The sequence below is a fragment of the Mycobacterium sp. ZZG genome, from assembly GCF_054786995.1.
In genome coordinates this window covers 1-44,019 of sequence record NZ_JBTBFV010000045.1, presented here as the reverse complement: position 1 = coordinate 44,019, position 44,019 = coordinate 1, and the positions used below count along the sequence as shown (strand labels likewise).

40 protein-coding genes, 1 tRNA gene and 4 pseudogenes are annotated in these 44,019 nt (G+C 69.0%); 23 read left to right on the top strand and 22 right to left on the bottom strand.

What is annotated here, in order from left to right:
• The 3 genes and pseudogenes from ACXMYJ_RS21450 to ACXMYJ_RS21440 form a co-directional block, all read right to left on the bottom strand.
• A pseudogene (locus ACXMYJ_RS21450) lies at positions 1-778 on the bottom strand (HNH endonuclease); the annotation flags it as partial.
• Between the two features lie 119 nt (positions 779-897).
• Positions 898-1,515 carry a class I SAM-dependent methyltransferase gene (locus ACXMYJ_RS21445; protein WP_443186992.1) on the bottom strand — a complete coding sequence of 206 codons (618 nt, stop codon included), beginning with the start codon at positions 1,513-1,515 and terminating at the stop codon, positions 898-900.
• A gap of 2 nt (positions 1,516-1,517) precedes the next feature.
• Positions 1,518-2,417: an NAD(P)/FAD-dependent oxidoreductase gene (locus ACXMYJ_RS21440; RefSeq protein WP_460358782.1), complete on the bottom strand. Its 900-nt coding sequence runs from the start codon at positions 2,415-2,417 to the stop codon at positions 1,518-1,520.
• Positions 2,418-2,464: 47 nt separating this feature from the next.
• On the opposite strand from ACXMYJ_RS21440, the gene ACXMYJ_RS21435 reads away from it, so the two are divergent.
• Entirely contained in the window at positions 2,465-3,046 is a 582-nt protein-coding gene (locus ACXMYJ_RS21435; RefSeq protein ID WP_460358781.1) for a helix-turn-helix domain-containing protein, read from the top strand.
• Here the strand turns inward: ACXMYJ_RS21435 and ACXMYJ_RS21430 are convergent.
• Genes ACXMYJ_RS21430 through ACXMYJ_RS21420 form a run of 3 tightly spaced genes read right to left on the bottom strand, consistent with a single transcriptional unit; the run spans position 3,037 to position 5,976 of the window.
• Positions 3,037-4,116, bottom strand: coding sequence for a bifunctional RNase H/acid phosphatase (locus ACXMYJ_RS21430; RefSeq protein WP_460358780.1), 1,080 nt, complete (start codon positions 4,114-4,116; stop codon positions 3,037-3,039). The genes ACXMYJ_RS21435 and ACXMYJ_RS21430 overlap by 10 nt on opposite strands.
• Positions 4,113-4,850 carry a zinc ribbon domain-containing protein gene (locus ACXMYJ_RS21425; RefSeq protein ID WP_260753671.1) on the bottom strand — a complete coding sequence of 246 codons (738 nt, stop codon included), beginning with the start codon at positions 4,848-4,850 and terminating at the stop codon, positions 4,113-4,115. Before ACXMYJ_RS21425 ends, ACXMYJ_RS21430 begins: the two co-directional genes overlap by 4 nt.
• A gap of 1 nt (position 4,851) precedes the next feature.
• Positions 4,852-5,976 (bottom strand): Nif3-like dinuclear metal center hexameric protein, encoded by a 1,125-nt coding sequence (locus ACXMYJ_RS21420; RefSeq protein WP_443186987.1) that lies wholly within the window; start codon positions 5,974-5,976, stop codon positions 4,852-4,854.
• An 84-nt stretch (positions 5,977-6,060) separates the two neighbouring features.
• Between ACXMYJ_RS21420 and ACXMYJ_RS21415 the strand changes: the two genes are divergently transcribed.
• From ACXMYJ_RS21415 to ACXMYJ_RS21405, 3 genes are read left to right on the top strand one after another with little or no spacing between them, the layout of a single operon-like run.
• Complete coding sequence (locus tag ACXMYJ_RS21415) at positions 6,061-6,738, top strand: HAD hydrolase-like protein (protein WP_260758157.1); 678 nt, start codon at positions 6,061-6,063, stop codon at positions 6,736-6,738.
• Positions 6,731-7,225, top strand: coding sequence for a low molecular weight protein-tyrosine-phosphatase (locus tag ACXMYJ_RS21410; RefSeq protein WP_260753681.1), 495 nt, complete (start codon positions 6,731-6,733; stop codon positions 7,223-7,225). The genes ACXMYJ_RS21415 and ACXMYJ_RS21410 overlap by 8 nt, the downstream gene beginning before the upstream one ends.
• Positions 7,226-7,227: 2 nt before the next feature.
• Positions 7,228-8,064 carry an SURF1 family cytochrome oxidase biogenesis protein gene (locus tag ACXMYJ_RS21405; RefSeq protein WP_460358779.1) on the top strand — a complete coding sequence of 279 codons (837 nt, stop codon included), beginning with the start codon at positions 7,228-7,230 and terminating at the stop codon, positions 8,062-8,064.
• Here ACXMYJ_RS21405 and ACXMYJ_RS21400 read toward each other — a convergent pair.
• Entirely contained in the window at positions 8,018-8,971 is a 954-nt protein-coding gene (locus ACXMYJ_RS21400) for a cobalamin biosynthesis protein (protein ID WP_460358778.1), read from the bottom strand. The genes ACXMYJ_RS21405 and ACXMYJ_RS21400 overlap by 47 nt on opposite strands.
• Before the next feature lie 64 nt (positions 8,972-9,035).
• Here ACXMYJ_RS21400 and ACXMYJ_RS21395 point away from each other — a divergent pair, with 64 nt between their 5' ends.
• Complete coding sequence (locus tag ACXMYJ_RS21395; protein WP_443186983.1) at positions 9,036-10,745, top strand: amidohydrolase; 1,710 nt, start codon at positions 9,036-9,038, stop codon at positions 10,743-10,745.
• 49 nt (positions 10,746-10,794) lie between these two features.
• Positions 10,795-11,436, top strand: coding sequence for an SOUL family heme-binding protein (locus ACXMYJ_RS21390; protein ID WP_460358777.1), 642 nt, complete (start codon positions 10,795-10,797; stop codon positions 11,434-11,436).
• Between the two features lie 18 nt (positions 11,437-11,454).
• On the opposite strand, the gene ACXMYJ_RS21385 is transcribed toward ACXMYJ_RS21390, so the two are convergent.
• From ACXMYJ_RS21385 to ACXMYJ_RS21370, 4 genes are all read right to left on the bottom strand, one after another.
• A tRNA-Val gene (locus ACXMYJ_RS21385) sits at positions 11,455-11,529 on the bottom strand.
• A 46-nt stretch (positions 11,530-11,575) separates the two neighbouring features.
• Positions 11,576-12,040, bottom strand: a complete 465-nt coding sequence (locus tag ACXMYJ_RS21380; protein WP_443187108.1) for a peroxiredoxin — start codon at positions 12,038-12,040, stop codon at positions 11,576-11,578.
• A gap of 2 nt (positions 12,041-12,042) precedes the next feature.
• Positions 12,043-12,435 (bottom strand): DUF3052 domain-containing protein, encoded by a 393-nt coding sequence (locus ACXMYJ_RS21375; RefSeq protein WP_443187107.1) that lies wholly within the window; start codon positions 12,433-12,435, stop codon positions 12,043-12,045.
• Positions 12,436-12,571: 136 nt separating this feature from the next.
• Positions 12,572-13,075, bottom strand: a complete 504-nt coding sequence (locus ACXMYJ_RS21370; protein WP_443187106.1) for a hypothetical protein — start codon at positions 13,073-13,075, stop codon at positions 12,572-12,574.
• 240 nt (positions 13,076-13,315) lie between these two features.
• Between ACXMYJ_RS21370 and aceE the strand changes: the two genes are divergently transcribed.
• The 7 genes from aceE (at position 13,316) to ACXMYJ_RS21335 (ending at position 22,921) form a co-directional block, all read left to right on the top strand.
• The gene (gene aceE / locus ACXMYJ_RS21365) at positions 13,316-16,105 is read left to right on the top strand and encodes a pyruvate dehydrogenase (acetyl-transferring), homodimeric type (protein ID WP_443187105.1); all 2,790 of its coding nucleotides are present in this window, start codon (positions 13,316-13,318) and stop codon (positions 16,103-16,105) included.
• A 98-nt stretch (positions 16,106-16,203) separates the two neighbouring features.
• Positions 16,204-17,487 (top strand): PucR family transcriptional regulator, encoded by a 1,284-nt coding sequence (locus ACXMYJ_RS21360; RefSeq protein ID WP_460358776.1) that lies wholly within the window; start codon positions 16,204-16,206, stop codon positions 17,485-17,487.
• A gap of 149 nt (positions 17,488-17,636) precedes the next feature.
• Complete coding sequence (locus ACXMYJ_RS21355) at positions 17,637-18,560, top strand: ACP S-malonyltransferase (RefSeq protein WP_460358789.1); 924 nt, start codon at positions 17,637-17,639, stop codon at positions 18,558-18,560.
• Between the two features lie 82 nt (positions 18,561-18,642).
• Positions 18,643-18,942 (top strand): meromycolate extension acyl carrier protein AcpM, encoded by a 300-nt coding sequence (acpM, locus tag ACXMYJ_RS21350; protein ID WP_067956530.1) that lies wholly within the window; start codon positions 18,643-18,645, stop codon positions 18,940-18,942.
• Positions 18,939-20,189, top strand: a complete 1,251-nt coding sequence (gene kasA / locus ACXMYJ_RS21345; protein WP_460358774.1) for a 3-oxoacyl-ACP synthase KasA — start codon at positions 18,939-18,941, stop codon at positions 20,187-20,189. Before acpM ends, kasA begins: the two co-directional genes overlap by 4 nt.
• A 29-nt stretch (positions 20,190-20,218) precedes the next feature.
• Positions 20,219-21,472 carry a 3-oxoacyl-ACP synthase KasB gene (gene kasB / locus ACXMYJ_RS21340; RefSeq protein WP_443186961.1) on the top strand — a complete coding sequence of 418 codons (1,254 nt, stop codon included), beginning with the start codon at positions 20,219-20,221 and terminating at the stop codon, positions 21,470-21,472.
• A gap of 15 nt (positions 21,473-21,487) precedes the next feature.
• On the top strand, positions 21,488-22,921 hold the full coding sequence (locus tag ACXMYJ_RS21335; RefSeq protein WP_443186960.1) for an acyl-CoA carboxylase subunit beta: 1,434 nt from the start codon (positions 21,488-21,490) through the stop codon (positions 22,919-22,921).
• An 11-nt stretch (positions 22,922-22,932) separates the two neighbouring features.
• On the opposite strand, the gene ACXMYJ_RS21330 is transcribed toward ACXMYJ_RS21335, so the two are convergent.
• Both ACXMYJ_RS21330 and ACXMYJ_RS21325 read right to left on the bottom strand, forming a co-directional pair.
• Complete coding sequence (locus ACXMYJ_RS21330; protein ID WP_260753965.1) at positions 22,933-24,471, bottom strand: glycerol-3-phosphate dehydrogenase/oxidase; 1,539 nt, start codon at positions 24,469-24,471, stop codon at positions 22,933-22,935.
• On the bottom strand, positions 24,468-25,046 hold the full coding sequence (locus tag ACXMYJ_RS21325; protein WP_260753967.1) for a TetR/AcrR family transcriptional regulator: 579 nt from the start codon (positions 25,044-25,046) through the stop codon (positions 24,468-24,470). The genes ACXMYJ_RS21330 and ACXMYJ_RS21325 overlap by 4 nt, the downstream gene beginning before the upstream one ends.
• 20 nt (positions 25,047-25,066) lie before the next feature.
• Between ACXMYJ_RS21325 and ACXMYJ_RS21320 the strand changes: the two genes are divergently transcribed.
• Both ACXMYJ_RS21320 and ACXMYJ_RS21315 read left to right on the top strand, forming a co-directional pair.
• The gene (locus tag ACXMYJ_RS21320; RefSeq protein ID WP_460358787.1) at positions 25,067-26,647 is read left to right on the top strand and encodes an FAD-binding oxidoreductase; all 1,581 of its coding nucleotides are present in this window, start codon (positions 25,067-25,069) and stop codon (positions 26,645-26,647) included.
• Positions 26,644-27,540: a diacylglycerol kinase gene (locus ACXMYJ_RS21315; RefSeq protein WP_443186958.1), complete on the top strand. Its 897-nt coding sequence runs from the start codon at positions 26,644-26,646 to the stop codon at positions 27,538-27,540. The genes ACXMYJ_RS21320 and ACXMYJ_RS21315 overlap by 4 nt, the downstream gene beginning before the upstream one ends.
• Here the strand turns inward: ACXMYJ_RS21315 and ACXMYJ_RS21310 are convergent.
• The 5 genes from ACXMYJ_RS21310 to ACXMYJ_RS21290 form a co-directional block, all read right to left on the bottom strand.
• Positions 27,537-28,049 carry a DUF3145 domain-containing protein gene (locus ACXMYJ_RS21310; protein WP_260753972.1) on the bottom strand — a complete coding sequence of 171 codons (513 nt, stop codon included), beginning with the start codon at positions 28,047-28,049 and terminating at the stop codon, positions 27,537-27,539. The genes ACXMYJ_RS21315 and ACXMYJ_RS21310 overlap by 4 nt on opposite strands.
• Positions 28,050-28,176: 127 nt before the next feature.
• Complete coding sequence (locus tag ACXMYJ_RS21305; RefSeq protein WP_443186957.1) at positions 28,177-29,001, bottom strand: serine hydrolase domain-containing protein; 825 nt, start codon at positions 28,999-29,001, stop codon at positions 28,177-28,179.
• Between the two features lie 21 nt (positions 29,002-29,022).
• Complete coding sequence (locus ACXMYJ_RS21300; protein WP_260753974.1) at positions 29,023-30,105, bottom strand: class I SAM-dependent methyltransferase; 1,083 nt, start codon at positions 30,103-30,105, stop codon at positions 29,023-29,025.
• 88 nt (positions 30,106-30,193) lie between these two features.
• Positions 30,194-31,813, bottom strand: a complete 1,620-nt coding sequence (locus tag ACXMYJ_RS21295) for a LuxR C-terminal-related transcriptional regulator (RefSeq protein ID WP_460358785.1) — start codon at positions 31,811-31,813, stop codon at positions 30,194-30,196.
• 23 nt (positions 31,814-31,836) lie between these two features.
• A complete protein-coding gene (locus tag ACXMYJ_RS21290; RefSeq protein WP_460358772.1) occupies positions 31,837-32,616 on the bottom strand; it encodes a dioxygenase family protein in 780 nt (259 codons plus the stop codon).
• Positions 32,617-32,651: 35 nt separating this feature from the next.
• Between ACXMYJ_RS21290 and ACXMYJ_RS21285 the strand changes: the two genes are divergently transcribed.
• A complete protein-coding gene (locus ACXMYJ_RS21285; protein WP_260753982.1) occupies positions 32,652-33,746 on the top strand; it encodes an S-(hydroxymethyl)mycothiol dehydrogenase in 1,095 nt (364 codons plus the stop codon).
• Positions 33,743-34,372: an MBL fold metallo-hydrolase gene (locus ACXMYJ_RS21280; RefSeq protein WP_460358771.1), complete on the top strand. Its 630-nt coding sequence runs from the start codon at positions 33,743-33,745 to the stop codon at positions 34,370-34,372. Before ACXMYJ_RS21285 ends, ACXMYJ_RS21280 begins: the two co-directional genes overlap by 4 nt.
• Positions 34,373-34,385: 13 nt before the next feature.
• Here ACXMYJ_RS21280 and ACXMYJ_RS21275 read toward each other — a convergent pair whose 3' ends face one another.
• Complete coding sequence (locus ACXMYJ_RS21275; RefSeq protein ID WP_460358770.1) at positions 34,386-35,123, bottom strand: SHOCT domain-containing protein; 738 nt, start codon at positions 35,121-35,123, stop codon at positions 34,386-34,388.
• 75 nt (positions 35,124-35,198) lie between these two features.
• Between ACXMYJ_RS21275 and ACXMYJ_RS21270 the strand changes: the two genes are divergently transcribed.
• On the top strand, positions 35,199-36,281 hold the full coding sequence (locus tag ACXMYJ_RS21270; protein ID WP_460358769.1) for a class I SAM-dependent methyltransferase: 1,083 nt from the start codon (positions 35,199-35,201) through the stop codon (positions 36,279-36,281).
• Here the strand turns inward: ACXMYJ_RS21270 and ACXMYJ_RS21265 are convergent.
• Positions 36,278-37,347, bottom strand: a pseudogene (locus tag ACXMYJ_RS21265) (NAD(P)H-dependent amine dehydrogenase family protein). The gene ACXMYJ_RS21270 and the pseudogene ACXMYJ_RS21265 sit on opposite strands and share 4 nt — an antisense overlap.
• A gap of 12 nt (positions 37,348-37,359) precedes the next feature.
• Positions 37,360-37,878: a hypothetical protein gene (locus tag ACXMYJ_RS21260; protein WP_260753994.1), complete on the bottom strand. Its 519-nt coding sequence runs from the start codon at positions 37,876-37,878 to the stop codon at positions 37,360-37,362.
• A 121-nt stretch (positions 37,879-37,999) separates the two neighbouring features.
• On the opposite strand from ACXMYJ_RS21260, the gene ACXMYJ_RS21255 reads away from it, so the two are divergent.
• The 5 genes and pseudogenes from ACXMYJ_RS21255 to ACXMYJ_RS21235 all read left to right on the top strand — a co-directional run bounded on the left by ACXMYJ_RS21255 (position 38,000) and on the right by ACXMYJ_RS21235 (position 43,753).
• On the top strand, positions 38,000-39,544 hold the full coding sequence (locus tag ACXMYJ_RS21255) for an ABC transporter substrate-binding protein (protein WP_460358768.1): 1,545 nt from the start codon (positions 38,000-38,002) through the stop codon (positions 39,542-39,544).
• A 5-nt stretch (positions 39,545-39,549) separates the two neighbouring features.
• A complete protein-coding gene (locus tag ACXMYJ_RS21250; RefSeq protein ID WP_460358783.1) occupies positions 39,550-40,497 on the top strand; it encodes an ABC transporter permease in 948 nt (315 codons plus the stop codon).
• A complete protein-coding gene (locus ACXMYJ_RS21245) occupies positions 40,494-41,378 on the top strand; it encodes an ABC transporter permease (protein ID WP_460358766.1) in 885 nt (294 codons plus the stop codon). Before ACXMYJ_RS21250 ends, ACXMYJ_RS21245 begins: the two co-directional genes overlap by 4 nt.
• Positions 41,375-42,982 (top strand): ABC transporter ATP-binding protein, encoded by a 1,608-nt coding sequence (locus ACXMYJ_RS21240; RefSeq protein WP_460358764.1) that lies wholly within the window; start codon positions 41,375-41,377, stop codon positions 42,980-42,982. The genes ACXMYJ_RS21245 and ACXMYJ_RS21240 overlap by 4 nt, the downstream gene beginning before the upstream one ends.
• 31 nt (positions 42,983-43,013) lie before the next feature.
• A pseudogene (locus tag ACXMYJ_RS21235) lies at positions 43,014-43,753 on the top strand (SDR family NAD(P)-dependent oxidoreductase).
• 18 nt (positions 43,754-43,771) lie between these two features.
• Here ACXMYJ_RS21235 and ACXMYJ_RS21230 read toward each other — a convergent pair.
• Positions 43,772-44,019, bottom strand: a pseudogene (locus ACXMYJ_RS21230) (HNH endonuclease); the annotation flags it as partial.

Sequence of the window (44,019 nt, the reverse complement as noted above, 5' to 3'; positions counted from 1 at the left end):
CGTCATCACCGGCCAGGGTGGTGTCGGCCATCACCAGATTCAGTGCGATCGGCACCGGCCCGGCAGCGGGATGCCCGGTGACGCGTTCATAGATCGTCTCGGCCATCACCTGCCCGCGCGGGCGCCCATCACCGCTGGTGTCAGCGGCCCGCCGGCAGGCCGCATACAACCCGACCCCCTGGGCCAGCGGCAGCCGCACCGTGACATAGACCATGGTGTTGGGGGCGGGCCGGCAGGACACCGCACAATCAGCGGCGCTGCTGTTGATCCGTGCCACCACCGCGGCGGCGTCCAGGCGGGCGGTGATCTTCTTGGCCTCGGCCTCCACGCGGCGGTTGCCCCACCCCGTCAACCGCGACGGATCGGCACACAGTTCTTCATCGAGTTGGCGGCGATGCTGCACCGACAGGCAGGCGGATTCCCGCACGATCAGGGTGGCCCGCCACTCCGAGAGCGCCCCGCACGCCAGCGCGGCCAACGTGTAGGGCATCTCCTGCACCAGGGCCTGAGCCAACCCGAGATGCCGGCCCCCGCACACCGGGGCATCACGGCGGGCCAACGCGATCTCGGAGGCCAACCCTTTACCGCGCCGATCGGCGCGGATCCCGGCAGCGTCCTCGGCGGCGCGGCGTTTGGCCGCCCACAACGCGGTCGCGCGGGCCTGGGCGGCGGCCGCGGCCGACTTCAGCGCTTCACACCGCTCGACCACCGCCCGCAACTCGGCCTGCGACGCCCCCTCATCAACATCGAAATCGACATCGAACACACTTTCGAACATAAACCCGACGCTACCCTGCACCTCTGACAACCCCGCCCCACCAGCCGGAAGATCTGACCGCAAGGCAGGCGGGGAGACAAGCCATCGTCACCCGATCCGCGAAGAGCTGATCGACGAAGTCAGAGCCGCCGCATCACGATCAGGTTGTCCTGGAGCAGTCCTTGCTGACCGTCCGGCCCGACGGCCTCACGCTCCACCGTGCCGATCCGGACCTGATCCCACTTCCCTTCTCCGAGGTCGATCGACGCCAGCACCTCGTCGACGGTCGGGAAGACATGGTCGCGCACGTGTACCGCCCAGGGCGGCGCCGCCGCATGATCGACGACCACCAGCAGGCCACCGGGCGCCACCGCCCGCGCGGCCGCGGCGAAAATGCGCTCCCGGTCCAGATGCACCATCGACTGCAGGAACTGCGCCGACACCAGGTCGAACGCGCCGTCGGGGAATGTCTCGGACAGGTTCATCTGCACCAGCCGCACCCGGTCCGTCAACCCGCGTGCCGCCACCTCGGCGGCGGCACGTTCCAGCGCAGTCTCGGAGATATCGACACCGACGACGTGCCAGCCCTGCTCGGCCAGCCACACCGTGTCACCCCCCTCCCCGCAACCGAGATCCAGTGCCCGGCCTGGCTTTTCCAGTTGGGATGTTTCGGCGAGCCACCGGTTCACCCGCCCGCTCCAGATTCGGTCCCTCTCGGCGTACCGGTCCTCCCAATGCTGTTTGACCTCAGATGCCATCGTCACTCCTCCAGAAAACTCGCCACTATTGATGCTGCCGCCGCAGACCCGGCCGCCACCGCGGCCGCCACCTGCGGCATCTGCGCGCACACGTCGCCCGCCGCAAACACGCCGGACACCGACGTTCGGAACATTCCGTCCACCTCGATCGCCTCCACCGAAACCGGGCCCGGCGCAGCGAATCTCACGCCCAACTCAGCCGCGAGTGCCGAGCGCTGGTGCAGCGTCGCGGCCACCAGCAACCCACGCCGGGCCAGGCTGGTTCCGTCCGCGAACACCACACACTCCAATTCGCCGTCCCGCGAAACCAGTTCGGCGACCGGCTGCTCTTCGGCCACCACTCCGGCTTCGGCCAACCGCGACCGGTGCGTGTCGGTGAGATCCTGGCTCAGCAGAACGACGTCCTCGCTCCAACCGCGCAGCAGCGTCGCCATGTGCACTCCGCGATCGCCGTCGGCCAGCACCGCCAGCGACGAATCGCGAACCTCCCAGCCGTGGCAGAACGGACAGTGGAACACCGACCTCCCCCACAACTCCGCCAGTCCCGGGACCGCCGGAGACTCGTAGCGCATTCCCGTCGCGAGAAGCACCCGTCTGGCCCGCACCGTGTTGCCCTCGGCCAGGACCAAGGTGAACCCGCCGTCCGCGACGGCGTTCATCACCTGCCCGTCGACCACCCGCACGCTGGGATAGGCAGCCAGCTCTCGACGTCCCCGCGCGTAGAGCTCCGAAGGCGGCACACCGTCAAAGCCAAGCAGGCCGCCGATCCCGTGAGCGGCGAGATTGCTCTGCGCACCGGCGTCGACGACGAGCGTGTGCCGACGCGCCCGGCCGAGTACCAGCGCGGCACTCAGCCCGGCAGCGCCGCCACCGACGATCACGCAGTCCCACAACTTGTCCATGAGACGACCTTGCACCGCCGCGCCATCGGATGCCAAGCTGATTTGCCATGAAGGCAAAAGACGAGAGCGTGGACGTCCGGGTGCGGCGACGCCTGCGAGACCTGCGCATGCAGCGCGGCATGACGCTCGAGGATGTGGCCACCAAGTCCAGTATCGACGTCTCCACCTTGAGCCGGCTGGAATCCGGAAAGCGCCGGCTGGCACTGGATCATCTGCCCCGCCTGGCGGCTGCCCTGTCGGTCAGCACCGACGAACTGCTTCGCGCCCCCGACGTCGAGGATCCCCGGGTGCACGGGCGCTCACACACGCACAACCAGATCACGTTCTGGCCGTTGACCGGGCAGGGACCGGCGGGAGGTCTGCACGCCTACAAGATCCGGGTCAGCGCCCGAAGGCGCACTCCCCCGCCCGAGCTACCGGTCCACGAAGGTCACGACTGGATGTACGTGCTGTCCGGCCAACTTCGCCTGCTGCTGGGAGACCGCGACTTCACGATCAAACCCGGTGAGGCCGTGGAGTTCTCGACCTGGACCCCGCACTGGTTCGGTGTCGTCGACGGACCGGTGGAGGCCATCGCGCTGTTCGGCCTGCACGGTGAACGCGTGCACGTGCACGGCGATCACAGGTAGGCGGTCTGGTTGACCAGACGCACCGAGGCGGCGCCGTCAGGGTAGAACTCCGCGATCGACAGCGACGCCAGGTCCAGATGCAATCGGTACAGGATCGCCGGCCCCGCGTCGAGGGCCATCCGCAGCAGCGTCTTGATGGGCGTCACGTGGGACACCAGAAGCAGGGTCTTGCCCGGGTGCTCGGCGATCAGCCGCTGTCGCGCCCTCGACACCCGCGTCGCGACGTCGTCGAAACTCTCACCACCGGGCGGAGGCACGGAGGTGTCACGCAGCCAGCGCCGGTGCAGCTCGGGGTCCCGTTCGGAGGCTTGCAGGAACGTCAGCCCTTCCCAGGCACCGAAATCCGTCTCGATCAGGTCGTCGTCGACCTGGACGTCCAGCCCGAGCGCCTTGGCCGCGGCGGTCGCGGTGTCGTGGGCGCGCTGCAGCGGAGACGAGACGACGACGTCGACACCGCCCTTGCCGGCGAGGTACCGGGCTGCCGCGTCGGCCTGCTGGACGCCCAGTTCGGTCAGCTCGGGATTGCCGCGGCCCGAGTAACGACGTTCCACGGACAACGCCGTCTGCCCGTGCCGCAACATCAGCAGCTTGGTCGGCGCACCCTTGGCTCCGGTCCAGCCTGCCGGGTTGGTGACTACTTCCGTTGTCGCCGTGGATGTCTCCCTGCGTGATGCCGCGTCCATCGCCTCGTTGGCGAGCCGGTCGGCGTGGCTGTTCTCGGCGCGGGGAATCCAGGTGAAGGTGATGCGTTCGAACCTGCGCGCGAGGTCGCCGGCCTGACGGTGCAGCGGCGCCAGGTCGGGGTGTTTGACCCGCCAGCGGCCCGACATCTGCTCCACCACCACTTTGGAGTCCATGAAGACCTCCGCCTCGGTGCCACCCGCTTCCGCGGCGGCTTCGAGGCCTGCGATCAGACCCCGGTATTCGGCGACGTTGTTGGTCGCGGTGCCGATCGGTGCGGCCACCTCGGCGAGCACCGCATCGTCGTCCACCGACCGGACCACTGCACCGTAACCGGCCGGCCCGGGGTTACCGCGCGACCCGCCGTCGGCCTCAACAATCACTTTCATGGACGAGAAGCCTTGACCCGCAACAGGATCGCCGAGCACTCAGGGCACCGCAGCACGTCGTCGTCGGCGGCCGCGGCGATCCGCGCCGATTCGCCCTTGTCGATCTCGATCCGGCAGGCTCCGCAGCGACGGCCTTGCAGCACACCGGCGCCCACGCCGCCGCGCGCACGTTGGCGTTCGTAGAGCGTGACGAGCTCGTCGTCGATCGCGGCGACTAGTTCCGCACGCCTGGCCGCCGCCCGCCCCTCGCCCTCGGTCAGCTCGGCGCGGGCGACGTCACATGCGCGTTGCGCGTCGTCCAGCGCGGTCTGCAGTTCGTCGACGGTGGCCGACTCGCGAGCCTGGTCGGCCGCGAGATCCTCGCGTCGCTGCATGACCTCCAACTGGGAATCCTCGAGGCTGGCCTGACGCCGCTGCAGGGTTTCCAGCTCGTGCTGCAGGTCGGCGAGCTGCTTGGGGTCGACGGTCCCGCCGTCCAACAGCGCGCGGTCGCGGTCTTCGCGCTGACGCACGCCGTCGATCTCGGTGTCGAACTTGGCGATCTGTGCGTCCAGGTCGGCCAGCGCGATCTGCAACGCGGCGAGGCGGTCGTTGGCCGCACGGTGCGCGACCTGCGCCTCCTCCACCGCCTTCTGCTCGGGCAGGTTCTTGGCGCGGTGCCCGAGCCGGCCCAGCTCGGCGTCGAGCTCGGCCAGCTCGGCGAGCAACTGCTGTTGTGCCACTGAGGCTTTCACGTCAACATCCCTCGACATTCCATGGATCGGTACGCACGTCGGACACCGTGACAGGCAGCGACGAGCCGAAGTGGGTGCGCAGCAGGGCCGCGGCTTGATGGCACCACGGGAACTCGGTGGCCCAGTGGGCGGCGTCGATCAGCGCGACGTCCGAGGCGCGGCGGTGTTCGTCGGCCGGGTGGTGGCGCAGATCGGCGGTGACGTAGGCCTGCACCCCCGCGGCCGCCACCTCGGCCAGCAGCGAGTCCCCCGCCCCGCCGCAGACCGCGACGCGGGACACGACCGCGTCGGGATCACCGGAGGCGCGCACCCCCCAGGATGTGCTCGGCAGCGCGGCACGGACCCGGGACACGAACGCCGACAAGGGTTCCGGTTCCGCAAGGATCCCGATACGCCCTAACCCGACGTCGCCGGGCGGGTTCTGCAACGCCACGATGTCGTACGCCGGTTCCTCGTAGGGATGTGCGGCGCGCAACCCGGCGAGCACCGCGCCCCGTCGGGCGGCCGGGGCCACCATCTCGACGCGGTCCTCGGCGACGTGTTCGACGGTGCCGACCGTCCCGATCGCCGGTACGGCGCCGTCGCCCGGCAGGAATTGACCCGTGCCCGCCACACTCCAGCTGCACTGCGAGTAGTCGCCGATCTGCCCGGCGCCGGCGGCGAACATCGCCGAACGCACCGCCTCGGCGTTCTCGACCGGCACGAACACCACCCACTTATCGAGCGCAGGCCCGGACGGCACCGGCGACAGGACGTCGCACACCTCGAGACCCAAGGTGTCGGCCAAGGCGTCCGACACCCCGGGCGACGCGCTGTCGGCGTTGGTGTGCGCCGTGAACAGCGAGCGGCGGGTGCGGATCAGCGAGTGGACCAGCGCGCCCTTCGTCGTGTCCACCGCCACCGAATCCACTCCCCGCAGCAGCAGCGGATGGTGGGCCAGCAGCAGGCCGCCCTCGGGCACCTGCGCCACCACCGCGGCGGTGGCGTCCACAGCCACGGTGACCGATTCCACCGGCTCGGCCGGGTCTCCGCAAACAAGCCCGACGGAATCCCAGCTCTGCGCCAGACGGGCAGGATAGGCCGCTTCGAGCACGTCGATGACGTCGACCAACCGGACACTTGCCACATCACGACACTAGTGCGCGCGAAGCCACTCCGAACCGAGCGGCACCCCCGGCGCGGGCTCAGGGACAATGGACGCGTGACTGACATGCTGGACAGCACCCGCCGCGTCGCCCCCGTCGGGCGCGGCGACCTGGTGATCTTCGACCTCGACGGCACCCTGACCGATTCCGCCGAGGGCATCGTCGCCAGCTTCCGTCACGCCCTGCACTCCGTCGGCGCCACCGTCCCCGACGGTGACCTGGTCAGCCGGATCGTGGGGCCGCCCATGCACGTCACACTGAGTCAGATGGGCCTCGGTGAGCGCGCCGACGCCGCGATCGCCGCGTATCGCGCTGACTACGTCAGCCGTGGCTGGTCGATGAACCGGCCGTTCGAGGGCATCCCGGCGTTGCTGTCGGATCTGGGTACCGCAGGCGTGCGGATGGCGGTGGCGACGTCGAAGGCCGAACCGACGGCTCAGCGAATCCTCGCCCACTTCGGCCTCGACGTCTGCTTCGAGGTCATCGCCGGCGCCAGCCCCGACGGCACCCGGGCCGTCAAGTCCGACGTCGTCGCGCGCGCCCTGGAGCAACTGGCGCCGGTCCCGGACCGGGTGGTGATGATCGGCGACCGCTTCCACGACGTCGAGGGCGCCGCGGTCCACGGCATCGGCACCATCGTGGTCGGCTGGGGCTACGGCCACCGTGACTTCACCGACGGCGACGGTGGCGCGCTGGCGCACGTCACCGATGTGGACGACCTGCGTGAGGTGCTCGGTGTCTGAGGTGCTGCACGTGACGTTCATCTGCTCGGGCAACATCTGCCGCAGCCCGATGGCCGAGAAGATGTTCGCCCACCAGCTCGATCAACGCGGGCTGGCCGGTGTCGTCCGGGTCAGCAGCGCGGGCACCGGCCACTGGCACGAGGGTGAGCCGGCCGACCGTCGCGCCGGGCATGTGCTCCGCGCGCACGGCTACCCGTCGGCGCACCGCGCCGCCCAGGTCACCGACGACCACCTCTCGGCCGACCTCATCGTGGCGCTCGGCCGCAATCATCTGCGGATGCTGCAGCACATGGGGGTGCCGGCCGAACGGCTGCGCCTGCTGCGCTCCTTCGACTCGAGGTCGGGGGCGCATGTCCTCGACGTCGAGGATCCGTACTACGGCACCCAGGACGACTTCGAGGACGTCTTGACGGTGATCGACGCGGCGCTGCCGGGCCTGCACCGCTGGGTGGACGAGCAGCTGGCCGGACGGGAACGGGTGGGCTGACGATGCGACGGTGGGCCTTTCTGCTCCGACCACAATGGCTGGCGCTGTTCGTGGTCGTCCTGGCGTTCGCGTACCTGTGCTTCACCGTGCTTGCGCCGTGGCAGCTGGGCAAGAACACCAAGACCTCCCGGGAGAACGACCAGATCTCCCGCTCCCTGACCGCCGAGCCGGTTCCGGTGACCAGCGCGCTGCCGCAGCAGGATTCGGCGGCCCCGGACGAACAGTGGCAGCAGGTCACCGCGACGGGCCGGTACCTGCCCGAATCCGAGGTGCTGGCCCGGCTGCGGCTGATCGACGGCGACCCCGCGTTCGAGGTGCTGGTGCCGTTCGCCGTGGACGGCGGGCCGACCGTGCTGGTCGACCGCGGATACGTGCGCCCGATCGAGGGATCGAAGGTGCCGGAGTTCGATGCGCCGCCGACGGGGACGGTGACGATCACCGCGCGGCTGCGTGACTCCGAGGGCGTCGCCCGGGACAAAGCGCCGTTCGAGGCCGACGGCGTGAGGCAGGTGTACTCGATCAACATCGAGCAGATCTCGGCTCTGACCGGTGTGCCGCTGGCCGGTTCGTATCTGCAGCTGGTGGACAACCAGCCCGGCGGGCTCGGGGTGATCCCGCTGCCGCACCTCGACGCGGGACCGTTCCTGTCATACGGCATCCAGTGGATCGCGTTCGGCATCATCGCCCCGATCGGCGTCGGGTATTTCGTGTACTCGGAGATTCAGGTGCGCCGCCGCGAGAAGGCGCAGGCCGACGCCGAATCCGAGCTCACGGATGACGAGGCCGCACCGGTCACCACCGAGCAGAAACTCGCCGACCGCTACGGCAAGCGACGCTGACCGCCGCTGCCGCGGCGACCAGCTGAACCGCGCGGGACAACCGGACCGCCCGCGACAGATCGTCGACGGCCGGGACGCGCCCGTCCCCCAGCGTGGGCCGGATCTCCAGCTCGTGCGCGTACTGCGTCGGCCCACCGAGCCGTACCCCGAGCGCGCCGGCGAACGCCGCCTCGGCCACCCCGGCGTTCGGGCTCGGATGTCGGCCTGCGTCGCGTCGCCAAGCCCGCCACGCCCCGACCGGTGAACCTCCGACCGCGGGCGCGCACAACACCACCAGCAGCCCCGTCACCCGCGCCGGGACCAGGTTCACCAGGTCGTCGAATCGTGCTGCAGCCCAACCGAACCGGGCATACCGCGACGATCTGCTGCCGATCATCGCGTCGAGCGTGTTGGCGCCGCGATACACCAGCACCCCGGGGGTCCCGCCCAGCGCCGCCCACACCAGCGGGCCGATCTGCGCGTCGGAGGTGTTCTCCGCGATCGACTCCAGGGCGGCCCGGGTCAGCCCCGCCGCGTCGAGCACCGAAGGGTCGCGCCCGCACAGCGACGGCAACAACCGCCGCGCGCCGTCGATGTCGCCGGCGCCGAGCAACTCCGCCATGCGCTCACCGGTGCGGCTCAGCGTGGTCCCGCCCGCGGCGGTGAACGTCGCCGCCGCCACGCACGCGGCCTCGGTCCACCGGCTGCGCCGCCGGGCGGCCCGCTCCAGCACGAGCCCCGTGGCGCCGACCGCCCCGAGCAGCGCCGCGGTGTGCGCCACCCCGGCGCGGCGGTCGTCGGCATAGGTGCGCCGCTCCAAAGCCGCTGCCACGCTGCCAAACAACGCCACCGGATGCCCGCGGCGCGGATCACCGAAGCACAGGTCCGACACCACACCGACAGCCATGCCCAAGCCACGCGCGAACATCCGCGCAGCGTCTCACAGCCGGAAACCGGCGATCCCCCCGAGGTCGGGGTGACACACTGTGCCGATGGCTGATGTGATCTTGACCGCAAAGACCATCATCACGATGGACGACGCCGTTGCGCGGGCGGAGGCGGTCGCGGTGTCCGGCGACAGGATCGTGGCGGTGGGCAGCATCGAGGACTGCCGCGCCGCGCTGCCGGGCGCCGAGGTGGTCGACACCGGGGCCGCTGCGTTGGCCCCGGGATTTGTTGAGCCGCATGGCCATCCATTGATCAGCGGGGTTGCCACCCAGGCGCCGGCCAGGTCGATCGCCCCATGGGACTGCCCGACCTGGGCCGACGTCCAGGCGGTGTTCGCCGACGCGCTTGCCACCAGCGAACCCGGCACCCCGCTGTGGTTCGCCGGCTACGACGCGCTGCTGCACGGCCACCCGGCACCCAAAGCCGATGAACTCGACCGGATCTTCGGGGACCGCGTCACCGTCGTCACCGACAACTCCGGGCACGGCGCGTACTTCAACTCGGCGCTGATCCGCAACAACGGCTGGGACGCCAAGCCGCCCGCCGACCCGGTCGCCTCCCACTTCGGACGCAACCCGGACGGATCGCTGAACGGCCAGGGCTTCGAGTTGCCGGTGGTCACCGCCGTCACCATGCCGCTGATGGCACAGATGGGCGACCCGCTGGTCTCGGCCGCGCACTATTACGCGCTGATGGCGCGGGGCGGCTACACCTCGACCTCGGACATGACCTACGACCCGAAGTTCGCCGCCGGCTACGAGGCGCTGGCCGCCGCACCGTCGTGTCCGCTGCGGGTCAGCATGTGGGAGATGTCGGTCACCGACACCTATTCCGAGCCAACCACTTTCGCGGCGGGTGAGGAATGGCTCACCAAGGCAGGTGTCAAACTGTGGACCGACGGCTCGCCGTGGGTGGGCAACATCGCGATCTCGTTCCCGTACCTTGACACCGAGGCAACCCGCACCGCAGGCATCGATCCGGCCACCGCGGGGGGCGCGGATTCGATGAACTACAGCCGCCAACAGCTCGACGCGATCCTGGACCGCGCCGCGCCCGCGGGTTGGCAGATGGCCTTCCACGCCAACGGCGATCTGGCCCTGGACTTGGCGCTGGACGCCTATGAGGACGCGCTGACCCGACACCGCCTGGTCGGCACCGACCACCGCTGGCGACTGGAGCATTGCGGTGCGGGAACCCGGACACATTTCAACCGGGCCGCCCGGCTCGGGGTACACGTGTCGCTGGCGCCGTTCCAGTACTACTACTGGGGCGAACTGCTCGACGGGGCGATGTTCGCCCCGGAGCATGGGGCGCGTTGGGCGGCGTTCGGCGACGCCGTCGCCTCCGGCGCCTGTGTGTCGCTGCACAACGACGGTTCGGTGTCGCCGCCCGAGCCACTGACCAACATCGCCACCGCGGTGACCCGCCGTACCCGCAAGGGCACCGTGCACCGCCCCGATCAGGCGATCACGCTGGACCAGGCCTGGCGTGCGCAGACCGTCGACGCCGCCCGTACTCTGCACCGCGACCAGCTGGTGGGATCGATCACGGCGGGCAAGCTGGCCGACTTCGTCGAACTGACCGCCGACCCGTGGACGGTCGCACCCGACGCGCTGATCGACACCGTGCGGGTGGCCGGAACCTGGCTGAGCGGCCGCCGGATCGATCTGGACGAGTTCCTTGCCGCGGTGGCCGGCGCCGACAACACCGAACATGCGCACCTGGCCGTGCGCGACACCAAAGCGTGCTGCTGAAAGAAATTCGTCAGATTGCCGCAGCCGTCCGCACGGGTAACGTTCTGCCATGTTCGAGAAGATCACCTCCACCGCAGTCCAGGTTGCCGAAGGCCTCGGGGCCCTCGTCGGCGTCCGCGCCGGCACCGAGGAGCCGATGTACGTGCAGGAGGCGACCGTAGCGAGCATCGAGGTACGCCGGTACGGGCCCCGCATCGCGGCGCAGACCACCGTCACCGGTGACGAGGAGATGGCCCGCAACGCCGGGTTCCGCCGGCTGGCCGGCTACATTTTCGGTGGCAACCACCGCAAGACCTCGATCGCGATGACCGCGCCGGTCGCCCAGCAGAACGAGAAGATCGCGATGACGGCGCCGGTCGCGCAGTCCCGTGACGCCGGCGGCCAGTCGGTGATCCGGTTCTTCATGCCGTCGAAATGGTCGATGGAGCTTCTCCCGGAACCCGACGACGAACGGGTGGAACTGGTCGAGGTGCCGAGCGAGACGTACGCGGTGCTGCGCTTCACCGGCGACCGCAGCCCGCAGGCCGTCGCGGCCAAAAGCGAAGAACTTCTCAAAGGCCTGCAGGGCAGCGGGTTCACGCCCCAGGGCGAGCCGATGGCCTGGTTCTACGACCCGCCGTGGACTCTGCCGTTGCGCCGCCGCAACGAGGTGGTGGTCTCCGTCAGCGGCGCCGGCTATCCGGGCCGCTGATCGGCGCACAGATCCTGTTGGTGGGCGCGGACGGTATCGAACCGCCGACCGCTGGTGTGTAAAACCAGAGCTCTACCACTGAGCTACGCGCCCGATCCCGGGCAGGCTACACGGCGCAGCCGCCCAACCGGAAATTCCGTCAGTTCGTGTTTAACGCCTCCAGCGCCTGGGTCCACACCGCCTGATCCCTGACCTCGCCGGGCTCCTTGCACTCGGCGAAGCGGATGATCCCGGCACGGTCAATGACGAAGGTGCCGCGGTTGGCGAACCCGGACGCGTCGTTGAACACCCCGTAAGCCTGGCTGACCTCGCCGTGCGGCCAGAAGTCCGACAGGACCGGAAACCGGTAGCCGCGGTCGGTGGCCCACATTTTGTGTGTCGGCGACGGGCCCACCGAGACGGTCAGCGTCGCGGTCTCGTCGTTGACGAAATCACCGATGTGGTCCCGGATTTCGTCGAGCTCACGCTGACAGACCCCGGTGAACGCCAACGGGAAGAAGACCAGTACGACGTTCTTCGTGCCGCGGAAAGCGCCCAGCGTCACCGGCTGGTTGTTCTGGTCCTTGAGCGTGAACTCCGGTGCGGTTTGGCCGACGGAGAGCATCACTAGCCGCGCTTGCCGGCGGCCTTGGATTTCGGCTGTACCAACCGGCTGGCGATCCAGTCGCCGAGGTTGGCCGACGAGGTCTGCATCAGGCCCGCAGTCGGAGCGGACTCGGCGATCTCGGCGGGCTGCACGTGTCCGGGCTTGCCCGTCTTCGGGGTGACCACCCAGATGACACCGTCGTCGGCGAGCGGGGTGATGGCATCCATCAGGGTGTCGACAAGGTCGCCGTCACCGTCCCGCCACCACAGCAGCACCACGTCGACGACTTCGTCGGCATCTTCGTCGAGTAGGTCGTTGCCGCTCTCGTCCTCGATGTCGGCCCGGATGTCGTCGTCGGTGTCTTCGTCCCAGCCCACCTCCTGCACAACCTGATCTTTGTGGATGCCCAGCATTCGGGCGTAGTTCGGGGGATCACCCGCCGACACCGTCGGTCCTCCTTCAGCCGCGTTGGCGCACCGTGCGCTCGGTCACGTTCGAAGTCCTATCGTCGCATGCCCAGCGCTCACAGCAAGCCATGTAGCGGCAGGTTCATCGGTATGCCGCGTCGCATCGGTCCAACGCGGTGGTCTTGGAGGCGTTCAACCGCTCGATCGCGGCGTTGAATTCGTCGGTTCCGTAGTTGCCCGCGATCGACGTCGCCACGCCCCTGGCTGCATCGACCCAGCTGTTCAGCGCGTCGCGCAGCTCCGGGGTCAGCGGGTCCGAGAGGCTGCCGGCGACCAGGTCGGCGCTGTGGTTGAGCGCGTCGACGGCCGGACCGGCGGTGCGGCCGATGTCGGCGGGATTGTTGTTGAACGCGTCGACGTAGGTGTTGACCGCACCGATGGCCTCGGCGCTGCTGGAGCTCATCGCCTCGCACGAGGTGCGGACGGCCTCGACGGTCAGCGACGCCTGCCGCTGGGACTCGCGGGCGCTGGAACTGGCCGCGGACTCCTCGATCGACGCCGACACCGACGCCCGGTACAGCGGCGCATCCCCCTCGGCGACCGCGGCGTCGCCGTCGGTGACGCTGGTGCACCCCACGACGATCATCGCCAGCGCGGCCAACGCGCCGGTCACCGATGCGGCGAGCCGCACGGTGCGGACGCCCCACCGACCGATCAGCACGGTCTGCAGACGTTACCGGGTCGGCTGCCAGTTCACCCGGCACTTCGGACCCGCTAGTGCGCATCGGGCAGGATTAGACAAGGATGGAAAGCCGCGTACGCGGGAAGCAAGGTAACCCACCGAGCCGAAGCGGACGTGTTTAAACCGCCTAACAAGGAGCGGATGTTGACCACCGAGTTCGTGCGCCAGGACCTGGCCCAAAACTCCGGCAGCGCAGCAGAACCCGACCGGGTTCGCGTGATCAGAGAAGGCGTCGCGTCGTATCTGCCGGACATCGACCCCGAAGAGACCGGCGAGTGGCTGGAGTCCTTCGACGACCTGCTGGACCGGTCCGGTCCGGCCCGTGCCCGCTATCTGCTGCTCCGCATGCTCGAGCGTGCCGGTGAGCAGCGCGTCGCGATCCCGGCACTGACCTCCACCGACTACGTCAACACGATCCCGACCGAGCTGGAACCCTGGTTCCCCGGCGACGAGGACGTCGAGCGCCGCTACCGCGCCTGGATCCGGTGGAACGCCGCGATCATGGTGCACCGCGCACAGCGCCCGGGAGTCGGTGTGGGTGGCCATATTTCGACGTACGCGTCGTCGGCGGCGCTCTACGAAGTCGGCTTCAACCACTTCTTCCGCGGCAAGAGCCATCCCGGCGGCGGCGACCAGATCTTCATCCAGGGCCACGCCTCCCCCGGTATCTACGCGCGGGCCTACCTTGAGGGCCGGCTCACCGAGGACAAACTCGACGGCTTCCGCCAGGAGCACAGCCATCCCGGCGGCGGGCTGCCGTCCTATCCGCACCCGCGGCTGATGCCGGACTTCTGGGAGTTCCCGACCGTGTCGATGGGCCTGGGCCCGATGAACGCGATCTATCAGGCGCGGTTCAACCACTACCTGCACGACCGGGGCATCAAGGACACCTCCAATCAGCACGTGTGGGCGTTCCTGGGCGACGGCGAGATGGACGAGCCCGAGAGCCGCGGCCTGGCGCACGTCGCCGCACTGGAGGGCCTCGACAACCTGACCTTCGTGGTCAACTGCAACCTGCAGCGCCTCGACGGCCCGGTGCGCGGCAACGGCAAGATCATCCAGGAGCTGGAGTCGTTCTTCCGCGGCGCGGGCTGGAACGTCATCAAGGTGGTGTGGGGCCGCGAGTGGGACGCGCTTCTGCACGCCGACCGCGACGGCGCGCTCGTGAACCTGATGAACACCACCCCCGACGGGGATTATCAGACCTACAAGGCCAACGACGGGGCCTACGTCCGCGACCACTTCTTCGGCCGGGACCCGCGCACCAAGGCGCTCGTCCAGAACATGACCGACCAGGAGATCTGGAACCTCAAGCGCGGCGGTCACGACTACCGCAAGGTCTACGCCGCCTACCACGCGGCTATGGAGCACAAGGGTCAGCCCACGGTGATCCTGGCCAAGACCATCAAGGGCTACACGCTGGGCAAGCACTTCGAAGGCCGCAACGCCACGCACCAGATGAAAAAGCTTGCGCTGCAGGATCTCAAGGACTTCCGCGACGCCCAGCGCATCCCGATCTCCGACGAGCAACTCGAGAACGACCCCTACCTGCCGCCGTACTACCACCCGGGCCCGGAGGCGCCGGAGATCCGCTACATGCTCGACCGCCGGCGCGCCTTGGGCGGCTTCCTGCCGGAACGGCGGACCAAGAGCAAGGCGCTGACGTTGCCCGGCCACGACACCTACAAGGCTCTGAAGAAGGGGTCGGGCAAGCAGGAGGTCGCCACCACCATGGCGACCGTACGTACGTTCAAAGAACTGTTGCGCGACAAGAACATCGGGCCGCGAATCGTTCCCATCATCCCCGACGAGGCCCGCACCTTCGGGATGGACTCCTGGTTCCCGAGCCTGAAGATCTACAACCGCAACGGCCAGCTGTACACGGCCGTGGACGCCGAGCTGATGCTGGCCTATAAGGAGAGCGAAGTCGGCCAGATCCTGCACGAAGGCATCAACGAGGCCGGGTCGACCGCGTCGTTCACCGCGGTGGGCACGTCGTATGCCACCCACAACGAACCGATGATCCCGGTTTACATCTTCTATTCGATGTTCGGGTTCCAGCGCACCGGTGACGGCCTGTGGGCGGCGGCCGACCAGATGGCCCGCGGGTTCCTGCTGGGCGCGACGGCCGGCCGCACGACGCTGGTCGGCGAGGGCCTGCAGCACGCTGACGGCCACTCGCTGCTGCTGGCGGCGACCAACCCGGCCGTGGTGGCCTACGACCCGGCGTTCGCTTACGAGATCGCCTACATCATCGAGAGCGGCCTGGCCCGCATGTACGGCGAGAACCCGGAGAACGTCTACTTCTACATGACGATCTACAACGAGCCCTACGTACAGCCGGCCGAGCCTGAGGGCATCGACGTCGACGGTCTGTTGCGCGGCATGTACCGGTACCAGGCCGCGCCGGAGAAGCGCACCAACACCGCGCAGATTCTGGTCTCCGGTGTGGCGATGCCGTCGGCGCTGAAGGCCGCCGAGATGCTGGCCGAGGAATGGGACGTCGCCGCCGACATCTGGTCGGTGACCAGCTGGGGTGAGCTCAACCGCGACGGCGTGGCCATCGAGAAGGAGAAGCTGCGCCATCCCGACCGGCCCGCGCAGACGCCGTATGTCACCAAGGCGCTGGCCGAGGCCACCGGACCCGTCGTCGCGGTGTCGGACTGGATGCGGGCGGTGCCCGAGCAGATCCGGCCCTGGGTGCCGGGCACCTTCATCACCCTGGGCACGGACGGCTTCGGCTTCTCCGACACCCGGCCCGCGGCCCGGCGCTATTTCAACACCGACGCCGAGTCGATCGTCGTCGGCGTGCTCGAAGGTCTGGCTCGCGACGGCAACATCGACATCTCGGTGGCGGTCGAGGCGGCGCGGAAGTACGAGATCGACAATGTGCTGGCGGCGCCGGAGCAGACGTCGGACCCCGGAGTCGCGTAGCGACGACATCGGACCCGGAGTCGCGTAGCGACGACATCGGACCCGGAGTCGCGTAGTTGGTTAGAGGTTTCCGCCAAAACCAGGCGTAGATTTTAGGGATGGTTGACAACAACCGGTTCATCCCGCCGCGCTCGACCGTCGACGTGCTGGAAAGCGTGCCGGAGTCGGCGCTGCGCCGGCTCAAGCAGTATTCGGGCCGTTTGGCGACCGAGGCCGTGCACGTGATGGAGGAGCGGCTGCCGTTCTTCGCCGCGCTGGAAGCCAACCAGCGCGCCAGCGTCCAGTTGGTGGTACAGACCGCGGTGGTGAACTTCGTCGAGTGGATGCGCGACCCGCGCAGCGACGTCAGCTACACCGCCCAGGCCTTTGAGGTGGTGCCACAGGATCTGCGCAGGCGGATCGCGCTGCGCCAGTCGGTGGAGATGGTTCGCGTGACCATGGAGTTCTTCGAAGAAGTGGTGCCGCTGCTGGCCCGTTCCGAGGAGCAGCTCACCGCCTTGACGGCCGGCATCCTGCGGTACAGCCGTGACCTGGCGTTCGCGGCCGCCACCGCCTACGCCGACCAGGCCGAGGCGCGCGGCGCGTGGGACATCCGGATGGAGGCCAACCTCGTCGACGCGGTGGTCCGCGGCGGTACCGGAACCGAACTGCAGTCGCAGGCAGCCGCGCTCAACTGGGACGCGACCGCGCCGGCCACGGTCATCGTGGGCATGCCGCGCCCGGACCGGATGGAATTCGCCGGTGACGACGTGCGTGACGTGGCGGCCCGCAACGGGCGCGCGGCGTTGTCCGATGTGCACGGCACGTGGCTGGTCGCGGTCGTGTCGGGCGGTCTGTCGCCGACGGACCGCTTCCTGTCGGATCTGATGAAGGTCTTCGCCGAGGGCCCGGTCGTGATCGGCCCGACCGCCCCGACACTCGGCGCCGCCCACCGCAGTGCCACCGAGGCCATCGCCGGGATGAACGCCGTCGCCGGCTGGGCCGGCGCCCCGCGTCCGGTGGCCGCGCGGGAGCTGCTGCCCGAACGCGCGCTGCTCGGCGATGCGAACGCGGCCGCCGCGCTGGAAGCCGACGTGATGCGGCCGCTGTCGGACGCCGGCCCTGCGCTGGTGGAGACGCTCGACGCCTACCTTGACTCCGGCGGCGCCATAGAAGCTTGCGCACGCAAATTGTTCGTTCATCCAAATACCGTGCGGTACCGGTTGAAGCGGATCGCCGACTTCACCGGCCGCGACCCGACGATTCCGCGCGATGCCTATGTGCTGCGGGTGGCTTCCTCGGTGGGCCGGTTGAACCGTCATGCGCAGTCGACAGCCGTCTCCGCGGTGGGATCTGAGCAGGTCACGGGTGTTGGCTCCGTCACACCTGGAGGCATCTCTTAGGGATAACAGGTTGCGGCGAGGTCTCGATGGAGTCGCATCACATGCGGATTTGTGGACTACCTACAAAAACATAAGACGAGGTTCATAATCTCTTACACCGTTCAAATCCGTCTTCACAATGTTCTCTTAGAGACGTGCCTCAGACGACTGTGCTCGCATTCCTCGCGCCCGGACAGGGTTCGCAGACTCCCGGCATGCTCGCCGAGTGGCTGGAGCTGCCCGGCGCCGCTGAGCGTATCGAGGCATGGTCGCAGATCAGCGGACTCGATCTGGCGACACTCGGCACCACCGCGACGGCCGAGCAGATCACCGATACCGCGGTCACCCAGCCGCTGGTCGTCGCCGCCACGCTGCTGGCCTACGAAGAACTGAGCAAGCGCGGCGAGAACTACGGGCTCGAAGGCCCGGTCGAGGTCATCGCCGCCGGCCACTCGGTCGGTGAGATCGCCGCCTACGCCATCGCCGGCGTGATCACCGCCGACGAAGCCGTTTCGCTCGCCGCCACCCGTGGCAAGGAGATGGCCAAGGCCTGCGCGCTGGAGCCCACCGGCATGTCCGCGCTTCTGGGCGGTGACGAGGCCGAGGTGCTCGCGCGGCTGGAAGCCCTGGACCTCGTCCCGGCCAACCGCAACGCCGCCGGCCAGATCGTCGCCGCAGGCGCGCTCGCCGCCCTGGAGAAGCTCGCCGAGGATCCCCCGGCCCGCGCCCGGGTGCGTCCGCTGGCCACCGCCGGCGCGTTCCACACCCACTACATGGCGCCGGCGCTCGCCGAGTACACCGCGGTCGCCGACCGGATCAATCCCAGCGAGCCCCGCGTCACGCTACTGTCCAACGCCGACGGCCGCCCGGTCTCCTCGGCAGCCGACGCGATGGCCAAGCTCGTCGCCCAGATGACCCGGCCCGTGCGCTGGGACCTGTGCACCGCCTCCATGAAGGAGCAGGGTGTCACGGCGATCGTCGAGTTCCCGCCCGCAGGGACCCTGACCGGCATCGCCAAACGCGAACTTCGGGGGACGCCGACGCACGCCGTCAAGTCCCCCGCTGATCTGGACGGGCTCGCTGGCGCTTTCTGAGCACCCGCGCGTCGTCCAGTTGCACAAGTACAGACAGTTTCCGTCCGTTCGAAGTAACACCCGATAAATAGAAGGAGCCACTGTGCCCGCCACTCAGGAAGAAATCATCGCCGGTCTCGCCGAGATCATCGAAGAGGTCACCGGTATTGAGCCCTCCGAGGTGACTCCGGAGAAGTCGTTCGTCGACGACCTGGACATCGACTCGCTGTCGATGGTGGAGATCGCCGTGCAGACTGAGGACAAGTACGGCGTGAAGATCCCCGACGAGGACCTCGCCGGCCTGCGCACCGTCGGCGACGTCGTCGCCTACATCCAGAAGCTCGAGGAAGAGAACCCCGAGGCCGCCGCGGCCATTCGGGCCCAGATCACGGGTGACAAGTGACCCGTCCTTCCACTGCTAACGGCGGTTTCCCCAGCGTTGTGGTGACCGCCGTCGAGGCCACCACAGCGCTTGCCGCAGATATCGAGAGCACGTGGAAGGGGCTGCTGGCAGGCGAGAGCGGCATCCGGATTCTGGAGGACGACTTCGTCGACAAGTGGGACCTGCCGGTGCGCATCGGCGGACACCTCGTCGACAACGTCGACAGCCACATGACGCGCATCGACATGCGCCGCATGTCCTACGTGCAGCGCATGTCGAAGTTGCTGGCCGGCCGGCTCTGGGAGACCGCGGGCAAGCCCGAGGTCGACCCCGACCGGTTCGCCGTGATCATCGGCACCGGTCTGGGCGGCGGCGAGAAGATCGTCGAGACCTACGACGCGATGAACGAGGGCGGGCCCCGCAAGGTCTCCCCGCTCGCGGTGCAGATGATCATGCCCAACGGCGCGGCGGCGGTCGCCGGCCTGGAGCTGGGCGCCCGCGCCGGGGTCATCACCCCGGTGTCGGCGTGCTCGTCCGGGTCGGAGGCCATCGCCCACGGTTGGCGTCAGATCGTCATGGGTGATGCGGACTTCGCCGTGGTCGGCGGCGTGGAAGGCGGCATCGAGGCACTGCCCATCGCGGCGTTCTCGATGATGCGCGCCATGTCCACGCGCAACGACGATCCCGCCGGGGCTTCGCGGCCGTTCGACAAGAACCGCGACGGGTTCGTGTTCGGCGAGGCCGGCGCGATGATGATCATCGAGACCGAGGAGCATGCCCTGGCCCGTGGCGCCAAGCCGCTGGCCCGCCTGATGGGCGCGGGCATCACCTCGGACGCGTTCCACATGGTGGCCCCGGCCGCGGACGGCCAGCGTGCCGGCGCGGCGATGAAGCGGGCGATGGAGACCGCCGGGCTGTCCCCCAAGGACATCTCGCACGTCAACGCGCACGCCACGGCTACCCCGATCGGTGACACCGCGGAGGCCAATGCCATCCGCGTCGCCGGTGTGGAGCACGCCGCGGTGTATGCGCCGAAGTCGGCTCTGGGTCACTCGATCGGCGCCGTGGGTGCTCTCGAGTCCCTGTTGACGGTGCTCGCGCTGCGCGACGGGGTCATCCCGCCGACACTGAACTACGAGACACCGGACCCTGAGATCGATCTCGATGTCGTCGCGGGCGAGCCACGGTATGGCGACTACCAGTACGCCATCAACAACTCGTTCGGTTTCGGCGGCCACAATGTGGCTCTGGCCTTCGGTCGTTACTGATCCGATCGAGAGAGGACTCGCGAATCAGCATGGTTTCGCCGACAACAGGTAACGGGCTGCCCGACGTCGTCGTCACCGGTATCGCGATGTCCACCAGCGTGGCCACTGACGCTGAAGGGACCTGGAAGGCGCTCCTCGACGGTCAGAGCGGAATCCGCAGGCTCGAGGATCCGTTCGTCGAGGAGTTCGACCTTCCGGTCCGCATCGGCGGTCACCTGCTGGAGGACTTCGAGTCCGAATTGGACACGGTCGAACTGCGGCGCATGTCCTATCCGCAGCGGATGGCGACCGTGCTCGGCAGGCGGGTGTGGGAGAACGCCGGCTCCCCCGAGGTGGACACCGAGCGGTTGATGGTGTCGATCGGGACCGGCCTCGGCGGCGCCGAAGCTCTGGTGTTCGCTTATGACGGCATGCGGGAGCAGGGCGTGCGCGCCGTGTCCCCGCTGGCCGTGCAGATGTACATGCCGAACGGCCCGTCGGCCGTGATCGGCCTGGAACGCGGCGCCAAAGCAGGTGTGGTGACCCCGGTGTCGGCGTGCGCGTCCGGCTCCGAGGGCATCGCCCAGGCGTGGCGCAACATCGTGCTCGGCGAGGCGGACATCGCGATCTGCGGAGGCGTCGAGCAGCGCATCGAGGCGGTGCCGATCGCCGGTTTCGCACAGATGCGGATCGTGATGTCGACCAACAACGACGACCCCGCCGGCGCGTGCCGCCCCTTCGACAAGGACCGCGACGGGTTCGTGTTCGGGGAGGCCGGCGCGGTGCTGGTCATCGAGACCGAGGAGCACGCCAAGGCTCGGGGCGCGAAAATCCTGGCCCGGTTGATGGGTGCGAGCATCACCTCGGACGGCTACCACATGGTGGCGCCCGATCCGAACGGTGAACGGGCCGGTTACGCGATGACGCGTGCCATCCAGCTCGCGGGCCTCGAACCCACCGACATCGACCACGTCAACGCGCACGCCACCGGCACCAGCGTCGGCGATGTGGCCGAGGGTAAGGCCATCAACAATGCGATGGGCGGTCACCGCCCGGCGGTGTACGCCCCCAAATCCGCGCTCGGCCATTCGGTCGGGGCGGTCGGCGCGGTCGAGTCGATCCTGACCGTGCAGGCGTTGCGGGACGGGATCATCCCGCCGACGCTGAACTTGAAGAATCTTGATCCCGAGATCGACCTCGACGTGGTCGCAGGTTCACCGCGGCCGGGCAATTACGAGTACGCGATCAACAACTCATTCGGATTCGGCGGGCACAATGTCGCACTCGCCTTCGGGAAGTACTGACAAGCAGGAGAACACATGACGACCCTGGAGAACGGGCTGGCCCCCGAAGCAGTCAACGAATCTCTCGACCCGCGCGACCCGCTGTTGCGCCTGTCCACTTTCTTCGACGACGGCAGCGTCGAGCCACTGCACCAGCGGGACAAGTCCGGTGTGCTGGCCGCCGCGGGCACCGTCAACGGTGTGCGCACCATCGCGTTCTGCACCGACGGCACCGTGATGGGCGGCGCCATGGGCGTCGACGGCTGCAAGCACATCGTCGACGCCTACGACGTCGCGATCGAGGAGCAGAGCCCGATCGTCGGCATCTGGCACTCCGGCGGCGCGCGGCTGGCCGAGGGCGTCAAGGCGCTGCACGCGGTCGGCCTGGTGTTCGAGGCGATGATCCGGGCCTCCGGCTACATCCCGCAGATCTCGGTGGTGGTCGGTTTCGCCGCCGGCGGTGCCGCGTACGGCCCTGCGCTCACCGACGTGATCGTGATGGCCCCCGACAGCAAGGTGTTCGTCACCGGCCCGGACGTGGTGCGCAGCGTGACCGGTGAGGACGTCGACATGGTGTCCCTGGGCGGCCCGGAGGCCCATCACAAGAAGTCCGGCGTGTGCCACATCGTGGCCGACGATGAGCTCGACGCCTACCAGCGCGGCCGTCGTCTGGTCGGGTTGTTCTGCCAGCAGGGTCATTTCGACCGCAGCAAGGCCGAAGCCGGCGACACCGACCTCAAGGCGCTGCTGCCCGAGTCGGCGCGACGCGCCTACGATGTGCATCCGCTCGTGGAGGCTCTGCTCGACGAGGGTGTCCCGTTCGAGGAGTTCCAGTCCCGCTGGGCGCCGTCGATCGTCGTGGGCCTGGGCCGGCTGGCCGGACGCACCGTCGGTGTGATCGCCAACAACCCGCTGCGCCTGGGCGGCTGCCTGAACTCCGAAAGCGCGGAGAAGTCAGCCCGTTTCGTGCGGCTGTGCGATGCGTTCGGCATCCCGCTGGTGGTCATCGTCGACGTGCCCGGCTACCTGCCCGGTGTGGACCAGGAGTGGGGCGGGGTGGTCCGTCGCGGCGCCAAGTTGCTGCACGCGTTCGGTGAGTCGTCGGTGCCGCGCGTCACGCTGGTCACCCGCAAGATCTACGGCGGCGCCTACATCGCGATGAACTCGCGGTCCCTGAACGCCACCAAGGTGTTCGCGTGGCCCGAGGCCGAGGTCGCCGTGATGGGCGCCAAGGCCGCGGTCGGCATCCTGCACAAGAAGAAGCTGGCCGCCGCCGCCCCCGAGGAGCGCGAGTCGCTGCACGAGGCGCTGGCCATCGAGCACGAGAAGATCGCCGGCGGTGTCGATTCCGCGATCGAGATCGGCGTGGTTGACGAGAAGATCGACCCCGCGCACACCCGCTCGAAGCTGACGCAGGCGCTGGCCGAGGCGCCGCTGCGCCGCGGCCGCCACAAGAACATCCCGCTGTAACCGGGCGAGTTTCAGCGGGCCGGCGACAGCATCTCCTCGGCGGCGGCCATGGCACGCTCGCGATCTGGGGCCACCAACCCGATCCTGGTGCGGCGGTCCAGAATGTCGTCGACGGTGAGCGCCCCTTCGTGGGTGACCGCATACTCGAATTCGGCCCTGATCACGTCGATGCCGTCGGCGACCGGATCGGTGGGCCGCTCGCAGGTGGCCCGGGCGATCACGTTCGGTGCTTCGGCGCCGTACCGCGCCACCAGCGAACCGGGCAGATCGGTCGAAGATCGCAGCGTGGCAACGGGATTGGCGGGTGCGCCGACGAGCGGCAGGTTGCGGGTGCGGCACACGCCCGCGGCGAGCCCGCGCAGCTGCACCGCACGGTCGACGACATCCTCGGCCATGTACCGGTATTCGGTGAGCTTGCCGCCGATGACGGTGAGCACGCCCGACGGCGACTCGGTGACCGCGTGCTCGCGGGAGATGTCGGACGTCCTGCCGGCTCCCGTGTCGATGAGCGGACGAAGGCCTGCGTAGGCGCCGATCACGTCCGCCTCTGTCAGCGCCGCATCCAGCGCCGTGTTGACCGTGTCCAGCAGAAACCTGACCTCCCCGGGGGTGGGCTCCGGCACGTCCGGAATCGGGCCGGGGGCATCCTCGTCGGTCAGCCCCAGGTACACCCTGCCCAGTTGTTCGGGCATCGCGAACACGAACCGGTTGATCTCACCCGGAATCGGAACTGTCAGCGCGGCAACCGGATTGCCGAATTTCGCGGCGTCGAACACCAGGTGCGTGCCGCGGCTCGGGCGCAGTTTGATCGAGTCGTCGACCTCCCCCGCCCAGACACCCGTCGCGTTGACGACAGCGCGGGCCGACACCCGCAGCGACTCCCCCGTCGTGCTGTCGGTGAGCGTCACCGCGTCGCGGGACGCGTCCGACGCCGCGACCCGGGTGAGTACCCGGGCGCCGTGCTGGGCGGCGGTACGCGCCACGGCGGTGACCAGCCGGGCGTCGTCGATCAGCTGTCCGTCGTAGGCGAGCAGCGCTCCGTCGAGCCCTTCCCGCGCGACGGTCGGAGCCAAACCGACGGCGCGGTGCGCGTCGATCCGACGCGACCTGGGCAGCGTGTCCGCCGGGGTGCCTGCCAGCCTGCGCAGACCGTCGCCGGCGGCGAAGCCGAACCGGACCAACGCGCGGGACGCCGTGTTCATCGACGGAAGCAGCGGAACGAGCTGCGGCATCGCATGTACGAGGTGGGGCGCGTTGCGGGTCATCAGGATTCCGCGTTCCACGGCGCTGCGCCGGGCGATGCCCACGTTGCCGCTGGCCAGGTACCGCAGCCCGCCGTGCACGAGTTTGGAGCTCCAGCGGCTGGTGCCGAATGCGAGGTCGTGTCGCTCCGCCAGCACCACCGACAGCCCGCGTGTGACCGCGTCGAGCGCGATACCCGCGCCGGTGATGCCGCCGCCGATCACGACGAGGTCGACGGGCGCGCCTTCCCCGAGCTGCGCGAGTTCGGCGGCCCGGCGTGCGGCGTTCAAAGCAGTTGCGCCACTCATGGTTTCAGATATCCGTTCAGAGAGAGTGCCAGCTCGCGGTTGAGTGCGTCGTTGTCCAGCAACTCGGCGACCATCTGCGCCGACTGGATCGTCGACTGGGTGATCAGCAGGCACATCGCGGCCATCCCGCGCGGATCCCCGGCCCGGATACTGCCGTCGTCCTGACCGGCTTTGATCGCCTCGGCCAGTGCGTCGATGAGAATCTGCTGGCTGGTGCCGAGTCGGTCGGCGATGTAGGTCATCGCCAGGCCCGGCGCGTTGCGGATCACCGACTGCACGATCACGTCGGCGCGCAAATGGTCTGCCACGGCCACGACGCGTCCCACCGTCGCCTCCCGGTCGGCTCCGCGGTCCGGGATCGCCTCCAGAACGCCGGCGATGCGCACGGTGAGCAGTTCGGCGATCACCCAGCGGATGTCGGGCCACCGCCGGTAGATCGTCGGCCGGCTCACCCGGGCCCTGCGCGCGATCTCGGTCATGGTCGTCCGTTCCACCCCGAAAGCCAGGATGCACTCGGCAGCGGCGTCGAGGATTCGCTGCTCGACGCTCGCATCAGAGTTACGGATTGACATCATCTGTAATACTGTAACTCATGATGCAGTGGAATGCGTGGGGCGACCCCGCGGCGGCCAAGTCCCTGTCCCCCGGTATCCGGTCCCTGCTCAGCCAGGCGCTCGGCATCGACGGCGATCCTGTCGACGAACCCACCCTCGAGCAGGTTCGGTTGCGTCCGTCGGCGCTCTCCCGGGCCGACCGGGACGGTCTCGCCGCGATCGTCGGCGAAGAAAACCTGATTCTCGACGACCGCGAACGCCTTCTGCGCGCCGGCGGCAAGTCGACCTTGGATCTGTTGCGGCGCAGAGATTTCGGAGTGCAGGACGCCCCGGACGCGGTGCTGGCGCCCGGCGGCGACGACGAGATCGCCGAACTCCTGCGGTTCTGCTCGGACCGCAGTATCGCGGTCGTCCCCTTCGGCGGCGGCACGAGCGTCGTCGGCGGCCTCGACCCCGCCCGGGGCGACTTCAAAGCCGTGGTGTCGGTGGATCTGCATCGACTCGCCGAGCTGCACTCCCTGGACGAGGTCTCCTGGGAAGCCGAACTCGGGGCGGGCCTGACCGGGCCCGACGCCGAGCGGTTGCTCGGCGAGCGCGGCTTCTCGCTGGGCCATTTCCCGCAGAGCTTCTGCTTCGCGACCATCGGCGGATTCGCCGCGACCCGCTCGTCAGGGCAGGATTCCGCCGGCTACGGACGTTTCGACGACATGGTGCGCGGGTTGCGTGCCGTCACGCCGGCCGGCGTCCTCGACCTCGGGCGGGCGCCGGCGTCGGCAGCAGGCCCGGACCTGCGTCAGCTGCTGCTCGGGTCGGAGGGCAGCTTCGGGATCATCACCCGCGTCCGCGTGCGGGTGCATCCGGTGCCGGAGGCCACCCGGTTCGAGGCGTGGTCGTTCCCCGATTTCACCACCGGCGCCGACGCGCTGCGCGCCGTCGCCCAGACCGGTACCGGACCGACCGTGATCCGGCTCTCCGACGAGGCCGAGACGGGGGTCAACCTCGCCACCACCGAGAGCATCGGCGAGCAGACAAGCACCGGCGGCTGCCTGGCGATCACGGTGTTCGAGGGCACCGAGGCCCACGTCGCGAGCAGACATGCCGAGACCCGGGACCTGTTGGCCGCCAAGGGCGGTACGTCGCTGGGCGAAGGCCCGGCACGCGCCTGGGAACACGGCCGGTTCAACGCGCCGTACCTGCGCGACGCGCTGCTGTCGGCCGGGGCGCTGTGCGAGACGCTGGAGACCGCGACCAACTGGTCCAACGTGCCGGCGGTCAAGGCGGCCGTCACCGAGGCGCTGACGAGCTCGCTGGGCCAATCCGGTACGCCCGCGCTGGTGATGTGCCACATTTCGCATGTGTATCCGACGGGCGCGTCGCTGTACTTCACCGTGGTCGCCGCGCAGCGCGGAAATCCGATCGAGCAGTGGCGCACGGCCAAGGCCGCCGCGTCCGACGCGATGGTGCGCGCCGGGGCCACCATCACCCATCACCACGCCGTCGGCACCGATCACCGGCCGTGGATGCGCGCCGAGGTCGGCGATCTCGGTGTGACGGTGCTGCGGGCTGTCAAGACCGCCCTCGACCCGGCTGGAATCCTCAACCCGGGCAAGCTGATTCCGTGACCCGCTCCCGGGTCACGGTGCTGACCAACCCGGCCTCGGGGCACGGCAGCGCCCCGCACGCCGCCGAACGCGCGATCACCAGACTCCACCACCGCGGTGTCGACGTCGTCGCGATCGCCGGCCGCGACTCCGCCCACGCCCGGCAGCTGGTCGAAGGAGCGCTCGAGCGCGGCATGGACGCGCTGGTGGTCGTCGGCGGGGACGGCATCATCTCACTGGCACTGCAGGTGCTCGCGCAGTCCGGCATCCCCCTCGGCATCGTCCCCGCCGGCACCGGCAACGACCATGCCCGCGAGTTCGGCATTCCGACCAGAGACCCGGAGGCGGCGGCCGACGTCGTCGTCGACGGCATCGTCGACACCGTGGACCTCGGCCGTATCCGCGGCGCCGACGGCACCGACCGCTGGTTCGGCACCGTGATGGCCGCCGGCTTCGACTCGCTGGTCACCGACCGCACCAACCGAATGCGCTGGCCGCACGGCCGGATGCGCTACAACCTCGCGATGGTCGCCGAGATCTCGAAGCTGCGACTGCTCCCGTTCCGGCTGAGCTTCGACGGCCGAGAGGTGGACGCCGATCTGACGCTGGCGGCGTTCGGCAACACCCGAAGTTACGGCGGCGGGATGAAGATCTGTCCGGACGCCGACCCGCGCGATGGCCTGCTGGACGTGACCATGGTGGCGTCCGCGTCGCGGACCAGGCTGATCCGGCTTTTTCCCACCGTGTTCAAAGGCACCCACGTACACCTCGACGAGGTGAGCACGGCCCGGGCCCGGACCGTCACGGTGGCCTGTCCCGGTATCAATGCCTACGCCGACGGTGAGTACGTCTGCCCGCTGCCCGTGGAGGTGTCGGCGGTGCCAGGCGCGCTGCAGATCCTGCGACCCGGCTAACCCACGCCCCTGCTGAGCCAGCTGACCTCGGCGCCCTCGCCGCCGTCGCGGTATGCCTCCAGCGCATCGTCCCACGCGGTGCCCAGCACCGAGTCCAGCTCGGCGGCGAGCACGTCGGCGCCCGACGCCATCAGCGCGCGCAATCTCATCTCGCCGACCATCACGTCGCCGTTGGCGCTCATCGCGCCGCTCCACAGCCCGAGCTGCGGCGTGTGGCACCAGCGGTGCCCGTCGACACCGTGGCTGGGATCCTCGGTCACCTCGAAGCGCAGCACCGACCACGACCGCAGCGCGTTCGCCAGCGCGGCGCCGGTGCCGACCGGACCGACCCAGTTGGTGACCGCGCGCAGTTGACCGGGCATGGCCGGCTGCGGGGTCCACTTCAGATTCGCCCTCGCATTGAGGGTCGACGACAACGCCCACTCGACATGCGGGCACACCGCCGCGGGCGACGCGTGGATGTACACCACGCCCGTCGTCGCGTCGGCGAATTGGTTCGCTGCACGCATCTGTTGCTCCTTCGGTTCCACGAGGGACGTCTTCCCCAACGACCTGGTGGTTTCCGAACGGCACAGAGCGAGTGCGGATGAAGTTGTGACTTGCGAGTCTATTGTGCCTCGTGAGACGCCTGTTGCGCTAGTCCGGCCCGTACTCTCTTAGGACTTCATCAGACAGTGCGGGCATCACCGGGTGCGCCCACTCCCCGAAGCGGCGGTCGGTGAGCACGACCAGCGCCAATGCGGCGTCCGGATCGACCCACAGGAACGTGCCGGTCTGACCGAAATGACCGTAGGTACGGGGCGAGTTGCCGGCCCCGGTCCAGTGCGGCGATTTGCCGCCGCGGATCTCGAAACCCAGTCCCCAGTCGTTGGGACGCTGCACGCCGAAGCCCGGCAACACACCGTCGCGCCCCGGGAACTGCACGCTGGTCGCCTCACGGTGCATCTGACCGGACACGAGCGCGGGCGTGAGCAGCTCGCCGGCGAACGCCACCAGATCGTCGACGGTGGAGGTGACCCCGTAACCGGCGGCCTCGGTCCCGCCGTCGAGGGTGGTGTCGCCCATTCGCAACGGCGCGAAGACGGACTCGGCCAGGTAGGCGGGGAATGGGATCGACGACTGCGCGGCGAGGGTCTGCGCGAGCACGGTGAAACCGTGATTGGAGTAGACCCGTCGCGTGCCGGGCCGCGCGATCACCTTCGACGAGTTCATCTCGTAGCCGGCGGTGTGGGCCAGCAGGTGTCGCACCGTCGCGCCCGGCGGGCCGGCGTCGCCGTCGAGTTCGATCGCCCCTTCCTCGACGGCGACCTGCGCGGCCCGGGCCACCAGCAGTTTGGTCACCGAGGCCAGCGCGAACCGGTGGCCGGTGTCGCCGTGGCGGGCCAATACACCGGACGGCCCCACCACCGCGGCAGCGGCAGTGGGGACCGGCCAGTCGCTCAGGACCTCGAGTGCGCTCATCGCTCCCGAGCGTAGCGAGGGCTATTTCGTGGCGATGTAGTAGAAGTTGATCGGATCCGACTCGATCTCGCGGACCTGCACATCGCCGAACCCGGCGTCAGTCAGCATCGACGTCGCCAGCTCCCGACCCCAGCAGGTGCCGAGCCCGTCACCGCCGAGCCCGAGCGACACGCTCATGCAGTGCATGGTCGACACGGTGTACAGGTACGCCGCGAACGGCACCCCGACGTTGTCCTCGACCCGGCTCGACGACTTGATGTCGACCATCAGGAACGTCCCGCCCGGCCGCAGCGCGCGGTGGATGTTGGCCAGCACCCGGCCCGGGTGGGCCTGATCGTGGATCGCGTCGAACGCGGTGATGACATCGAACGCCTCGGTCGCGTCGTAGTCGGCGACGTCGGTGGGCGTGAACGTGGCGTTCGTGAGCCCCAGCCGCTGCGCCTCGGCGGCGCCGGCGGCCAGTCCCTCGGCGGAGAAGTCGAGACCGACGAAGCGGCTGGCCGGGAACGCCGCCGCCATCACGTTGACGGCATGGCCGCTGCCGCAACCGAAGTCGGCCACGTCGGCACCGTCGCGCAGGCGCTGCGGAACTCCCTCGGCCATCGGCAGGATCACGTCGATCAGCGCGGCGTCGAAAACCTCTCCGCTCTCCTCGGCCATCAGGGTGTGGAAGCGCGGATACTCGGCGTAGGACAGCCCGCCGCCGTGACGGAAGCAGTCGATGACCTTCTGCTCGACCTCGCCGAGCAGCGGGATGAACTGTGCGACGCGCGCGAGGTTGTCCGGGCCGGCGGTGCGGGTGAGCACCGCCGCGCGGTGCGGCGGCAGCGAATAGGTCTGCGCGGCCGCGTCATAGTCGACGATCCGGCCGGCCGTCACACCGCCGAGCCACTCCCGGACATAGCGTTCGTCGAGTCCGGCCGCGTCGGCGATCTGGGTGCTGGTGGCCGGCGGCAGGTCAGACATCGTGTCGAACAGCCGGGTCTGGTGGCCGATCGACAGCAGGATCGCGATGCTGGCGGCGTCGATGGAGCCGACGACGCGTCCGGCGAATCCCTCAGTGGTCTCGGCGGCGATCGCCGGATTCTCATTCAGTGTGGTCATGGGAGAAAACGGTAGGCCGCCAACGGCGCGGCCGGTATCGGTCGAACCATGCGTTTCGGGGGTCCGGCGATGGTGCAGATGATGCAGATCAGCGGTCATCGGTCGCCACGCCGTGCTGGAACGCCCAGCTGGCCGCCGCGGTGCGGGTGTTCACCCCGAGCTTGGCGTAGATGTTGGCCAGGTGTCGGCCCACCGTCTTGTCGGACAGCTGCAGCTGCTGGGCGACCTGCCGGTTGGTGGCGCCATGGGCGATCCTGGTCAGCACGTCGAGTTCCCGGCGGGTCAGTCCACCCGGGGCCGGCGCTCCGCAGATGCCGGCGGATTCGACGCCGAGCTGGGCGTAGATGGCGTCAGCGGTCGCCGCATCGGCCGCGGCCCCGTCGTGGTCACCGAGCCCCCGCCGCGCCAGCGCCATCCACTCGTACACTTCGGCCGTCTCGTACCGGGACTGCGCAAGGCGGTACTCGCGCAACGCGATCTGCAGATGTCCCAGCGCCTGGCCGAACGCTCCGCGACGCACCGCCACGGCACCGCGGGCGTGGGCGGACCAGGCCAGGAAGCCCGGCGTGCCGAATGCGACCGCATCGGTTTCCAGTTCCCGGCAATAGCTTTCGGCCTCGTCGAGCGCGTCCCGGCCCAACGCGATCTCGACCGCGGCGCGCAACAGCGGCACCCGGGCCAACCGGTCACTGCCCGCCAGCGCGACCCGGATCGAGGTCCACGCCCCCGCGTGGTCACCGCGTCGGCACGCCAGCAACGCCTCGCCGGGTTGCGGGTCCAGGCCGAGCACCCGCGCCTGCGCGAAAGCCCTTGCCGCACCGTCTAACTCACCTTTGAGGCGACGCACCTCGCCGAGCTGGTAGTAGCCCTCGGCGGCGGCCCACGAGTTGACGTCCGCAAGCGCACGGCTCGCCGTACCCAGCCGCTCCTCGAGCTCTCGGTAGTCGCCCGCGGCCGCCTGCACCTGGGGCCGGTGCACATCGCACACGCCGCCGTAGGGCACCGATCCCGACACCCCGCACCACCGCTCCATCGACTGGGTCCACGAGCGCATCCTGGGCAGATCTGCGAGTTTGTGGCAGTGGTGGAGCACAATGCAGTAGATGTCTCCGGCCCACTCGATCGGCACCTGGTCGGCCAGCAGCGGCAGCATCGCCTCGTCGATCAGCGCGTATCCGTCGGTGGTGCGCGCGTGCAGAATCGCTTCGATACCGGCGGCGATCAGCCCGAGCGCGGTCACCGCGGGTGCGTCGAGGCGCTCGCTCATCGCCCGCAGCGCCCGCACGTGCTCCGCCAGCGCGTCCAGGTCATAGGTCATCGCCGCGACGACGGCGTCCAGATAGGCCAGGTAGCCGTGGGCCACACTCTCCTCGGCGGCGGCCAGCAGCCTGCGCGCCCGGCTCATCCAGCCCTGCCCGATGTTGAGGTCGCCGCGCACGAGCCACGCCAGTGCCAGGTCGTTGGCCTTCATCGCGGCGGCATTCGGGTCGGTGCGGGTCAGCTCGGTGAACACCCGCTCCGCGGCACGGCTGGACTCCTTGATGTGCCCCAGCCGCCAGGCCGCGAACGCGAAGGCGTCGAGGTCGTCGGTAGGCAGCGGCGCGTGCCGCCCGGCCCGTTCGAACGCCTCGTAGCTCGCGGCCCAGTCCCGCCGCCGGTGCGCTTCGCGGGCGGCAGACAGCAGGTCGAGTCGGCTGTCGGTGAGCATCTCAGCATTCACCGTAGCCCTGATCAGCCCAGTTCGACCGACCGTTTCGCCAGACCCATCCAGTAGCCGTCGATCACCTGTTTCGGCGCCGCGCCGGGATCGTCGGACGCACCGAGCGCGACGAACAGCGGAGCGAAGTGTTCGATCGTCGGATGCGCGTACGGCATGCCCGGCGCCTGGTGGCGGAAGTCGACGAGCGCGTCCACATCGCCGGCCGCCAGCCGCTCACGGGCCCACGCGTCGAACTCGACCGACCAGCCCGGCGGCACCGCGTTCGGGCTCGGATCGTCGAGGAACGGCAGACCGTGGGTGGTGAAACCGGACCCGAGGATCAGCACACCGTCGTCGCGCAACGGTCGCAGCCGGTTCCCGAGATGCAGCAGCCGCTCCGGATCCAGGGTGGGCAGCGAGATCTGCAGCACCGGCACGTCGGCCGCCGGGTACATGACCGTCAGCGGGACGTACGCGCCGTGATCAAGCCGGCGGTCGGGGTCATGGTGCACAGGCTCGGTGGAAGGCATCAACTTCGCGACGGCGGCCGCGACGTCCTGCGCCCCGGGCGCGTCGTAGGTGACATTGTAGTAGCGCTCGGGGAAGCCCCAGAAGTCGTAGGTCAGCGGCGTGCGGGGATCGGTCGAACCGATGGTCAGCGGCGCGGCCTCCCAGTGCGCGGAGACGACGAGGATCGCCGACGGGGCGGGCAGGCGGGCGGCCCAGTCCGCCAGTTGTGACACCCACAGCGCGTCGTCCACCAGCGGCGGGGCGCCGTGGGAGAGGAATGCGACGGGCATGCGGTCGGACATGTCCCCACTCTGCCTGACCCATTAGGGTCGAGACCATGACTCAGACTGTGCGCGGTGTGATCGCTCGGGCCAAGGCTCAACCGGTCGAGGTGGTGGACATCGTCATTCCCGATCCCGGCCCGGGTGAAGTGGTCGTCGACATCCAGGCGTGCGGGGTCTGCCACACCGACCTGCACTACCGGGAGGGCGGGATCAACGACGAGTTCCCGTTCCTGCTCGGCCACGAGGCGGCAGGTCTGGTGGAATCCGTCGGCGAGGGCGTCACCCACGTGGAGCCCGGCGACTTCGTGGTGTTGAACTGGCGCGCGGTGTGCGGACAGTGCCGGGCATGCAAGCGCGGTCGCCCGCATCTGTGCTTCGACACCCACAACGCGGCGCAGAAGATGACCCTGACCGACGGCACGGAGCTGACCCCGGCGCTGGGCATCGGCGCGTTCGCCGACAAGACGCTGGTGCACCAAGGCCAGTGCACCAAGGTCGATCCGGCAGCCGACCCGGCCGCGGCCGGTCTGCTGGGCTGCGGGGTGATGGCGGGTGTGGGCGCGGCGATCAACACCGGCGCGGTCACCCGCGACGACACCGTCGCGGTGATCGGGTGCGGCGGCGTCGGTGACGCGGCGATCGCCGGCGCCAGGCTGGTCGGTGCGAAGAAGATCATCGCGGTCGACATGGACAACCGGAAGCTCGACTGGGCCCGGGAGTTCGGTGCGACGCACACGATCAACGCCGGCGAGCTGGATGTGGTCGAGACGATCCAGGACCTGACCGACGGCTTCGGCGCCGATGTGGTGATCGACGCGGTGGGCCGTCCCGAGACCTGGAAGCAGGCGTTCTACGCCCGCGATCTGGCCGGCACGGTGGTGCTGGTCGGGGTGCCGACCCCGGACATGACACTGGAGATGCCGCTGATCGACTTCTTCTCCCGCGGTGGGGCGTTGAAGTCCTCCTGGTACGGCGACTGCCTGCCCGAGCGTGACTTCCCGACCCTGATCTCGTTGTATCTGCAGGGCCGTTTCCCGCTGGACAAGTTCGTCACCGAACGCATCGGCCTCGACCAGATCGAAGACGCGTTCCACAAGATGCACGCCGGCAGCGACGATGTAGTGCTGCGCTCGGTGGTGGTGCTGTGAACGGCGGACCGATTCAGCGACTGGTCACCAGCGGAACATTCGAACTCGACGGCGGCAGCTGGGACGTCGACAACAACATCTGGATCGTCGGCGACGACAAGGAAGTCGTGGTGTTCGACGCGGCCCACACCGCCGAACCGATCATCGAGGCCGTCGGCGGCCGGCACGTGGTGGCGGTGGTCTGCACGCACGGCCACAACGACCACGTGACCGTCGCCCCGCAGCTCGGGCAGGCGCTCCACGCCCCCGTGCTGCTGCACCCCGCCGACGAGGTGCTGTGGCGAATGACCCACCCGGACAGCGATTTCCGCTCCGTCTCCGACGGAGACACGCTGCGGGTCGCAGGCACCGAACTGCGTGCTCTGCACACCCCCGGGCACTCCCCCGGTTCGGTGTGCTGGCACGCCCCGGAACTGAACGCGGTGTTCAGCGGTGACACGCTGTTCCAAGGCGGGCCGGGCGCGACGGGACGCTCGTTCTCCGACTTCCCGACCATCCTGGAATCGATCTCGGGCCGGCTCGGGAAGCTGCCCGGGGACACCGTCGTCTACACCGGTCACGGCGACTCCACGACCGTCGGCGACGAGATCGTGCACTACGACGAATGGGTGGCCAGGGGGCACTGAGCCGCAGGAGCCGTCAACCCTCCAGGATGCGGCTCTTCTCGGCTTCGAACTCCTGCTCGGTGAGCGCACCGGAGTCCCGCAGCGCCGCCAGTGTTTTCAGCTGCTCGAGGCGGATCCGCTGATCGCTGGGCTGGTAGGAGGACACCGGCGGCGGCAGCGGCCCGGGCCAGCTCGGCTCGTCGAGGCTGACCGGACCCGGCAGCGGTCGCGGTGTGCGCCCGGCCCGTGAGGACCACACCACCGCGAGCGCGAGCCCGACCACGCCGGCGACGAACACCGCGCCGAACGTCCCCGGCAACCAGCCCGCCGAGGTGTCGCGACCGAAGGCCATCCGCGGGTCGATGTAACCTCTGACCTCGCCGTCGGTCTGGATCTCGTAGACACCGTCGGCGGGAATCCGGGCGATCCAGATACGGACGCGGACGTCGTTGTTGACCGAGGTGGTCGAGCTCATCGTCTCGGTCACCACGGGTTCGGGGCCGCCGTCGGCGGACGTGATGGCCAGCCGCAACGGGGGCACAGGGAAACCGCCGTCGGTCCCGCCGGGCGCGCGGGTGTGGAAACTGACGGTCACCTCCCCCGCCGGCAGCGTCAACTGTCCGGTTCCCGGGATCGGGATCTGCCCATAGGCATCGAACTCGTCGTAGACGAACGCGTTGAGCATCAGGGTCACGAGGAAGCCGACCGCCCCGCAAACCGTCGCGAGGATGGTCACGGTGAGCGCGACACGCGGCCCGACCCGACCTGTCATGCGCAGAGTTTCGCACAGCTACGCGGGGCCCGCCTTCTGCGGCGCGACGGCATGCCGAGGACTACCGTTCCGGTCATGGCGGAATCCAGCATCGTGGTGCGCCCTGAGCCGAAGGACAGCGACTCCTACAGTGCCTCGTCGCGCCTGCAGGGCGCCGGACTGAAGCCGGCCATCGCCGTCTTCGAGCGTGCGGCGGCCGCGGTGCCGCTACCGAGGCCAGGCCAGCCGATCGTGATCGCCGACTACGGCGCGGCCGACGGCCTGAACTCGCTGCTGCCGATCGGTGCGGCGATCGCGGTGTTGCGCAAGCGAACCCGTCCGGAGCATTCGGTGCTGGTGGCCCACACCGACCGGCCGGACAACGACTTCACCGAGCTGTTTCACACCCTGGAGAACGACCCGGACACCTACCTGAACAAGGACAAGGCCACCTTCGTCTCGGCGATAGGCCGGTCGTTCTACTCCCAGATTCTGCCGTCGGACAGCGTGCACCTGGGCTGGAGTTCATGGGCGATCGACTGGTTGACCCGCGTCCCGTGCGGCATCGACGGTCACATCCACGCGAATTTCTGTTCTGACGACTTGGTGCGCGCGGCGTATGCACGGCAGGGTGCTCATGACTGGCACGAGTTCGTCGCGTTCCGCGGCCGGGAGCTGAGCCCGGGTGGCCGGCTCGTGGTGATGACGACGGCGATGGGCGACGACGGCGATCACGGTTTCCGGCTGCTGATGTCGGCCCTGCTCGACGCCCTCGACGAGCTGGCCGGCAGCGGCCTGCTGACCGCCGACGAGGTGGCGCGGATGTGCATCCCGACCGTGGTCCGCCGCGCGGCCGACTTCGCGGCGCCGTTCGCCCCGTCGGGCCGTTTCGAACGGCTGGAGATCGAGCACCTGGAGATCTTCGACGCCACCGACCGGTTCTGGGAGAAATACCGGATCGACGGCGATGCAAGAGCTTTCGGAGCACGCTGGGCCGCCTTTGCGCGGGCGGCGTTGTTCGCCTCGCTCGCGCATGCACTGGAGAACCGGGCCGCCGAGCGCGTCGGCGAATTCTTCGACCGGCTGGAGAAGGGCGCCGCCGAGCGGATCGCGGCGGCGCCGGAGCAGACCCGGATACCGCTGGCCCACGTGGTCCTTTTCAAGCGGCCCAAGGCCTAACGGATCGTTCCGACTCCGGGGATCAGCGGCAGGTCCAGTGCGGTGACCCAGCCGGGTGAGCGGTCGTTGACCGCCGGCACCGCGTTCAGCGCGCGCAGGCCCGTTGCCAGGCATCCGGCCGCTGCGGCGTCTCGCCCCGAACCGTCGGTGAACCGGAACGCGGTCTCCTGGAAGATGCTGGGCGTGCCCTCGATGTCGACGCGGTACACGTCGTTCTCGTTGCCCGCCGGCCAGTCCGGTGCGGCATCGTTGCCGATCCGGTTCACGTGCTCGAGCTGGATGCGGGTCTCACCCCGGTACACCCCGTTGACGGTGAAGCGGACGGCGGCGACGTTGCCCGGCGCGATGACCCCTTTGGCGGTCTTGCGCTCCTCGGGCGTCACCCACTTCTCCCACGTCGTGGTCATGTCGTCGAGCATGATCCCGGCAGCGTGGGCGATCATCGGAACCGTGGCGCCCCAGGCGAATACCAGATGTCCGGATTCTCCAGCATCGCCCGGTACTCGGGCGGTCTGCCGATGCCCATCTCGCGGTCGTAGTCGCCTTCGTAGTTGGTGTAGTCAAGCAGTTCGGAGGCGCGCACGCGACGGACCTCCGAGCACAGGCCCATCAGCGTCATCGGGAACAGGTCGTTGGCGAATCCGGGGTCGATGCCGGTGGTGAAGCACGACGACTCTCCGAGCTCACACGCCACGGTGATCGGCTCGATCCAGTTGGGCGGGTTCAGGTGCATGGTCGGCCAGATCCACGGCGTCATCGCGGTCGAGCACACATCGATGCCGGCCCGCAGGAAGCGGGTGATCAGCTCGATGTTGGCCTCGGCGTGCGCGGCGGTCGGACCGTAGTGCACCAGCGCGTCGGGTGACAGGTCGATCAGCGCGTCGACGTCGTCGGTGGCGATCACCCCGATGTCGCGGCCCAGCCCGCAGAGCTCGCCGACGTCACGGCCCACCTTGTCTGGATTGCTCACACCGACGCCGACAAGCTCGAACTGCGGATGCTTGACGACCTCGGCGATCACCATCCGGCCGACGAACCCGGTCCCCCAGATCACCACTCGCTTCATCGCGCCGCTCCTCTAGAAGCAGCGCCGCAGGCCGCCGGGCTCACAGATCAACGGATACCGGTCGACCGGGATCGGCAGCGGTTCCTTGTAGGAGAGCGTGAACGGGGTCTCGATGATCCCCGGCGCCATCCCGCAGTTGCCGGTGTGGGTGATCTTGCGCGTGCCCGACATCGTGACATCGTCGAACCGGATGACCTCCACCGTCGGCGCCCAGCTGCCGTCCGGGCACTGCATGCCCTCCTTCTTCGGGGTGGTGAACCCCCACACACCGCCGACCAGCACCGCGTCACCTCCGGTCAGGCCCGACGACGGGGTGACGTGCAGCCGGCAGCCGACCGGCAGATAGAGCGGTTCCCGCAGGTCACCGACCACCGGCACACACGACGGAAAGATGGTCCACGTACCGGACTGCCCTTCGGAGGTGTAGTTGTAGACACCCTCCATCACGTTGGCCGCCTGGGCCGGGCCGGAGAATCCCACGGCGGCACCGGCGAGAACGACGACCGCGGCCACACCGCGCAGCAGCTTCATGCCCCGCAGTATTTCAGCCGTCGGTGGACAAAGTCACGGATTTGTCGGGTGCCGGGTTTTGCCCGCGGGGCGCCCGGGTAGAAGACCGGCACTGCAGACTCGAGTTCCGGGGTGGTTGCATATGGCGAGGACGGCGGTGCGCACCGCTGTTCTCGCCATATGTGCGCTGCTGGTCGCCGTCACCGGTTGCTCGACCGGACAGCGCGTCGACCTCGGCCAGGGCACCGGCGCCCTGGTGGCGGCGATCGCCGGCGAACCCGATCAACTCGACCCCCACAAGACCACGGCGTACTTCTCGTTCGAGGTGCTGGAGAACGTGTTCGACACGCTCGTCGAACTTGACGAGAACCTCCGGATGCGGCCCGCGCTGGCCGAGTCGTGGGAGGTCAGTCCGGACCAGCTGACATGGACGTTCCGGATGCGTCCCGGCGTGACGTTCCACGACGGCACTGTGCTGACCGCCGACGACGTGGTGTTCTCCTACCGGCGCATCATCGACGAGCAGCTGGCCAACTCGGACAAGTTCAACTCGGTGCGCGCCGTCGAGGCCCCCGACCCGGCCACCGTGGTGATCCGCGTGGACCGCCCCACGCCGAACATGCTGACCAACCTCGGTGGCTTCAAAGGCATGGCGATCGTGTCGCGCGCCAACGTCGAGAGCGGGCGGATCGCCACCCACCCGGTCGGGACCGGGCCGTTCCGATTCCTCGGCCAGAAGAGCGGCGACTCGATCTCGCTGGGCGCCAACCCCGACTACTGGGATGGACCGCCAGGCGTCTCCGACGTCACGTTCCGGTTCATCTCCGAACCGTCGACGGCGTTGTCGGCGCTGCAGGCCGGTGAGGTGGACTGGACCGACTCGGTGCCGCCGCAGCGGGTGGCCCAGCTGCGCGACGACGATTCCGTCGAACTAGCGGTCACCCCGAGCAACGACTACTGGTATCTGGCGCTCAACGAGGCGCGCGAGCCGTGGAACGACGTGCGGGTGCGGCAGGCGATCGCCTACGCCGTCGACCGCGACGCGATCGTACGGGCCACCAGCTACGGAACCGCGGCGGTGAACCAGCTCGCGATCCCCGAGGGCAATCCGTGGTTCACCGCGTATGACAGGTATCGCGAGGACGGCGAGGCGGGCCTTGACACCGCCCGCAGCCTGCTCGACGCGGCGGGCGCGCGGCCCACCAGCCTCGACATGCTCGTCACCACCGAATACCCGGAGACCGTGACGGCAGCGCAGATCATCGCCGACAACCTTGCGCCGCTTGGCATCACGGTGAACATCCGCACCGTCGACTTCGCCACCTGGCTCGACGAGCAGAACTCGGGCAACTTCGACATGCTGATGATGGGATGGCTGGGCAACATCGATCCGGACGACTTCTACTACGCCCAGCACCACACCGACGGCACCAGCAACGCGCAGAAATTCTCCGACCCCGAGGTCGACCGGCTGCTCGACGCCGGCCGCGTCGAGACCGACGAAGCCGCGCGCAAAGACGCGTACGCCAAGGCCGCGACGCTGATCGCCGACCAGGTCAGCTACATCTACCTCTACAACCCCTCGGTCATCCAGGCGTGGAACCCGCAACTGTCGGGATACGAGGCGCGCCGTGACGGTGCGGTCCGGTTCCGCACGGCAACATTCGACACCGGCGGGGGTGCGTGACCGTGATGATCGTGAGGTTCGTCGCGCGCCGGCTGCTGTACTCGGCGATCGTGTTGTTCGGCGTGCTGATCGTCGTTTTCGCGCTCGTACACCTGGTGCCCGGTGATCCGGTGCGCATCGCGCTCGGCACCCGCTACACCCCCGAGGCCTACGAAGCACTGCGCGCCGCAAGCGGTCTCGACCGTCCGTTGGTGTCGCAGTTCTTCGGCTACCTCGGCTCGGCGCTGACCGGCGACCTCGGGGTCAGCTTCCGCAACGGCGACCCTGTCACCACGACGCTGGTGGAGCGGCTGCCGGCCACGCTGTCGCTCGGACTCGTCGGCATCGTCATCGCGCTGGCGATCGCGCTGCCCGCCGGCATCTACGCCGCGCTGCGGGAAGGCAGGCTCAGCGATGCGCTGGTTCGCATCGGCAGCCAGTTCGGGGTGTCGATCCCGGACTTCTGGATGGGCATCCTGTTGATCGCGTTGTTCTCGACGGTGCTGGGGTGGCTGCCGACGTCGGGCTACCGGCCGCTGTTCGAGGACCCCGCGGGGTGGCTGCGTCACGTGATCCTGCCCGGCCTGACGGTGGGGGTGGTGGCGGCGGCGATCATGACCCGCTATGTGCGCTCGGCGGTGTTGGAGGTCGCCGCAATGGGCTACGTCCGTACAGCCCGCTCCAAAGGACTTTCCCCGCGGGTCGTGACCTTCCGGCACACGGTGCGCAACGCGCTGGCGCCGATCCTGACCATCACCGGTATCCAGTTGGCCACCCTGCTGGGCGGCGTGATCGTCGTCGAGGTGGTGTTCGCGTGGCCCGGCCTGGGACGGCTGGTGTTCAACGCGGTGGCGGCCCGCGACTACCCGCTGATCCAGGGCGCGGTGCTGCTGATCGCGGCACTGTTCCTGGCGATCAACCTGCTCGTCGACGTGCTGTACGCCGTTGTGGACCCGAGGATCCGATTGGGATGACGAGCACCGGACCGGACAGCACCCGCACCTCGTCGTGGCGGCTGCTCGCACGTAACCCGGTCACGCTGATCAGTGCGCTCGTGCTGATCGTCGTGGCGATCGTCGCGGTGGCGGCGAACTGGATCGCCCCTTACGGCGTCAACGACGTCGACGTGCCGAATGCCCTTGCCCCGCCCAGTGGTTCGCACTGGTTCGGCACTGACGAGTTGGGTCGCGACGTGTTGTCGCGGGTGCTGGTGGCGATTCAGGCGTCGATGCGGATCGCGGTCATCAGCGTGGTGCTCGCCATGGTCGTCGGTGTCGCGGTCGGGCTGATCGCCGGATACCGGGGCGGCTGGCTGGACACAGTGCTGATGCGGGTGGTGGACGTGATGTTCGCGTTCCCGGTGCTTCTGCTCGCGCTCGCGGTGGTCGCGACCCTCGGCCCGGGCGTGACGACGACGATCCTGGCGATCGCGATCGTGTACACGCCGATCTTCGCGCGGGTTTCGCGTGCCAGCACGCTCGGGGTGCGTACCGAACCGTACGTGTCGGCGTCGAAGGCCCTCGGCACCGGCGACGTGTACATCCTGCGGCGGCACATTCTGCCGAACATCGCGGGCCCACTGATCGTGCAGACGTCGCTGTCGCTGGCGTTCGCGATTCTGTCCGAGGCCGCGTTGTCGTTCCTGGGCCTCGGGATTCAGCCTCCGCAGCCGTCGCTGGGCAGGATGATCTTCGATTCGCAGGGGTTCGTGACGATGGCGTGGTGGATGGCGGTGTTCCCCGGGGCGGCGATCTTCGTGATCGTGTTGGCGTTCAACCTGTTCGGCGACGGGCTGCGCGATGTGCTGGATCCCAGACAGCGCACCACCGTCGAGGCCCGCAGGAGGGAGCCATGACGGTGCTGAGCGTGCAGGACCTTCGGGTGCGCATCGGCGCCCGCACCATCGTCGACGGGGTGTCCTTCGACGTCGCCCGCGAGCAGACCGTCGGCATCGTCGGCGAGTCGGGCTCGGGCAAGACGATGACCGTGCTCGCCGCCACCGGCCTGCTGGACGCGCCGGGCGCCCGCGTCTCCGGCTCAAGCACCTTGACCGGCGGGGCCGAGCCCGTGCAGTTGGTCGGCGCGGCGCCGCGGGTGCTGCGTGGTGTGCACGGGGCGCGGATCGGGTTCGTCTTCCAGGATCCGGGGACGTCGTTGAACCCGCTGCTGACGCTGGAACGTCAGATCACCGAATCGCTGGAGACACACCGCAATCTGACCCGGCGGGCGGCCAAGGACCGCGCGCTGGAACTGCTGGAGGCCGTTGGGCTGCCCGACCCGCAGATGCGTCTGCACGCCTACCCGCACCAGCTCTCCGGCGGGCAGCGCCAGCGGGTGATGATCGCGATCGCGCTGGCGTGTGACCCCGAGCTCCTGATCGCCGACGAGCCGACCACCGCGCTCGACGTCACCACCCAGGCGCAGATCATCGAGCTGGTGCGCACCCTGCAGTGCGACTTCGGCACCGCGGTGGTGTGGATCAGCCACGATCTCGGGGTGATCGGCCAGGTCGCCGACGAGGTGACGGTGATGCGGGGCGGGGTGACCGTCGAGCAGGCGCCGATCCTGGACGTGTTCGACCGGCCCCGCGACGAGTACACCCGCGATCTGCTCGCGGCGCGGCCCGTACTCGACCGGGCAGGCCCGCCGGCGGTCCCTGATGCGGAGCCTCTGCTCGCAGTCGACGGCCTCGACGTCCGGTTCACGGTGAGCACCCCGGTCGGGCGGTCAACGGTGCATGCGGTCAAGGACGTGTCGTTCCGCGTGCGGCGCGGCACCACGTTGGGCCTGGTGGGCGAATCCGGTTCGGGCAAGTCCACGGTCGCGGCCTGCCTGACCGGCCTGGTGAAACCGGATGCGGGCACCGCGACGTTGGCCGGCGACGATGTGCTGACGGTCAAAGGTGCTGCGGCCAAACAGATCAGGCGCCGGGTCGGGATCGTGTTCCAGGATCCGTTCTCGTCGCTGAATCCTCGTGGCCGTATCGGTGATTCGATCGCCGAGCCGCTCGTGGTGCACAAGCTCGCCGACGGACGACAGGCCAGACGGCGACGGGTCGCGGAGCTGCTCGATCTGGTCGGGCTGCCCACCGAGTTCGCGCAGCGGTATCCGCACGAGCTCTCCGGTGGCCAACGGCAGCGGGTGAGTATCGCCCGCGCGCTGGCCGCCGAACCGGATCTGCTGATTCTCGATGAGGCAACGGCGTCGCTGGACGTGTCGGTGCAGGCACGCGTGTTGGACCTGTTGTCACGGCTGCAACGCGAACTCGGGCTGACGTATCTGCTGATCGGGCATGACCTCGCGGTGATCCGGCAGGTCAGCCACGAAGTGCTGGTGATGCGCGACGGTGCGGTGGTCGAGAACCGCCCCGCCGACGACCTGTTCGCCTCACCGGAGCAGGAGTACACGAGGGCGCTGCTGGCCGCGGTCCCACCGGTGAAACCCCGCTCCGCCGTGTGAGGTTCGGCGGGCCCGTGAGAAAGTCGGGGGCATGAGTCAACTGAGCGGCAAGGTCGCATTGGTCACGGGGGCGTCGGCGGGTCTGGGGGCGGCGACGGCGACGTTGTTCGCCGAACGCGGCGCGACGGTGTTCGGCATCGCGCGCGACGCGTCGCGCATGGCCGAGGTGTTCGCCGACATTCCCGGCGCCGCCTTCTCGTCGGTGGACATCACCTCGGCGGCCGCGTGCGCGCAGGCGGTGCAGGACTGTGTCGACCGATTCGGCCGGCTCGACGTGCTCGCCAACATCGCCGGCTTCCACAAGATGCGGCACACGGTGTCGATGACCGACGACGACTGGGCGACCGACTTGTCGGTGAACCTCCACGGCCCGTTCTTCCTGTGCCGCGCGGCGCTGCCGCACCTGCTGGAGTCGGGCGGCAACATCGTCAACGTCGCATCGATCGCGGGTGTGGAGGGTGAGGTGTACTCGGCCGGCTACTGCGCGGCCAAACACGGGCTGATCGGGTTGACGCGTGCGCTGGCCGTCGAATTCACCAAGGAGCGGCTGCGGGTCAACGCGATCTGTCCGGGTGGCATGCCGACCGCCCAGACCACCGAATTCAAGGCGCCGACAACGCCGACTGGGATCTGATCATGCGGATCGCGTCCCCGCGCGGCTTCATGGCGACCGAGGACGTGGCGAAGACGATCGCGTTCCTGGCCAGTGACGACGCCGCGGCGATTCACGGCGCGGTGTACCGCGTCGACAACGGCAAGGGCGCCGGCTGACCCGGTGAACGGTGCCACTCAGAACGGCGGCGGTTCGTAGGTGGCGGCGAGCCACGCCTGATGCTGGCGTTCACGTTCGGCGTTGATCTCGATACGCTGTCGGCGTTCACGGGCGATGCGGGCCTGCCGTTCCTGCTCGCGGGTTCTGGTCCGTCGCGGCATCATCGCCGCCTTGTCCGGCGCCTCCGCGGGCACGTCAACATCGGGCAGGGCCGCCGACGGTGTCGCCAAGGTCGGAAACAACAGTCCGCCAAGCGGTTCGGTGA

Excerpts from the sequence above, each read along its gene's own strand:
- ACXMYJ_RS21445 (WP_443186992.1), bottom strand. The coding sequence starts at position 1,515 with ATGGCATCTGAGGTCAAACAGCATTGGGAGGACCGGTACGCCGAGAGG.
- ACXMYJ_RS21440 (WP_460358782.1), bottom strand. The coding sequence starts at position 2,417 with ATGGACAAGTTGTGGGACTGCGTGATCGTCGGTGGCGGCGCTGCCGGG.
- ACXMYJ_RS21435 (WP_460358781.1), top strand. The coding sequence starts at position 2,465 with ATGAAGGCAAAAGACGAGAGCGTGGACGTCCGGGTGCGGCGACGCCTG.
- ACXMYJ_RS21430 (WP_460358780.1), bottom strand. The coding sequence starts at position 4,116 with ATGAAAGTGATTGTTGAGGCCGACGGCGGGTCGCGCGGTAACCCCGGG.
- ACXMYJ_RS21415 (WP_260758157.1), top strand. The coding sequence starts at position 6,061 with ATGCTGGACAGCACCCGCCGCGTCGCCCCCGTCGGGCGCGGCGACCTG.
- ACXMYJ_RS21405 (WP_460358779.1), top strand. The coding sequence starts at position 7,228 with ATGCGACGGTGGGCCTTTCTGCTCCGACCACAATGGCTGGCGCTGTTC.
- ACXMYJ_RS21400 (WP_460358778.1), bottom strand. The coding sequence starts at position 8,971 with ATGTTCGCGCGTGGCTTGGGCATGGCTGTCGGTGTGGTGTCGGACCTG.
- ACXMYJ_RS21395 (WP_443186983.1), top strand. The coding sequence starts at position 9,036 with ATGGCTGATGTGATCTTGACCGCAAAGACCATCATCACGATGGACGAC.
- ACXMYJ_RS21390 (WP_460358777.1), top strand. The coding sequence starts at position 10,795 with ATGTTCGAGAAGATCACCTCCACCGCAGTCCAGGTTGCCGAAGGCCTC.
- ACXMYJ_RS21380 (WP_443187108.1), bottom strand. The coding sequence starts at position 12,040 with ATGCTCTCCGTCGGCCAAACCGCACCGGAGTTCACGCTCAAGGACCAG.
- ACXMYJ_RS21375 (WP_443187107.1), bottom strand. The coding sequence starts at position 12,435 with ATGCTGGGCATCCACAAAGATCAGGTTGTGCAGGAGGTGGGCTGGGAC.
- ACXMYJ_RS21370 (WP_443187106.1), bottom strand. The coding sequence starts at position 13,075 with ATGATCGTCGTGGGGTGCACCAGCGTCACCGACGGCGACGCCGCGGTC.
- ACXMYJ_RS21360 (WP_460358776.1), top strand. The coding sequence starts at position 16,204 with ATGGTTGACAACAACCGGTTCATCCCGCCGCGCTCGACCGTCGACGTG.
- kasB (WP_443186961.1), top strand. The coding sequence starts at position 20,219 with ATGGTTTCGCCGACAACAGGTAACGGGCTGCCCGACGTCGTCGTCACC.
- ACXMYJ_RS21335 (WP_443186960.1), top strand. The coding sequence starts at position 21,488 with ATGACGACCCTGGAGAACGGGCTGGCCCCCGAAGCAGTCAACGAATCT.
- ACXMYJ_RS21330 (WP_260753965.1), bottom strand. The coding sequence starts at position 24,471 with ATGAGTGGCGCAACTGCTTTGAACGCCGCACGCCGGGCCGCCGAACTC.
- ACXMYJ_RS21325 (WP_260753967.1), bottom strand. The coding sequence starts at position 25,046 with ATGATGTCAATCCGTAACTCTGATGCGAGCGTCGAGCAGCGAATCCTC.
- ACXMYJ_RS21320 (WP_460358787.1), top strand. The coding sequence starts at position 25,067 with ATGCAGTGGAATGCGTGGGGCGACCCCGCGGCGGCCAAGTCCCTGTCC.
- ACXMYJ_RS21310 (WP_260753972.1), bottom strand. The coding sequence starts at position 28,049 with ATGCGTGCAGCGAACCAATTCGCCGACGCGACGACGGGCGTGGTGTAC.
- ACXMYJ_RS21305 (WP_443186957.1), bottom strand. The coding sequence starts at position 29,001 with ATGAGCGCACTCGAGGTCCTGAGCGACTGGCCGGTCCCCACTGCCGCT.
- ACXMYJ_RS21300 (WP_260753974.1), bottom strand. The coding sequence starts at position 30,105 with ATGACCACACTGAATGAGAATCCGGCGATCGCCGCCGAGACCACTGAG.
- ACXMYJ_RS21295 (WP_460358785.1), bottom strand. The coding sequence starts at position 31,813 with ATGCTCACCGACAGCCGACTCGACCTGCTGTCTGCCGCCCGCGAAGCG.
- ACXMYJ_RS21290 (WP_460358772.1), bottom strand. The coding sequence starts at position 32,616 with ATGTCCGACCGCATGCCCGTCGCATTCCTCTCCCACGGCGCCCCGCCG.
- ACXMYJ_RS21285 (WP_260753982.1), top strand. The coding sequence starts at position 32,652 with ATGACTCAGACTGTGCGCGGTGTGATCGCTCGGGCCAAGGCTCAACCG.
- ACXMYJ_RS21275 (WP_460358770.1), bottom strand. The coding sequence starts at position 35,123 with ATGACAGGTCGGGTCGGGCCGCGTGTCGCGCTCACCGTGACCATCCTC.
- ACXMYJ_RS21270 (WP_460358769.1), top strand. The coding sequence starts at position 35,199 with ATGGCGGAATCCAGCATCGTGGTGCGCCCTGAGCCGAAGGACAGCGAC.
- ACXMYJ_RS21260 (WP_260753994.1), bottom strand. The coding sequence starts at position 37,878 with ATGAAGCTGCTGCGCGGTGTGGCCGCGGTCGTCGTTCTCGCCGGTGCC.
- ACXMYJ_RS21255 (WP_460358768.1), top strand. The coding sequence starts at position 38,000 with ATGGCGAGGACGGCGGTGCGCACCGCTGTTCTCGCCATATGTGCGCTG.
- ACXMYJ_RS21250 (WP_460358783.1), top strand. The coding sequence starts at position 39,550 with ATGATCGTGAGGTTCGTCGCGCGCCGGCTGCTGTACTCGGCGATCGTG.
- ACXMYJ_RS21245 (WP_460358766.1), top strand. The coding sequence starts at position 40,494 with ATGACGAGCACCGGACCGGACAGCACCCGCACCTCGTCGTGGCGGCTG.
- ACXMYJ_RS21240 (WP_460358764.1), top strand. The coding sequence starts at position 41,375 with ATGACGGTGCTGAGCGTGCAGGACCTTCGGGTGCGCATCGGCGCCCGC.